Annotated in this window: 50 protein-coding genes (2 of these 50 running past the window's edge); 14 read left to right on the forward strand and 36 right to left on the reverse strand. The window is 67.9% G+C overall.

Annotated elements, in window-relative coordinates; all coding sequences use genetic code 11:
* The 7 genes from EV580_RS01100 to mutA all read right to left on the reverse strand — a co-directional run.
* On the reverse strand, positions 1 to 676 hold the 5' portion of the coding sequence (locus tag EV580_RS01100) for a hypothetical protein (protein ID WP_286171411.1). The gene continues 689 nt to the left of window position 1, outside the view; only the first 676 of its 1,365 coding nucleotides appear in the window; it begins with the start codon at positions 674 to 676; its stop codon lies off the left edge, out of view.
* A gap of 5 nt (positions 677 to 681) precedes the next feature.
* Positions 682 to 2,124, reverse strand: a complete 1,443-nt coding sequence (locus tag EV580_RS01105; protein WP_133689318.1) for a condensation domain-containing protein — start codon at positions 2,122 to 2,124, stop codon at positions 682 to 684.
* Positions 2,125 to 2,152: 28 nt separating this feature from the next.
* A complete protein-coding gene (pks2, locus tag EV580_RS01110; RefSeq protein ID WP_133689319.1) occupies positions 2,153 to 8,434 on the reverse strand; it encodes a sulfolipid-1 biosynthesis phthioceranic/hydroxyphthioceranic acid synthase in 6,282 nt (2,093 codons plus the stop codon).
* A gap of 1,015 nt (positions 8,435 to 9,449) precedes the next feature.
* Complete coding sequence (lipL, locus tag EV580_RS01115) at positions 9,450 to 10,706, reverse strand: esterase/beta-lactamase LipL (RefSeq protein ID WP_133690968.1); 1,257 nt, start codon at positions 10,704 to 10,706, stop codon at positions 9,450 to 9,452.
* 85 nt (positions 10,707 to 10,791) lie between these two features.
* Positions 10,792 to 11,775 carry a methylmalonyl Co-A mutase-associated GTPase MeaB gene (meaB, locus tag EV580_RS01120; protein ID WP_166654548.1) on the reverse strand — a complete coding sequence of 328 codons (984 nt, stop codon included), beginning with the start codon at positions 11,773 to 11,775 and terminating at the stop codon, positions 10,792 to 10,794.
* Positions 11,775 to 14,030, reverse strand: a complete 2,256-nt coding sequence (gene scpA, locus EV580_RS01125; protein WP_133689321.1) for a methylmalonyl-CoA mutase — start codon at positions 14,028 to 14,030, stop codon at positions 11,775 to 11,777. Before scpA ends, meaB begins: the two co-directional genes overlap by 1 nt.
* Before the next feature lies 1 nt (position 14,031).
* Positions 14,032 to 15,909 carry a methylmalonyl-CoA mutase small subunit gene (gene mutA / locus EV580_RS01130; RefSeq protein WP_133689322.1) on the reverse strand — a complete coding sequence of 626 codons (1,878 nt, stop codon included), beginning with the start codon at positions 15,907 to 15,909 and terminating at the stop codon, positions 14,032 to 14,034.
* A 71-nt stretch (positions 15,910 to 15,980) separates the two neighbouring features.
* Between mutA and EV580_RS01135 the strand changes: the two genes are divergently transcribed.
* Positions 15,981 to 16,703 (forward strand): TVP38/TMEM64 family protein, encoded by a 723-nt coding sequence (locus EV580_RS01135; RefSeq protein ID WP_166654550.1) that lies wholly within the window; start codon positions 15,981 to 15,983, stop codon positions 16,701 to 16,703.
* Here the strand turns inward: EV580_RS01135 and EV580_RS01140 are convergent.
* From EV580_RS01140 to EV580_RS01150, 3 genes are read right to left on the reverse strand one after another with little or no spacing between them, the layout of a single operon-like run.
* Entirely contained in the window at positions 16,661 to 17,020 is a 360-nt protein-coding gene (locus tag EV580_RS01140) for a DoxX family protein (protein WP_133689323.1), read from the reverse strand. The genes EV580_RS01135 and EV580_RS01140 overlap by 43 nt on opposite strands.
* Complete coding sequence (locus EV580_RS01145; protein WP_133689324.1) at positions 17,017 to 18,180, reverse strand: SPFH domain-containing protein; 1,164 nt, start codon at positions 18,178 to 18,180, stop codon at positions 17,017 to 17,019. The genes EV580_RS01140 and EV580_RS01145 overlap by 4 nt, the downstream gene beginning before the upstream one ends.
* Positions 18,181 to 18,192: 12 nt before the next feature.
* A complete protein-coding gene (locus EV580_RS01150; RefSeq protein ID WP_133689325.1) occupies positions 18,193 to 18,627 on the reverse strand; it encodes an NfeD family protein in 435 nt (144 codons plus the stop codon).
* Positions 18,628 to 18,705: 78 nt separating this feature from the next.
* Between EV580_RS01150 and EV580_RS01155 the strand changes: the two genes are divergently transcribed.
* Positions 18,706 to 19,566 (forward strand): Rv1486c family protein, encoded by an 861-nt coding sequence (locus EV580_RS01155; RefSeq protein WP_133689326.1) that lies wholly within the window; start codon positions 18,706 to 18,708, stop codon positions 19,564 to 19,566.
* Here the strand turns inward: EV580_RS01155 and EV580_RS01160 are convergent.
* The 9 genes from EV580_RS01160 to EV580_RS01200 all read right to left on the reverse strand — a co-directional run bounded on the left by EV580_RS01160 (position 19,535) and on the right by EV580_RS01200 (position 28,250).
* A complete protein-coding gene (locus EV580_RS01160) occupies positions 19,535 to 20,572 on the reverse strand; it encodes a ferrochelatase (RefSeq protein ID WP_133689327.1) in 1,038 nt (345 codons plus the stop codon). The genes EV580_RS01155 and EV580_RS01160 overlap by 32 nt on opposite strands.
* A gap of 2 nt (positions 20,573 to 20,574) precedes the next feature.
* Positions 20,575 to 21,384, reverse strand: coding sequence for an NADH-dependent enoyl-ACP reductase InhA (inhA, locus tag EV580_RS01165; protein ID WP_133689328.1), 810 nt, complete (start codon positions 21,382 to 21,384; stop codon positions 20,575 to 20,577).
* 17 nt (positions 21,385 to 21,401) lie between these two features.
* Positions 21,402 to 22,151, reverse strand: coding sequence for a 3-oxoacyl-ACP reductase FabG1 (fabG1, locus tag EV580_RS01170; protein ID WP_133689329.1), 750 nt, complete (start codon positions 22,149 to 22,151; stop codon positions 21,402 to 21,404).
* Positions 22,152 to 22,204: 53 nt separating this feature from the next.
* Positions 22,205 to 23,212 (reverse strand): VWA domain-containing protein, encoded by a 1,008-nt coding sequence (locus tag EV580_RS01175; protein WP_133689330.1) that lies wholly within the window; start codon positions 23,210 to 23,212, stop codon positions 22,205 to 22,207.
* Positions 23,209 to 24,153 (reverse strand): DUF58 domain-containing protein, encoded by a 945-nt coding sequence (locus tag EV580_RS01180; RefSeq protein WP_133689331.1) that lies wholly within the window; start codon positions 24,151 to 24,153, stop codon positions 23,209 to 23,211. Before EV580_RS01180 ends, EV580_RS01175 begins: the two co-directional genes overlap by 4 nt.
* Positions 24,150 to 25,244, reverse strand: a complete 1,095-nt coding sequence (gene moxR1, locus EV580_RS01185; RefSeq protein ID WP_133689332.1) for a chaperone MoxR1 — start codon at positions 25,242 to 25,244, stop codon at positions 24,150 to 24,152. Before moxR1 ends, EV580_RS01180 begins: the two co-directional genes overlap by 4 nt.
* Positions 25,245 to 25,362: 118 nt before the next feature.
* Positions 25,363 to 26,055 carry an NlpC/P60 family peptidoglycan endopeptidase RipB gene (gene ripB, locus EV580_RS01190; RefSeq protein ID WP_133689333.1) on the reverse strand — a complete coding sequence of 231 codons (693 nt, stop codon included), beginning with the start codon at positions 26,053 to 26,055 and terminating at the stop codon, positions 25,363 to 25,365.
* A 13-nt stretch (positions 26,056 to 26,068) separates the two neighbouring features.
* The gene (ripA, locus tag EV580_RS01195) at positions 26,069 to 27,496 is read right to left on the reverse strand and encodes an NlpC/P60 family peptidoglycan endopeptidase RipA (protein WP_133689334.1); all 1,428 of its coding nucleotides are present in this window, start codon (positions 27,494 to 27,496) and stop codon (positions 26,069 to 26,071) included.
* 190 nt (positions 27,497 to 27,686) lie between these two features.
* Positions 27,687 to 28,250, reverse strand: coding sequence for an Rv1476 family membrane protein (locus EV580_RS01200; RefSeq protein ID WP_133689335.1), 564 nt, complete (start codon positions 28,248 to 28,250; stop codon positions 27,687 to 27,689).
* A 189-nt stretch (positions 28,251 to 28,439) separates the two neighbouring features.
* Here EV580_RS01200 and acnA point away from each other — a divergent pair, with 189 nt between their 5' ends.
* Complete coding sequence (gene acnA / locus EV580_RS01205; protein ID WP_133689336.1) at positions 28,440 to 31,250, forward strand: aconitate hydratase AcnA; 2,811 nt, start codon at positions 28,440 to 28,442, stop codon at positions 31,248 to 31,250.
* A gap of 6 nt (positions 31,251 to 31,256) precedes the next feature.
* Positions 31,257 to 31,820 carry a TetR/AcrR family transcriptional regulator gene (locus tag EV580_RS01210; protein WP_133689337.1) on the forward strand — a complete coding sequence of 188 codons (564 nt, stop codon included), beginning with the start codon at positions 31,257 to 31,259 and terminating at the stop codon, positions 31,818 to 31,820.
* Here the strand turns inward: EV580_RS01210 and EV580_RS01215 are convergent.
* From EV580_RS01215 to EV580_RS01280, 14 genes are all read right to left on the reverse strand, one after another.
* Positions 31,817 to 32,005 carry a helix-turn-helix domain-containing protein gene (locus EV580_RS01215; protein ID WP_133689338.1) on the reverse strand — a complete coding sequence of 63 codons (189 nt, stop codon included), beginning with the start codon at positions 32,003 to 32,005 and terminating at the stop codon, positions 31,817 to 31,819. The genes EV580_RS01210 and EV580_RS01215 overlap by 4 nt on opposite strands.
* Before the next feature lie 96 nt (positions 32,006 to 32,101).
* Positions 32,102 to 33,730: an ABC-F family ATP-binding cassette domain-containing protein gene (locus EV580_RS01220; protein ID WP_133689339.1), complete on the reverse strand. Its 1,629-nt coding sequence runs from the start codon at positions 33,728 to 33,730 to the stop codon at positions 32,102 to 32,104.
* A 16-nt stretch (positions 33,731 to 33,746) separates the two neighbouring features.
* On the reverse strand, positions 33,747 to 34,568 hold the full coding sequence (locus EV580_RS01225; RefSeq protein ID WP_133689340.1) for an enoyl-CoA hydratase: 822 nt from the start codon (positions 34,566 to 34,568) through the stop codon (positions 33,747 to 33,749).
* A 25-nt stretch (positions 34,569 to 34,593) separates the two neighbouring features.
* Positions 34,594 to 34,953, reverse strand: a complete 360-nt coding sequence (gene trxA / locus EV580_RS01230; protein ID WP_133689341.1) for a thioredoxin — start codon at positions 34,951 to 34,953, stop codon at positions 34,594 to 34,596.
* A 44-nt stretch (positions 34,954 to 34,997) separates the two neighbouring features.
* A complete protein-coding gene (locus EV580_RS01235) occupies positions 34,998 to 36,113 on the reverse strand; it encodes an oxidoreductase (protein WP_133689342.1) in 1,116 nt (371 codons plus the stop codon).
* Positions 36,106 to 36,744, reverse strand: a complete 639-nt coding sequence (locus EV580_RS01240) for a hypothetical protein (RefSeq protein WP_133689343.1) — start codon at positions 36,742 to 36,744, stop codon at positions 36,106 to 36,108. The genes EV580_RS01235 and EV580_RS01240 overlap by 8 nt, the downstream gene beginning before the upstream one ends.
* Positions 36,741 to 37,310, reverse strand: coding sequence for a hypothetical protein (locus EV580_RS01245; protein WP_133689344.1), 570 nt, complete (start codon positions 37,308 to 37,310; stop codon positions 36,741 to 36,743). Before EV580_RS01245 ends, EV580_RS01240 begins: the two co-directional genes overlap by 4 nt.
* Before the next feature lie 9 nt (positions 37,311 to 37,319).
* On the reverse strand, positions 37,320 to 37,661 hold the full coding sequence (locus EV580_RS01250; protein WP_133689345.1) for a metal-sulfur cluster assembly factor: 342 nt from the start codon (positions 37,659 to 37,661) through the stop codon (positions 37,320 to 37,322).
* On the reverse strand, positions 37,658 to 38,116 hold the full coding sequence (gene sufU / locus EV580_RS01255) for a Fe-S cluster assembly sulfur transfer protein SufU (protein ID WP_208114585.1): 459 nt from the start codon (positions 38,114 to 38,116) through the stop codon (positions 37,658 to 37,660). The genes EV580_RS01250 and sufU overlap by 4 nt, the downstream gene beginning before the upstream one ends.
* Positions 38,117 to 38,118: 2 nt before the next feature.
* Entirely contained in the window at positions 38,119 to 39,363 is a 1,245-nt protein-coding gene (locus EV580_RS01260; protein WP_133689347.1) for a cysteine desulfurase, read from the reverse strand.
* Between the two features lies 1 nt (position 39,364).
* Positions 39,365 to 40,132, reverse strand: coding sequence for a Fe-S cluster assembly ATPase SufC (sufC, locus tag EV580_RS01265; RefSeq protein WP_133689348.1), 768 nt, complete (start codon positions 40,130 to 40,132; stop codon positions 39,365 to 39,367).
* The gene (gene sufD / locus EV580_RS01270) at positions 40,129 to 41,319 is read right to left on the reverse strand and encodes a Fe-S cluster assembly protein SufD (RefSeq protein ID WP_133689349.1); all 1,191 of its coding nucleotides are present in this window, start codon (positions 41,317 to 41,319) and stop codon (positions 40,129 to 40,131) included. Before sufD ends, sufC begins: the two co-directional genes overlap by 4 nt.
* Positions 41,319 to 42,761 (reverse strand): Fe-S cluster assembly protein SufB, encoded by a 1,443-nt coding sequence (sufB, locus tag EV580_RS01275; RefSeq protein ID WP_133689350.1) that lies wholly within the window; start codon positions 42,759 to 42,761, stop codon positions 41,319 to 41,321. The genes sufD and sufB overlap by 1 nt, the downstream gene beginning before the upstream one ends.
* Before the next feature lie 63 nt (positions 42,762 to 42,824).
* The gene (locus EV580_RS01280; protein WP_370581754.1) at positions 42,825 to 43,532 is read right to left on the reverse strand and encodes a helix-turn-helix transcriptional regulator; all 708 of its coding nucleotides are present in this window, start codon (positions 43,530 to 43,532) and stop codon (positions 42,825 to 42,827) included.
* A 37-nt stretch (positions 43,533 to 43,569) separates the two neighbouring features.
* Between EV580_RS01280 and mptB the strand changes: the two genes are divergently transcribed.
* From mptB to EV580_RS01295, 3 genes are read left to right on the forward strand one after another with little or no spacing between them, the layout of a single operon-like run.
* Positions 43,570 to 45,273 (forward strand): polyprenol phosphomannose-dependent alpha 1,6 mannosyltransferase MptB, encoded by a 1,704-nt coding sequence (mptB, locus tag EV580_RS01285; RefSeq protein ID WP_166654551.1) that lies wholly within the window; start codon positions 43,570 to 43,572, stop codon positions 45,271 to 45,273.
* On the forward strand, positions 45,270 to 46,202 hold the full coding sequence (locus EV580_RS01290) for an ABC transporter ATP-binding protein (RefSeq protein WP_133689353.1): 933 nt from the start codon (positions 45,270 to 45,272) through the stop codon (positions 46,200 to 46,202). Before mptB ends, EV580_RS01290 begins: the two co-directional genes overlap by 4 nt.
* Positions 46,199 to 46,972 (forward strand): ABC transporter permease, encoded by a 774-nt coding sequence (locus tag EV580_RS01295; protein WP_133689354.1) that lies wholly within the window; start codon positions 46,199 to 46,201, stop codon positions 46,970 to 46,972. Before EV580_RS01290 ends, EV580_RS01295 begins: the two co-directional genes overlap by 4 nt.
* Here the strand turns inward: EV580_RS01295 and EV580_RS01300 are convergent.
* Positions 46,969 to 47,589 carry a hypothetical protein gene (locus EV580_RS01300; RefSeq protein WP_133689355.1) on the reverse strand — a complete coding sequence of 207 codons (621 nt, stop codon included), beginning with the start codon at positions 47,587 to 47,589 and terminating at the stop codon, positions 46,969 to 46,971. The two genes, EV580_RS01295 and EV580_RS01300, sit on opposite strands and share 4 nt — an antisense overlap.
* A 56-nt stretch (positions 47,590 to 47,645) precedes the next feature.
* On the opposite strand from EV580_RS01300, the gene EV580_RS01305 reads away from it, so the two are divergent.
* Positions 47,646 to 48,236 (forward strand): TetR/AcrR family transcriptional regulator, encoded by a 591-nt coding sequence (locus EV580_RS01305; protein ID WP_133689356.1) that lies wholly within the window; start codon positions 47,646 to 47,648, stop codon positions 48,234 to 48,236.
* A 38-nt stretch (positions 48,237 to 48,274) separates the two neighbouring features.
* On the forward strand, positions 48,275 to 49,204 hold the full coding sequence (locus EV580_RS01310; protein ID WP_166654630.1) for a COX15/CtaA family protein: 930 nt from the start codon (positions 48,275 to 48,277) through the stop codon (positions 49,202 to 49,204).
* On the opposite strand, the gene EV580_RS01315 is transcribed toward EV580_RS01310, so the two are convergent.
* Positions 49,154 to 50,104, reverse strand: coding sequence for an ATP-grasp domain-containing protein (locus tag EV580_RS01315; RefSeq protein ID WP_133689358.1), 951 nt, complete (start codon positions 50,102 to 50,104; stop codon positions 49,154 to 49,156). The genes EV580_RS01310 and EV580_RS01315 overlap by 51 nt on opposite strands.
* An 18-nt stretch (positions 50,105 to 50,122) precedes the next feature.
* Between EV580_RS01315 and EV580_RS01320 the strand changes: the two genes are divergently transcribed.
* A complete protein-coding gene (locus tag EV580_RS01320; RefSeq protein ID WP_133689359.1) occupies positions 50,123 to 51,097 on the forward strand; it encodes a quinone oxidoreductase family protein in 975 nt (324 codons plus the stop codon).
* Here EV580_RS01320 and EV580_RS01325 read toward each other — a convergent pair.
* Positions 51,094 to 52,020: a heme o synthase gene (locus EV580_RS01325; protein WP_133689360.1), complete on the reverse strand. Its 927-nt coding sequence runs from the start codon at positions 52,018 to 52,020 to the stop codon at positions 51,094 to 51,096. The two genes, EV580_RS01320 and EV580_RS01325, sit on opposite strands and share 4 nt — an antisense overlap.
* A 243-nt stretch (positions 52,021 to 52,263) precedes the next feature.
* On the opposite strand from EV580_RS01325, the gene tkt reads away from it, so the two are divergent.
* The 4 genes in view from tkt to opcA are tightly spaced (at most 30 nt apart) and all read left to right on the forward strand, a layout consistent with a single transcriptional unit that may run on beyond the window.
* Positions 52,264 to 54,357, forward strand: a complete 2,094-nt coding sequence (gene tkt, locus EV580_RS01330; RefSeq protein WP_133689361.1) for a transketolase — start codon at positions 52,264 to 52,266, stop codon at positions 54,355 to 54,357.
* Positions 54,358 to 54,387: 30 nt separating this feature from the next.
* Positions 54,388 to 55,506, forward strand: coding sequence for a transaldolase (tal, locus tag EV580_RS01335; protein ID WP_133689362.1), 1,119 nt, complete (start codon positions 54,388 to 54,390; stop codon positions 55,504 to 55,506).
* Complete coding sequence (gene zwf / locus EV580_RS01340) at positions 55,503 to 57,071, forward strand: glucose-6-phosphate dehydrogenase (protein WP_133689363.1); 1,569 nt, start codon at positions 55,503 to 55,505, stop codon at positions 57,069 to 57,071. Before tal ends, zwf begins: the two co-directional genes overlap by 4 nt.
* Positions 57,071 to 57,671 carry the 5' portion of a glucose-6-phosphate dehydrogenase assembly protein OpcA gene (opcA, locus tag EV580_RS01345; RefSeq protein WP_133689364.1) on the forward strand. 311 nt of this gene lie beyond the right edge of the window, so the window shows 601 of its 912 coding nt (coding positions 1–601); its start codon is at positions 57,071 to 57,073; the stop codon falls past the right edge of the window. The genes zwf and opcA overlap by 1 nt, the downstream gene beginning before the upstream one ends.

The raw sequence follows: 57,671 nt of genomic DNA on the forward strand, positions 1-57,671 counted from the left end.
TGACGATCTCGTCGCCACCGTCGGCAGGCGCCGAGACCGGCGTGCTGGGGCGGGTCAGCTCGTCCCTCCGGCGAGTGGCGACCTTGACCGCCTTGACCAGCGTTCGCCCGATCTCGGGCAGGTCGGACCTCAGCTGGCGCAGATCCTCCCGCACCGCGCGCGAGCGCGTGCGGGAGCGCCTGGGTGGATAGTCGAGGTCTCTGCCGGTGCCGTTGACCGCGGCGATGGTCGTCGCGACGGCGCCACCGCCGTCGACGACGGTGTGCGACACGACCATGCCCACCGCGGTTGTTCCGTCGGTGAGCGGCTGGATCGCCATCCGCCAGGACGGCCCATGTTCAGGGTCGAGCGGCAGTTCGACCTGCTCGTCGGCCCAGTCGAACAGCTCGTCACGGGGAATGGGCTGCTCGGCGATCTCGAGACTGGTCTGCGGCCCTGGAGCCGCAACCCAACGATGCCTGCCGAAAGGCAGTGCCGAGCGCTCGATCAGCCGACCGAGGAGCCCGTGACCGTAGTTCTGATAGAAGCGCCGCAAACCGTCGAGATCGACCGGGTGCTCATAGAGCCAGATGATCTGCATGACGGCCTCTTGACCGGCACCGCGCAGCGCCAACAGCAGCGCCTGGTCGGCGTAGGGCACCACATTGTCGGGTGCGGGCCGGCGATCCTCGCCCACCGGCATCAGACCGTTGCGACGGGCAAGCGAGACGACGACACGAGCTCGGAGCGGCCGTCGGCCACCCGGAGGTAGATGCACTTCATCAGTTCGACGAACTCGGCAACCGACTCACGGGCGATCGGGTTGTCCGGGTAGGCGACGGTGATGATCGTGCCGCCGGTACGCCGGTTCACCCACATGCCGACCTGATTGGCCGCACCCAGGTCGGTGTAGATGTGGCCGTTCTGCGCATACCACTGCGACATGATGACCGGGTTCAGCGGCGGCAGGCCGACGTCGAGGTAGGACAGCATCGGCACACCCGGCCCGGCGGGACGGATCCGCGGGGTGGCTTCGGTCTCGGCCAGCTCGTAGACGCGTTCGATCGGCACGTTCGCCAGCGGCATCCCCGAGTCGAACGACTCCTGGGCGGCGCGGGCTACCTCGGCGAAGTTGCGGGCGGCGACGGGCACCGACAGCGGAACCACACCGGTGAACCAGCCCGTGGTCATGAACTCGGCAGGCGTGCTGCGGGTGGTCGTCGGGGTGATGACGTAATAGTCGTCGTCACCGGTCAGCTGCCGGTGGGCGATGGCCGCGGCGGCGAACACGCCACCGATGAAGCGGACACCGGCCGCGGTGCAGGCCGACTCGAAGCGGTCCGACTCGTGATCGTCCATCAACTGGACGGTCAGCAGGTCACCGCTGCAGTGCACCGACGGATCGCCGAGCGGCAGCGGGAAGGTGGGCATCGTTCCGCCGTTGTTCTCCAGGAACTCCAGCCAGCCCTTGACGTCGTCGGACTCCATGGTCAGCTGCTCGGTGTAGTCGTGCTGGCGCACGCAGTAGTCGTGGTAGCTGCCCGCGTCGGGCAGGCGCAGCGGCGCACCGCCGCCGGCCAGCGCCTCGTAGTTCATGTGCATTTCGACGAACAGCGCCATCATCAGCATCGCGTCGGCGTGCAGGTGGTCGACGCTGACGTAGAAGGTGAAGTGGTCGGCGCGCTGGATGACACCGAACCGGAAGCAGTCCCACTCCAGCGGGCTCGGGGTGTCGAGCACGTGCTTCTTCCACTGCGCCGAATTCATCTCGCCGTGCTTGGACGCGACGAACTGGATGTCGTTCGGGTTCTCGACGGTGTGGCGGACGATCTGATCGGCCTCGTCGAACGCGAACCAGCTGTGGTAGGTGTCGTGCCGGCGCAGGTAGGCATTGATGACGAAGGTCATCGCGCGGACATCGCACTTGCCGGGCATGTTCCAGGCTGGGATCAGCAGCCGCGCCATCTCCAGGCCGTTGGCCGTGTGATTGCGGTAGCTGCGGATGTGCTGGCCCTGCTGATAGCTCGCAGGCACCTCGCTGACCGGCGCATCCTGAACCTTCTTCAGGCATGCCGGTGACGGGCTCCAGGACACGACTGTGCCCGGCGCGTCAACCCAGTCATGGATTGCGGTGAGTGCAACCACTGTTAGTTTCCCCTATCGACCCAGTTAGTCAGCGCGCTGACGTGATGACGCCGGCGAGCGTTTCGCACAGGCTTTCAGCCAGCGACCGGACAGTCGTTATATCCATCGACCGAACACGGATTCCCGTTTCAGTTTCGATCCGAGTTCTCAGCTCGAGGTTCCCCAACGAGTCCAAACCGTACTCCGAAATCGGCCGGTCTGGGTCGATGGAACGGCGCAGGATCAGGCTGAGCTGCTCCGATACCAGACGACGAACCCGCGTCGGCCACTCGTCACGCGGCAGATCGTGCAGTTCGGCCCGGAAGCTGCTGGTGTCCGCGGGCCGGTCGCCACTGGCCTGGAATGCCTCGGCGAACGGGCTGCGGGCGGCCAGATCGGTCAGCCACGGCGTCCCGATGATCGGCGCGTAGCCGCTGTAGGCGCGATCGTGGCGCAGCAGCGCCTCGAAGGCATTGGCACCCTCGTCCGGGCTGATCATCGCGGTGTCGCCGGCGGCGGCGAGGTGCTTGCCCGCGCCGATCTCGTCCCATGCCGCCCACGCGATCGCGGTGGCGGGCAGGCCCTGCGAACGGCGCCAGTGGGTGAACCCGTCCAGCCAGCTGTTGGCCGCCGCGTAGGCGCCCTGGCCGGGCGAGCCCATCAAGGCAGCCGCCGAGGAGAACGAGCAGAACCAGTCCAGCGGCTGTGCCGTGGTGGCGCGGTGCAGGTGCCAGGCGCCGTAGACCTTGGGCGCCCAGTCCCGGTCGATCAGCTCGTCGCTGATGTTGGTCAGGATGGCGTCTTCGACGACGGCGGCCGCATGCAGCACCCCGCGCACGGCCAGGCCGGTGGCGGTGGCCACCGTGACCAGGCGGTCGACGGTCTCCGACAGGGCGATGTCGCCGCTGACGACCTCAACCTCGGTACCGGCGGCCCGCATCCGGGTGATCTCGGCCAGCGCGTCGGCCTTGGGCTCCGACCGCGAGTTCAGCACGATCCGGCCGCAGCCGGCCGCAGCCATCTTCGAGGCGAGGAACAAGCCCAGCCCGCCCAGACCACCGGTGATGATGTACGAGCCGTCGCGGCGGAAGACCTTGGCCTGCTCGGGCGGCACGACCACATTGCTGTGGCCCACCTTCGGCACCGACAGCAGCAGCTTGCCGGTGTGCTCGGCGGCCCCCATCACGCGGATCGCGGTGGCGGCGTCGGCCAGCGGGTAGTGCGTGGTCTCCGGCTGCGGCAGCACACCCTCGGCGGTCAGCCGGTACACGGTGCTCAGCAGCTCGCGGATCTGCTCGGGGTGCGTCGTGGCCATCAGCGCCAGGTCGACACCGTAGAAGGACAGGTTGCGCCGGAACGGGAACAGCCCGAGGCGGGTGTCGCCATAGATGTCCTTCTTGCCGATCTCGACGAACCGGCCGCCGAAGGCCAGCAGGTCGACGCCGGCCTTCTGGGACGCGCCGGTCAGCGAGTTGAGCACGATGTCCACGCCGTAGCCGTCGGTGTCCTTGCGGATCTGCTCGGCGAAGGCGGCGCTGCGGGAGTCGTAGACGTGGGTGATGCCCATGCCGCGCAGGATGTCGCGACGCTCGTCGGTGCCCGCGGTGGCGTAGATCTCCGCGCCGGCGGCCCGGGCGATCGCGATGGCGGCCTGGCCGACACCGCCGGTGGCGGAGTGGATCAGCACCTTGTCGCCGGACTTGATCTTGGCCAGATCGTGCAGGCTGTGCCAGGCGGTGGCCGATGCGGTGGACACGGCCGCGGCCTGATCGTCACGCAGGCCCGAGGGCAGCGTCACGGCCACGTCGGCGTCGCACGTCACGAACGTGCCCCAGCAGCCGTTGGGCGACATGCCACCCACGTGATCGCCCACCCGGTGCGAGGTGACCTGCGGTCCGACCGCGGTGACCACACCGGCGAAGTCGATGCCCAGCTGCGGGTGCAGGCCCTCGAAGCTCGGGTACCGACCGAAGGCCAGCAGGACGTCGGCGAAGTTGAGGCTGGACGCGGTGACCGCGACCTCGATCTGGCCCGGTCCCGGCGGGATGCGGTCGAAGGCGGCCAGTTCCAGGGTCTGCATATCGCCGGGGGTACGGATCTCCAGGCGCATGCCGTCGCGGGAATGGTCGACGACCGTGGTGTAGCGCTCGTCGGGCCGCAGCGGGCTCGGGTAGAGGTGCGCGGTGTACCAGTCGCCGCCGCGGAAGGCGGTCTCGTCTTCTTCCGAGCCGCTCAGCAGCACGCGGGCCAGCAGTTTGGAGTCGACGTTGTCGTCGACGTCGATCTGGCTGGGGCGCAGCTGCGGGAACTCGGCGCCGACCACGCGCAGCAGACCACGAAGGCCGGCCTGCTCGAGGTTCGGCCGATCGTCGGCCAGCACGGTCTGGGCGTTGCGGGTGATGACGTAGAGCCGCGGCGCCTCGCCTGCGGTGTCGGCCAGCTCGCGGGCGATGCGCACCAGGTGACGGACGTGATCGCCCCCGCGGTGCGGCAGCTGCTCTTCGGGGCAGCCGTTGCGCGCGCCACTGACGACGACGACGTTGGCGAAGCCGGCGCCTTCGGTGAAGTACGACCGCAGCCGCTCGGCGTTGGCCGCGTGGTCGGCCTGCTGCGGCCACGACATCGTGGTGACGTCGGCGTCGTTGAGCTTGAGTGCGTCGGTGAGCGCGGAGGCCAGCAGATCGGCGACGTCCGAGGTGCTGACGACCAGCCACGTCGCGCCGACGGTGTTCGTGATCTCGGCGACCTGGTGCTGGCGCCACTCGATGCCCAGCAGGCGCTCGTTGAAAACGCGGTCGCCCTCGTGATCCTCGGACATGCCGGTGCCCATCCGCAGACCCTGGACGGTGAACAGCACCGTGCCGTAATCGTCGAGCAGATCGATATCGGCCTGCACCGAGGATCCGTCCAGCGAGGTGATGCGGGTCAGGCAGTAGCGCGCGTTGCGGGTCGGGCCGAGCACGCGCAGGCGCTCCACGCCCAGCGGCAGCAGCAGCCCGCCGGTGCCGGAGGACTGCACGCCCGGGTGAGCCGCGACCGACTGGAAGCAGGCGTCCAGCAGTGCCGGGTGGACGCCGTAGGAGGTCTGCTGATTGCGGATCGAGGACGGCAGGCCGATCTCGGCCAGCACGGTGTCGGCGTTCTCGTCGGCGGCGTTGACGGCGACCAGCGCGGTGAACGCGGGGCCGAACTGGACACCGCGGCCGTCGAACCACTGCCGCACACCTTCGCCGTCGGCGCGGTTGGGGTGGGCGTCGCGCAGCGCGTCCATGTCGTAGGTCTTGGGCTGCTCGCCGGGCTGACCGGCGGTCAGCACGGCGCCGGCGCGGCGCTCGCGCTCGCCGTCGGTGTCGGTCTCGACGACGAAGTCGAGGAGGCCGGAGCCGTCGGCGGAGGCCACGGGGTGCACCGGGGTCTCATCCTTGAGCAGCAGCATCGCGTCGAACGTGACGTCGCGGACCTCGGCGTCGTCACCGAACACGGTGCGCGCGGCGGCCAGCGCCATTTCGCAGTAGGCCGCGCCGGGCAGAGCCGCGACGTTGTTGATCTGGTGATCGACCAGCCACGGGTGTGCGCCGGTACCGACCTCGGCGGCCCAGGCGTGCCGCTCGGGCTCCTCCAGCAGCCGGACGTGCGAGCCCAGCAGCGGGTGGGCGGCCACCAGGTGGGTGCCGCGAGCCTGGTCGACGCCGTCGGCGATCAGGATCAGGCTGCGATGGGTCCAGGTGGGCAGTGGCGCGTCGACCAGCCGGCCGACCGGGTAGAGAACCGAGAAGTCCACCTGCGCGCCCGCGGCGTACAGATCGCCGAGGAAATCGCCGAGGCCGTTGGGAACCTCCTGCGCGCGGCGCATGCCGGCCAGGGCCGCGACGCTGATGTCCAGCGTGCTCGCGGTCTGGTCGATGGCACGGATGAGCAGTGGGTGCGGGGCCAGCTCGCCGAACACCCGGAAGCCGTCTTCCAGCGCGGTCTGCACCGCCGCCGAGAACCGGACCGTGTGGCGCAGGTTGTCCACCCAGTAGTCGGCATCGCAGTACGGCTGCTCGCGGGGATCGAACGATGTCGCCGAGTAGTAGGGCACCTCGGGGGCCATCGGGGTGATGTCCTCGAGCATCTCGGCGAGCTCGTCGAGGATCGGATCGACCTGCGGCGAGTGCGATGCCACGTCGACGTTGACCTCGCGGGCCATGATCTCGCGGGCCTCCCAACCGGCGACGATCTTGCGGACGGTCTCGGTGGCGCCACCGATCACGGTCGACTTGGGCGACGCGACGACGGCGACGACCACGTCCTCGATGCCCTGCTGCTCGAGTTCCTCACGGACCTGCTGGGCGGGCATCTCGACCGAGGCCATCGCTCCCCCGCCGGCCAATCGCAGGCACAGCAGCGAGCGACGGCAGATGACCTTGACGCCGTCTTCCAGCGACAGTGCGCCGGACACGACGGCCGCGGCGACCTCACCCAGCGAGTGGCCGATGACCGCGCCGGGCTGAACACCGTAGGACGCCATCGTGGCCGCCATCGCGACCTGGACGGCGAAGATCGTCGGCTGGACACGGTGGATGCCCTCGACGGTCTCGGGTGCGGTCATCGCCTCGGTGACCGAGAAGTCGGATTCGGCGGCGATCAGCGGCTCGATCTCGGCAACCTTGGCGGCGAAGACGGGCTCGGTGGCCAGCAGCTCGGTGCCCATCGAGGCCCACTGCGACCCCTGTCCGGAGAAGATCCACACCGGTCCGCGGTCGTCGTGGCCGACGGCGGGCTGGTAGGGCTCATCACCTTCGGCGACCGCGCGCAGCTGCTCGATCAGCGAGCCGCGGTCCTCGGCGATGACGGAAGTGCGCAGCGAACGATGCCCGCGCCGGCGGCTGAGCGTGTAGCCCAGGTCCGGCAGCGACAGCTCGTCGCCCGCGTTCTCGACCCAGTCGGCCAGGTTCGCGGCGGTGTTGCGGAGTTCCTCGACCGAGGTGGAGCACACCGGGAACAGCAGCAGGTCCTTGGCGGCGCTGTCGACCTTGTTCGCGTCGACGACGACGGGCGCGTCGGGGGCTTGCTCGAGAACCGCGTGGACGTTGGTGCCCGACATGCCATAGGACGACACACCCGCACGGCGCGGGCCGTCCTCCTTGGGCCAGGGGATGTTCTCGGTCGGGACGAACATCCCGGTCTTGACCTTGGCGTTCTTCTCGGAGAGCTGGGTGAAGTGCAGGTTCTGCGGAATCACACCGTGGTGAACGGCGAGAACGGCCTTCATGAGTCCGAGCACACCCGCCGCGGACTCCGCGTGGCCGAAGTTGCTCTTGACCGACGTGAGGGCCGTCGGGCCCGCGTGGCCGTAGACCGTCGAGATGCTGTTGAACTCGATGGTGTCGCCGACCGGGGTGCCGGTGCCGTGCGCCTCGACCATGCCGACGGTGTCGGGGTCGACGCCGGCGGCGGCGAGCGCGGCCTGGAACACCGAAACCTGGGCGTCGCGCGACGGGGTCAAGATGTTCTCGGTGCGGCCGTCCTGGTTGGAAGCGGTGCTCTTGATGACGGCCAGCACACGGTCGCCGTCGCGCTGGGCGTCGTCGAGCCGCTTGAGGACGACGATCCCGCAGCCCTCGGCGCGGACGAAGCCGTCGGCGGCGACGTCGAAGGAGTGGCAGCGGCCGGTCGGCGAGAGCATGCCCTGGCCCGACGACGAGGCGTAGAGGCGCTTGTCCAGCATCAGCATCACGCCGCCGGCCAGCGCCATGTCGCTTTCGCCGTCATGCAGGCTGCGGACCGCCTGGTGGACCGCGACCAAGCTCGAGGAGCAGGCGGTGTCCATGGTGACCGCGGGGCCGGTCAGGCCGAGCGCGTGCGAGATGCGGCCCGAGGCCATGCTGAACGGCGCACCGGTGAACGCGTACGCCTGGTCGAAGGCGCCGGCGTCACTGGTGACCATCGCGTAGTCGTCGTGCGACATGCCGATGAAGACACCGGTCGCCGTGCCGGACAGCGACGACGGCGTGAAGCCGGCTTGTTCGGTGGCTTCCCAGCAGGTCTCCAGCAGCACGCGGTGCTGCGGGTCCATCGCCGTGGCCTCGCGCTCGTTGATCCCGAAGAAGTCGGGATCGAAGCCGGTGACGTCATCGATGAAGGCACCCCACTTCGACACCGAGCGGCCGGGAACACCGGGCTCGGGGTCGTAGAGGTCGTCAGCGTCCCAGCGGTCGGCGGGAATCTCAGTGACCAGATCAGCGCCCTCGAGCAACGCCTCCCACAGCTTGTGGGGCGAGTCGATACCACCGGGTAGCCGGCATGCCATGCCGACGACGGCGATGGGGGTGACAGATGTCTGACGCACGTCCGCTCACACCTCACTTCTTGACACTGGACAAGGCAACCCATCCCGGCCATGCAGCGGTAACTGCCCAGTCGAAGTTGCCAATGTGCTCGGTAGCTTAGCCGTTTTTCGTTAAGACCGCGAGAAATGTTTGATGTTTTCGATTAGGGATTGGCCAATGTGACCTTTGGCCCTAACGTCCTGCCCGGTCAGCCGCATATCTGATAGCTGCGGATCCAGCGGTGACGACCGGCGAGATCGTGATTACGGTCTTGAGATCCCGATCGTAAAAGCCGTCTACCAGCACATTCATCGCGACACGCTCGCCCACGCAAGCGCCCGGACAGCATCCGACGACCCGTCCGCGACGGCGAGGAGGAAGTTGCAGAGTGTTTACTATCGCAATTCCGACACAAATTGGTATCGATACGGATATAGCAAATAACGGTAATGAACCTATCTAATGACCCGAGCCTAATCCCGTTAAATTCAATGTCTCAGTAATTGAATAGTGTCAAATAGCGCCACTGGCGATGCCCGTGAGGCCCTGGATAGCGCAGCCATCCTGAGAGTTTCCGCAATCATGCCTCAGCATCCGATAACCCGTTAGCCTGCAACTATCATCTCGATCCACAGGAGATGGCTACTAACCTGAGAGTAGGCTGAGATTTCAATATTGGCAGCCGACTAAACGTGATCCAGACCACATTTCCAAGGGTATGGAGGCATCCATTACCGGTTCCCCGATATTTCCCGCAGCGAGTCAGCAAACGCGACAGGATAAATGACCGGCTATTCGTGGATATTTGGCGAACTTTCCACCGAAGATGAACTACGGGACAGTTCACAAGATGCCCGGTGACATTTATCACCCCTTTAGCCGGGTCTTGTGAACTCGCTGTGAAAGTTTGCTGGAGCCCTCGACAGGCGCATGTGGCGAGGTCAGTCGTGGCGTGGCGGGACCCCGCGACCAGGCAACACACCGGAGGTCCGGTCGGGCCAGCAAGGAGCCGGCTCGGGTGGAATTAGGGCCGAATTACCCTGCGACGACGCCGGACGAAATGGGCCCGAAGGGGGCACCGAACTCGGTGACGGGCTCGAAACCGTGCTTGCGGGCGGCAGCGGCACCCCGGCGAATCAACGCGGCGGTCGCAACGAAGCCGGCCTGATCGGCAATGACGAAGGGGGTCAGCAACCGGTTATGGATGAAACTGAAGGACAATCCGGCTTCCGGAATTGCCCAGCCCAGCGAGCCGCCCAGCCCCACATGCCCGAAGCCGGGCAATATCCCCGGGATCGGTAGCGAGTGATAACCCAGGTGGAAGCCGAGCGGCAGAACCAGGTTGCGGTCCCGGGTCAGATCACGGCGTCCGGTGAGCCCGGCGACCAGCCCCGGGGACAGATAACGCATGCCGTCGATCTCTCCGCCGTTGGCGATCGCGCCGTACATCCTGGCCAGGCTGCGAGCCGTGGCCACGCCATTGGCCGACGGCAGCTCGCTGTCGAGCAGTGGCATGGCGCCCTGGACCGTCGACCGCATGCCGGGGAAGTACATGGAACCGAAGATCGCGGACCTCTCGAATGCCGCGACCCGCGGAGCGATCGTGTTGAAGATCGGGTTCGGGATGTTCAGCTGGGGCCCGATGATGCTGGCGGCCCTGGTCGGCGCGCCGGCCGGCGGCCTGCCCAGGTGAATCCCGTCGGTGTTCAGCGGCTCGGCCACCTCGGTGCGGATCAGCTCGCGCATGCCCACCCCGGTGACGGCACGGGCCAGGCCGGACAGCAGCCAGCCATACGTGAGCGCGTGATACGCGGGCTTGCCGAAGAACCGGCCGACCGGAGCCGCCGCGACGCGATCCTCCATGACCAGATGGTCGAGCAAGTCACGGGTGCGCACGCCGTGCAGGTGCGACAGCCCGGCGCGGTGTTGCATGACCTCGCGAACAGTGATGTCCGCCTTGCCGTTGGCACCGAACTCCGGCCAGTACTCCGCCATCGGGGCTTCGTAGTCGATCAGGCCACGGTCGACGAGGCGGTGGATGACCGTCGAGGCGACGCCCTTGGTCGCCGAGAACACCATGGCGCCGGTGTCGGCGGACCAGCGTTCGCGGCCCCGACGATCAGACCAGCCGGCCCAGACGTCGACGACGGGCCTGCCGTCGAGGTAGACCGCCAGCGCGCCGCCGCCGAAGCGCGGGTGCGGGAACATCGCCGCGAAGCTTCGCAGCGCGCAGGCGAAGTTCGGATCGGCAGCACCCTGCAGCCCATGGGGCAGGGTGTCGCGGTCACGCATCGCCTGAGTCACAGATGGGAATTTAACGGGTCTAAGCACATCTGCAGCAAATTGTTGCCAAAACGTTAACTTGACACGCGGGCGGTCAGGTTGACTGTTCGGCCGCCTGGAGAATTCGCTGGGCAGCCAGTGCGGGAGTCAGCTCGCCCTCGCGAACCTGGCGTTCGATCTCGGCCCGTTCGGCGCGCACGGCCGGATGGCTCAGTACCCGGTCGAGCACGGCGTCGCGCACCATCGACCACGTCCACTCCACCTGCTGGGTGCGGCGGCGGGCGTCGAACTCGCCGGCCTTGGTCAACGCGTCGCGGTGCGCGAGCACCGTGTCCCACAGCTCGCGCAAGCCGGTGCCGTCGATCGCACTCATCGTCAAAACCGGTGGGCGCCAGATAGTTTCGCGGGGATAGATCAGACGGATGGCGGCCGTCAACTCACGCGCGGCCGACTTCGCCTCGGTGAGGTGGGCACCGTCGGCCTTGTTGACCACGACGATGTCGGCGAGCTCCAGGACCCCCTTCTTGATGCCTTGGAGCTGATCTCCGGTGCGGGCAAGCGTGAGGAAAACGAAGGTGTCGACCATGTTGGACACGGTCACCTCGGACTGTCCGACACCGACCGTTTCCACCAGGATGACGTCGAATCCGGCGGCCTCGGCGAGCACGATGGTCTCCCGTGTCGCCTTTGCCACGCCGCCCAGGGTTCCCGACGTCGGCGATGGACGGATGTAGGCATCCGGATGTACGGCAAGCTTCGCCATGCGCGTCTTGTCCCCCAGGATCGAGCCGCCCGTGCGCGTCGACGACGGGTCGACGGCCAGCACGGCCACCCGGTGCCCCTGCTCGATCAGGTACATCCCCAGCGCCTCGATGGTGGTCGACTTCCCCACCCCGGGCACCCCGGTGATCCCGATGTGCACAGCCTTGCCCGCGTCCGGCATCAGCTCCAGGAGCAGGCGCTGGGCCTGATCGCGGTGATCGGTACGGGTCGACTCGACCAGGGTGATCGCACGCGACAGCGCCGCACGATCACCGCTGCGGATCGCCTCGGCCAGTACCTCGACGTCGGCGGACATCAGCCGAGGTCGTACCCGAGCCGCTCGGCGAGCTTGTGCAGCAGATCCACGGCGGCATCCGCGATCACCGTGCCGGGCGGGAAGATCGCGGTGGCCCCGGCGGCGTAGAGCTCGTCGAAGTCACCGGGCGGGATCACACCGCCGACGACCACCATGATGTCGGGGCGCCCCACCGCGGCGAGTGCGTCGCGCAGTGCAGGCACCAGCGTCAGGTGCCCGGCGGCCAGCGAGGACACCCCCACCACGTGGACGTCGTTGTCGGCGGCCTGCTGCGCGACTTCCTCCGGGGTGGAGAACAGCGAGCCCACGTCGACGTCGAAGCCGATGTCGGCGAAGGCCGTGGCGATCACCTTCTGCCCACGATCGTGACCGTCCTGGCCCATCTTGGCCACCAGGATGCGCGGCCGGCGACCGTCGGCCTCGGCGAACTTCTCCACCAATGCGGTTGCGGCACTCACATTCTGGGCCTTTCCGACCTCATCCCGATAGACACCCGCGATGGTCCGGATCTCGGCCTGATGCCGTCCGTACACCTTCTCCAGCGCGTCGGAGATCTCGCCGAGCGTGGCCATGGCGCGGGCGGCATTGATGGCCAGCGCCAGCAGGTTGTTGCCAAGCCCGTCCTCACCGGCGGGCCCGGAAGCCTCTGCGGCACGGGACAATTCGGCCAACGCCGCCTGGCAGGCCGCCTCGTCGCGATCGGCGCGGAGTTGCTCGAGCTTGGCCAGCTGCTCGGCGCGCACCCGGCTGTTCTCGACCTTGAGGACCTCGATCTCCTGGTCCTCGGTGACCTGGTACTTGTTCACGCCGATCAGCGGCTGGGCCCCGGAGTCGATGCGGGCCTGAGTGCGCGCGGCGGCCTCCTCGATGCGCAGCTTCGGGATGCCCTCGCCGATGGCCTGGGCCATGCCGCCGTGCTCGGCGACCTCGGCGATGTGGGCCCGGGCCTTCTCGGCCAGCTGATGGGTCAGCCACTCGACGTAGTACGAACCGCCCCAGGGGTCGATCGGCCGGGTGGTGCCCGACTCCTGCTGCAGCAGCAGCTGCGTGTTGCGCGCGATGCGCGCGGAGAAGTCGGTCGGCAGCGCCAGCGCTTCGTCGAGTGCGTTGGTGTGCAGCGACTGGGTGTGGCCCTGGGTGGCCGCCATCGCCTCGACACAGGTTCGCGCGACGTTGTTGAACACGTCCTGGGCGGTCAGCGACCAGCCTGAGGTCTGCGAATGGGTGCGCAGCGACAGGGATTTGGGGTTCTTGGCGCCGAACTCGGCCACCAGCTCACTCCACAGCAGCCGGCCGGCACGCAGCTTGGCGACCTCCATGAAGAAGTTCATCCCGATGCCCCAGAAGAACGAGAGCCGCGGCGCGAACTTGTCGACGTCGAGCCCGGCATCCCGGCCCGCCTTGAGGTACTCGACGCCGTCGGCCAGCGTGTAGGCGAGCTCGAGATCGGCTGTGGCACCGGCTTCCTGGATGTGATAGCCGGAGATCGAGATCGAATTGAACTTCGGCATCTTGGCGCTGGTGTAGCCGAAGATGTCGGAGATGATCCGCATCGACGGTTTCGGCGGATAGATGTAGGTGTTGCGGACCATGAACTCTTTGAGGATGTCGTTCTGGATGGTCCCGGCCAGCTTCTCCGGCGGCACCCCCTGTTCCTCGGCGGCCACCACGTACAGCGCGAGGATCGGCAGCACCGCACCGTTCATGGTCATCGACACGCTGACGGTGCCCAGGTCGATACCGTCGAACAGCTGACGCATGTCCAGGATGGAATCGATTGCCACACCGGCCATTCCGACGTCACCGGCAACCCGCGGGTGATCGGAGTCGTAGCCGCGGTGGGTGGCCAGGTCGAATGCAACCGACAGACCCTTCTGGCCGGCGGCCAGGTTGCGCCGGTAGAAGGCGTTGGATTCGGCCGCGGTGGAGAACCCGGCGTACTGCCGGATGGTCCAGGGCTGGTTGACGTACATCGTCGGATACGGCCCGCGGATGAAGGGGGGCTCGCCCGGGAAGCTGTCCAGCGGGTAGCCCGCGGCGGCCACGGCGTCGCGGTCGGCACCGACGTAGACGGGCTTGACGGCGATGCCCTCGGGGGTCTGCCACTCCAACTGCTCGGCGGTGTAGCCGTGCGCCGACGCGGCGGCGGCGACGTGCTCGGCGACGGCGGCCTCGGTGGGCGCCGGGGCCGGCCGGTCGCCGTGCAGCGGGATGTCGGCGAAGCTGGGTACGGTGCCGGTGGTGGAAGCAGTCATATCAGGCCCCCAATCGGGTGAGCAGGGACGAAAGCGCTTCGACCGCATCGATTTTCGCGGTCAGATAACCGTCGGGTTTGTCCGCGGCATCCGCGACGGCCTTCTCCGGCCCGGCCAGATAGATCTGGCTCACGCCCGCGGCTCGTGCGGCGGCCACCACATCGGAGGCGTCGGTGCCATAGCGTGCGTCGGTGCCGCAGAGCACCACCACCGAGGCGCCGGCGTCCGCGATCGCCGCGGCTATCCCGGCGGCGTCGACGGTGCCGGGGTTGACCGTTTCGATCCCACCGGAGGCCAGCAGGTTGGCCGCGAATGTTGCCCGGATGTTGTTCTCGGCCAACGGTCCCAGCGGCAGCAGCAGAGCCGCCGGCCGCGAACCCATGCGCTCCAGGTACGCATCGGACCTGTCGCGCAGCGCCTCGAATCCGGCGGCGTAGCGCCGCACCGTCTCCGAGGAACTGAAATGCGGCAGTGGCGGTTCGGATAGGTTCGGGAACTCGTTCACGCCGGTGACCGCGGTGCGGCGGTGGGCGATGTCGTCGGCCCGGCGCGCCCGCACCTCTTCGATCTGCTCGGCGACATGATCGCGCGCGGCCACGAAGCCGCCCCGGGACTCGATGTCCTGGAAGTGCGACCATGCCTCGGCGGCAAGGTTTTTGGTGAGGTCTTCGACGTACCAGGAGCCGCCCGCGGGGTCGAGCACCCGCCCGATGTGCGACTCTTCGAGCAGCAGCAGCTGGGTATTGCGCGCGATGCGGCGGGCGAAACCGGCACTGATGCCGGGGAATCCACTGGGGATGGCCACGTCGAACGGCAGCACGGCCACCGTGTCCGCTCCCCCGACGCCGGCGCCGAACGCGGCCAGCGTGGTGCGCAGCATGTTCACCCAGGGATCGCGCTGGGTCATCATCGGCAGCGAGGTGACCGCGTGCACCGTCGCCGCGCCGCTGTCCGGCGCCTCCAGCACGTCGGCGATCCGGGCCCAGAGTTGGCGGGCCACACGGAATTTGGCGATCGTCATGAACTGGTCGTCGTCGGCCACCAACCGGAAGCTGATCTGGCGCAGCGCGTCTCCGACGTCGATGCCTGCGTCGACCAGCGCCCGCACGTACTCGACCGCGGCACCCAGCGCCCCAGCGAGCTCCCACGCGGCGTTGGCGCCGCGGTTGTGGAACGCCGCACCGTCGACGGTGATCGCGCGCACCCCTGCGCTTCCGATCAGATTCGCGGCGACCCGGGTCACGTCCTCGATCGCGGGCGCGTCAAAACCACTGAGCGGCGCGGTGAACGGGTCGGCGCCCAGGTCGATCGACATGGTGGCGCGTTGCGCATCGCTCGCACCGGACACCAGAGCCAGCACCGCATCCGCGGCCGCGCCGAACTGGGTGCCGGCGTCGAGGATCACGGGCGCGAGTTCCAGGTACACGCCCTCGAGCAGCCGGTCCAGATCGGCGGGGGCGACCCCGGTTTCGCCGACGCGCAGGATCAGCGCGCTCACTCCGTCGCCGAGGGCGCCCAGGACCGCGGCGTTGCCGTCGGCCACCGCACCGCCGGCGCCGAACTCCTCGGCGACCTTCCAGCCTGCGACGACGTCGCGGTGCGCGTCCGCGCCACGGACGAACGGCCAGGCGCCGGGCAGCGGCGATTCCGGCCGCGCGTCGAGCGTGGTGTACAGCGGACGGATCGGAAAGCCCTCGTAGGTGGGCGAGTCCAACAGCGTCTCGGGTTCAGCGGGCAGATCCGCCGGGTCTTTCCGGCTGCTCTTGGCCAGCACTCCGGCGACCGCGGTGCGCCAGCGGGCGCGGCCCTCCTCGACCTCTACTGACACCGGCAACTCCTGTTGTCGCAGCTCGTGGCAGCCCCTCCCCGGGAACGCCATCAGACCATCAGGCTAAATGATGGCCTCACGCGTCACGCCGCCGAGTCGGCGTGCCCGTAATCTTGGTCAATGTGACGTCGAAGACCGGCAGCACGCTGCGGAGCGTGAGTTCAGCGGTGGTATCCACCGCCCGGCAGGTGTCCCGGACACGCATCGTCGTCACCGCGATCGTCAGTGTGATTCTCGTCGCAGTCGTGCTGCTCGTGCCGCTGCCCACGGCCGTGCAGTTGCGGGATTGGGCGACCTCGCTCGGGGCGTGGTTCCCACTGGCGTTCCTGTGCGCGCACATCGTCGTCACCGTGTTCCCGTTCCCCCGCACCGCGTTCACCCTGGCGGCCGGCCTGCTGTTCGGCCCCGGCGTCGGTGTGGTGATCGCCGTGGTCGCCAGCACGGCGAGCGCACTGATCGCGCTGTTGCTGGTACGGGCGCTGGGCTGGCAGCTCAGCAAGCTGGTGAGCCACCCGGCGGTGGAGTCGGTGGATGCCCGGTTGCGGGCCCGGGGCTGGCAGGCGGTCTTCTCGCTGCGGATGATCCCCGCCGTGCCGTTCTCGGTGCTCAACTACGCGGCCGGGGCGTCCGCCGTGCGGGTGCTGCCCTATTTTCTGGCGACGTTGGCCGGGCTGATTCCCGGCACCGCCGCCGTCGTGTTCCTCGGGGACGCGATGACCGGCAGCATCAGCCCGCTACTGGTGCTGGTGTCGGTGTGCACCGCGGCCGTCGGTGTCGCCGGTCTGGTCTACGAGGTGCGCACTCACCGGCGCGGCGGTGACGACGTCGCGGCCAACACTCCGTAGATCACCAGCAGGCTCGATGCCGCGGCGAAGTTGCGGCCGAAGTCCCGGACGCGCAGATGCGATCCGACGGCAAGGCTGAAGTACACCGTCAACATGACCGCGGTGAATCGCGCCAGCGCGGGGAATCGCCAGACCGACGCCAGCCCGATCGCCGACGCGCCCTTGATCGGCGCGAAGATCCAGCGCTTGTCGCGCGGGAACTCGACCACGTCGAGGCATTCGGTGATGAACGGCGCGGGTATCGCGCACAGTGCGGCGTCGGCGGCCTGTCCCGCGGCCAGCACGGTGTAGACCCGCGGCGAGGCCAGCGGACTCACTGGCTGGGCCCGAGCTCCGGTGGAGCCGCGTGCTGGGGTGCGCTGCCGACCGCGGGCACCGAGGTGCGGGCTTCGGCCTCGGCGCGGGCCACGGCCTGCGCGATCGCCGGGTCGGTCTTGGTGTCGAACCAGTCGGCGACCTCGTCGGCGTCGTCGTCGGCCTTGGGCAGGTCGGGTTCGACGGGTGACGGCGTGTACCGGAACACCCCGTCCTCGCCGGGCGCGCCGAGCATCTTGGTGAATCCCTGCAGCGCCGAACCGAAGTCGCTGGGAACCAGCCACACCTTGTTGGCCTCACCCTTGGCCATCTGCGGCAGCGTCTGCAGGTACTGGTAGGCCAGCATCTCCGGGGTGGGACGGCCCGCCTTGATGGCGGCGAACGTCTTCTCGATCGCCTTGGCCTGGCCCTGAGCCTGCAGGTAGGACGCGGCGCGTTCACCCTGGGCACGCAGGATCCGGGACTGCCGGTCGGCTTCGGCGGCCAGGATCGCGGCCTGCTTGGCGCCCTCTGCGGCCAGGATCTGGGCCTGCTTCTGGCCTTCGGCCTGCTTGATCGACGCTTCCCGGTTGCCCTCGGCGGTGAGGATCATCGCGCGCTTCTCCCGGTCGGCGCGCATCTGCTTCTCCATCGAATCCTGGATGGACGGCGGCGGGTCGATGCTGCGCAACTCGACGCGGGCGACGCGCAGACCCCACCGGCCGGTGGCCTCGTCGAGCACGCCGCGCAGCTGGCCGTTGATCGAATCGCGGGAGGTCAGCGTCTGCTCCAGGGTCATGCCACCGACGACGTTGCGCAGGGTGGTGGTGGTCAGCTGCTCGACGCCGACGATGTAGTTGCTGATCTGATAGACCGCCGCCTGCGGGTTGGTGACCTGGAAGTACACCACCGTGTCGATGTTGACGGTCAGGTTGTCCTCGGTGATCACCGGCTGCGGCGGGAAGGACACCACCCGCTCACGCAGGTCGACCCGGGCGCGGACCTTGTCCACGAACGGAACCAGCAGCGTGAGCTGACCGGAAACGGTCTTGCTGTACCGGCCGAGGCGTTCGATGACGGCGGCCTCGGCTTGCGGGATCAGGGCGATCGACTTGGCGACGACGATGATCGCGAAGATCACCAGCACCGCCAACAGGACCAGACCGGCTATGGCACCGTCCATGAAGGGTTCTCCTTACCCGTTCTTCCAGACCACCGCGGTGGCACCGTCGATATGCATGACGGTGACGTGGTCGCCCGGCTCGTAGACATCGTTGTCGTTGTAGGGGCGGGCCGTCCAGATTTCGCCGTCGAGTTTCACCTGGCCTTCATGCTGGGCCACCCGGTCGAGCACCAGCGCACTTTTGCCTTCCAGCGCTTTGACCGGTTCGGGCAGGCCCTTGCCCGCGGTGAGCTTGCGGCGCAGCGCCGGGCGGACCAGCGCCACGAGCAGCACCGAAACCACCAGGAAAACCGCGCCGTCGGCCCACACCGGCCAGTCCAGCAGCCAGCTCGACCCGGCGGCGGCCAGCGCGCCACCGGAGAGCATCAGCAGGAACATGTCGCCGGTCAGTGCCTCGGCACCGGCAAGACCCAAGGCGAACACGAGCCAGATCAGCGCCGCGGGCATGACGCCAGGATATCGCGGCAAACCGCGGGAGGTTGGGAGAAAGCCGGACCAAGGTCGACCCACTACACTGCGAGCATCATGTGGTGCCCGAGTGTTTCGCTATCCGTGTGGGCCAACGCCTGGCTCGCGGGCAAGGCCGCGCCCGACGACATCCTTGACGCGCTATCGGCTTGGGCACCAACACATTCGGTGACCGCCTACGATTCGGTTGCGGCCGGCCACACCGGCCTGCCCTGGCCGGACGTCGACGACGCGGGTGCGGTCTCGTTGCTGCAGACATTGCGAACGGTGGCGGGCCGCTCGGTGGATGCCCGGCCGCCGGCCATCAGCGTCGCCCTGCCGGTTCCCGGCGACGTCCGGGGCCTGGCGGCCGGAACCCAGTTCCAGCGCGACGCCCTGGCCTCGGGCGAGGCGATCATCGTGACCAGCCCGGCCGGCGACACCATCGGCCTGGTCCCGGATTTCGAGTACGACGACACCGACGACGAACTGCCCGACGGCGACCGGGTGCCCGAGCTGTGCGCATTGTCCTGGACGGTGTATTCCCTGCCCGCGATCCCGGTGACCGACCATCTCGACCTGGGCGAGGCCGAGTACAACCTGCGCTCGGCGGTGCGATCGGCCGCCGATGCGCTGGGTGCGCTGCAACTCGGTGCGGCAGGCGGGATCGACGATCCACGCGGGCTCGTCGAGCAGGTGCTGGAATCCGGCAGCCATCACCGCGCGCCCGATCACGCTCCGACGCGGGCGCTTCGGGTGCTGGAGAACGCCGCGCACGTCGACGCGATCATCTCGGTCAGTTCGGGACTGATGCCGATCGGCATCCAGAGCGCCTCGGAGGCTCAGATCGCCAATGACGCACTGCGGCCGCTGGCCTCGATCGTGCGGTCAGCGCGGATCGCCGCGGTCACCGCGATCCTGCACTCGGCCTGGCACTAGCCACGCAGCCGGGCGTGCAGAAGGCGCCGTCGACGCTGGACCCGTAGCCCGGAACCGGCTGCGCGCCAACCACTCTCGCCGGGTCGCGATCGTTGCGTGCCTCGTCGACGAGATCGAGGACCAGCCTGGCGAACCGGCGCTGCGCATTGGGCGTCGACGCCCGCGCCAGAGCGATCCCGAGTTCGTCGGCCTGGTGCGCCAATTCGTTGTCCAGGTCCCACACCACCTCGATGTGGTCGGAGACGAATCCGATCGGGCAGACCACCACCGCCTTGGTGCCCGAGGCGGCCAGCACCGAGAGATGGTCGGCGACATCGGGTTCCAGCCACGGCACCTGCGGCGGTCCCGAGCGGGACTGCCACACCACGTCGTAGTCGTCGTAGCCGGCCGCGGCCGCCACCAGCGCCGCGGCGTAGCGGACCTGGCGGGCGTAGAGGTCCGGCCCGCACCGGTCGGCGGCGCGCAGCGGTATCGAGTGGGCGGTGAACACCAGCCGGTGGCCCGCGGGCAGCGACGCCGCGGCATCGGCCACGGCGTCGGCGAACATCGCCACCAGCAGGGGGTGGTCGAAGAACTGCCGCAGCCTCACCAATTCCGGTGCGCCGTCACCGACGGCGGCCCGGGCTCGGGCGATGTCCTCCTGGTACTGGGCGCAACCGGAGTAGCCGCCCCACGCCGAGGTGGCGAAGACCGCGGCGCGCCGCACGCCATCGGAAGCCATTGCGGCGACGGTGTCTTCGACGAGCGGATGCCAGTTGCGGTTGCCGAAGTACACCGGCAGATCGTCACCGCGCTCGGCGAGCTCGGCCCGGATCTCGTCGATCAGGGCCCGGTTGATGCCGTTGATCGGTGAGACGCCATCGAAGTGCAGGTAGTGCTCGGCGACGGCGGCCAGGCGCTCCGGCGGTATCCCCCGGCCCCGAGTGACGTTCTCCAAGAACGGCATCACCTGTTCGGGGCCTTCCGGGCCGCCGAAGGAGAGCACCAGGAGCGCGTCGAACTCCACGGCTAGAGCAGCTGCGTGCTGGCGCCGCCGTCGGCGAAGATGATCGTGCCGGTGGTGGCGGGCAGCCAGTCCGACAGCAGGGCGCACACCGTCTTGGCGACCGGGGTCGGGTCCTTCATGTTCCAGCCGAGCGGGGCACGCTGGTCCCAGCCCTCCTCGAGCAGCTTCATCTGGGCGCCGGCCTCTTCACCGAGCGCACCGCCGACGATCGCGCTCATCGCCAGGGTCCGGATCGGGCCCGCGGCAACCAGATTGGACCGCACCCCGACCTTGCCGGCTTCGCGGGCGACGAATCGGTTGACCGATTCCAGCGCGCTCTTGGCCACCGTCATCCAGTTGTAGGCCGGCATCGCGCGAGTCGGGTCGAAGTCCATGCCGACGATGCCGCCGCCGGGGTTCATCACCGGCAGCACGGCCTTGGCCAGCGAGGCATAGGAGTACGCCGAGATGTGGATGCCCTTGGCGACGTCCTCGTAGGGTGCGTCGAAGAACGGGTTGATGCCCATACCGGTCTGCGGCATGAAACCGATGGAGTGCACCACGCCGTCGAGCTTGTTGCCCTCGCCGATCTCCGCGGTGATCCGGTCGGCCAGCGTCGACAGGTGCTCTTCGTTCTGCACGTCGAGCTCGAGCAGCGGCGCCTTCTCCGGGAGCCGGTCGGCGATCCGCTGGATCAGCTTCATCCGGTCGAAGCCGGTGAGCACCAGCTGGGCGCCGGCTTCCTGCGCGACCTTCGCGATGTAGAACGCGATCGAGCTGTCGGTGATGATCCCCGTGACGAGAATCCGCTTGCCTTCCAGAATGCCTGCCATATCAGCCATATTCCTTTCTAGTGGCCCATGCCCATGCCGCCGTCGACCGGGATCACCGCGCCGGCGATGTAGCCGGCGTCCTCGGACGCCAGGAAGCTGACCGCCCCGGCCACCTCCTCGGCCGTCCCGACCCGCTTGGCCGGGATGAAGTCCAGTGCGCCCTCTTGGATCCGCTCGTCGAGCGCGCGGGTCATCTCGGTGTCGATGTAGCCGGGGGCGACGACGTTGGCGGTGACGCCGGCCTTCGACATCTCCCGGGAGATCGAGCGGGCCATGCCGATCAGACCGGCCTTGGCGGCCGCGTAGTTGGACTGGTTGCCGATCCCCCACATGCCCGACACCGAGCCGATGAAGATGATCCGGCCGAACCGCTTGCGCTGCATGCTGCGCGAGGCCCGCTGTGCCACCCGGAACGCCCCGGTGAGGTTGGCGTTGATGACGCTCTCGAAACGCTCCTCGGTCATCCGGATCATGAACGCGTCCTGGGAGATGCCGGCGTTGGACACCAGCACCTCGACCGGACCCTGATGCTCCTCGACCTCGGTGAAGGCGCGGTCGACGGCCGCACTGTCGGTGACATCACACACGACACCGAACAGGCCCTCGGGCGCACCGGAGCCGCGGTGGGTGACCGCGACCTTGTGGCCGTCGGCGGCGAGTCGCTGCGCGATGGCCAGGCCGATGCCCCGGTTTCCACCGGTGACCAGCACCGAACGGGACACGAATGGCGGCTTGCCTACCGGATTCTCAGCGGGAGTTTCGCTCATTGAAGTCAACTTAGTGCCTGCCATCCGCCGCGCCGAAATCGACACGGGCGGTATCAGCCCGGCAAGCGCCGGTTGACCAGGAGCGCGGCCAGGGCGGCCAGAGCCAGCACGAGTGCGCCCAGTCGCAGCCAGCCGGTGCTGGCCTCGCCCTTGATGGTCTCGTAGCCGATCTGGTCCTGCAGTGAGGTGAAAACCTCTTTGAGCTGCTGCAGGCTGGATGCGGTGTAGGCGTTGCCGCCGGACAGGTCGGCGATCTTCTTGAGCATCTCGTCGTCGACCGGGACCGGCTGGCGCTGGTCGTTGATCTCGACGTAGCCGTACGGGGTGCCGAACGACACCGTCGAGATCGGCACGCCCTGATCCTTGGCCGTCCGGGCGGCGGTGAACGCGCCCTTCGGGTTGTCCGGGTTCGACGGCACGGTCTCCTTGCCGTCCGACATCAGCACGATGCGGGCGGGCGGCGGGGTGTCGCCGCCACCGATCACGGCGCCGACGGTCGCGATGGCCTGCAGCGAGGTGAAGATCGCCTCGCCGGTGGCGGTGCGGTCGGCCAGTTGCAGCTTGTCGATCGCGTTCTTGGTGGCCTCGCGGTTGGTGGTCGGCGAGACCAGCACGGTGGCGGTGCCCGCGTAGGCGATCAGGCCCAGGTTGATGCCGGGGGTGAGCTGATCGGCGAACTGCTTGGCGGCCTCCTGTGCGGCGGCCAGCCGGCTGGGCTCGACGTCGGTGGCGCGCATCGACTGCGAGACGTCGATGGTCAGCATCACCACGGCGCGGTTGCGCGGGATCCGCACATCGTGCGTCGGCCCGGCCATCGCGATCGTCAGCAGCACCAGCGAGGCGATCAGCAGGATCGCCGACAGGTGTCGCCAGCGCGTAGGCCGTTTGGGCGCAACGCTTTCCAGCAGTTCCATGTTGGCGAACCGCAGGATCCGCTTCTGCCGCGCGTACTGCACGATGATGTAGAGCCCGACCAGCCCGGCGATCACGAGCAGGAACAGGAAGAACCACGGGTGTTCGAAGCCGGACAGCGTCATCGGCCCGAGCAGAGGCAAGGTCATTGGCTGCCCGCCAGAGCACCGCGGCGCCGGGACGCCACGAACCGCACGATGTCGGCGATCCAGTCCCGGTCGGTGCGCAGGGTCATCAGCGGCGCGCCACAGCGGCGCATGGTGCGCGCCACTTCCTCGCGGTGCACCGCGGCGGCGCGGGCGAAGTCGTCGCGCAGTTGCTCGTCGATGGTGAACTCACGGGTGACACCGGATTCGGTGTCCTGCAGCACCACATCGCCGACCGGGGGCAGCTCGACGTCACGCGGGTCGAGCACCTCGACACCGAGCACCTCGTGGCGAGCGGCGATCGCGCGCAGCGGTCGCATCCAGTTGATCGGGCCGAGGAAGTCGCTGATCACCACCGCCATGCCGCGGCGACGCTCGGGACGGCGCAGCGCGTCGATGGCGGCGGCCAAGTCGCCGCGCACACCGGTCGGCGCCTTCGGCATGGTGGCGATGGTGCGCAGCAGCGTCTGCTCGTGCATCCGGCCCGACAGCGCGGGCACCCGGGTGATCGTGTCGCCGTTGGCGACGATCGCACCGATCCGGTTGCCGCCACCGCTGTTGAGGTAGGTGATCGCCGCGGCCGCCGCGACGGCGAGATCGCGCTTCTCACAGCCCGTGGTGCCGAAGTCGAGGCTGGCCGACATGTCGACCACCAGCCAGGTTTCCAGCTCGCGGTCGGCGATCATCTGCCGCACGTGCGGGTGGGTGGTGCGGGCGGTCACCGACCAGTCCATCCGGCGCACATCGTCGCCGGGCTGGTACATCCGCGACTCGCCGGGCTCGGAGCCCGGGCCGGGGATCAGACCGAGGTGGTCACCGTGCAGAACCCCGTCGAGCTTGCGCCTGACCGTCAGCTCGAGGGTGCGCAGGGCCGCCGAGAGCTTGGCGTCACCGATCTCACCGCGCTGGAAGGACGGCGGGTGGACGGTTCCCGAATCACTCACCGACCGTTGGCACCCGCCCCGGCGGGAACCACCGGCGGCACCGAATGTCCTTGCTGCGGAACGGCATTGACCTGAGGCAGGGCAACGGTCTGCAGGATCCGGTTGATCACCGTCTCGGCCTTGATGTCATCGGCGAGCGCGTCGTAGGTCAGCACAAGGCGGTGGCGCAGCACGTCTGGGATCACATCGATCACGTCCTGCGGGATCACATAGTCGCGGCCGCGCACCAGCGCCAGGGCGCGGGCGGCGGCGATGATGCCCAGCGAGGCACGCGGCGAGGCGCCGAAGGCGACCCAGGCCTTGACGTCGTTGAGACCGAACTGCTCGGGCCGGCGCGTCGCGGTGACGACGCGGACCACGTAGTCGACCAGCGCGTGGTGGACGAAGTTGTTGGCCGCGACGTTCTGCAGGCGCAGCAGGTCGCCGGTCTCGAGGATCTGCTTGGGCTCCGGCGGGGTGACACCCATCCGGTAGATGATCTCGCGCTCTTCCTCCGGCGACGGGTAGTCGACGTTGATCTTGAACAGGAAGCGGTCGCGCTGGGCTTCCGGCAGCGGGTAGACGCCCTCGTTCTCGATCGGGTTCTGGGTCGCCATCACCAGGAACGGCTTGGGCAGCTCGTAGGTCTTGCCGCCGATGGAGATCTTGCGCTCGGCCATGACCTCGAGCAGTGCCGACTGCACCTTTGCCGGCGCGCGGTTGATCTCGTCGGCCAGCAGGAAGTTCACCACGACGGGGCCGAGTTCGATGTCGAACTCCTCGCGGCCCTGCCGGTAGATGCGGGTACCGATGATGTCGGTGGGCACCAGGTCGGGGGTGAACTGGATGCGGGCGAAGGTGCCGCCGACGACCTTGGCGAAGGTCTCGACCGCGAGCGTCTTGGCGACGCCGGGGACACCTTCGAGCAGCACGTGCCCCTTGGCCAGAAGCCCGACCAGGATGCGCTCGACGAGCTGGTCCTGACCCACGATGATGCGCTTGACCTCGAAGATCGCGCGCTCCAGGGTGTGCACCTCGCCGGCCAGGCCGTTACCGCCAGTCGAGATGGCCGGGGCTCCGGGGCCTGCGGGCGACCCACCTGGTGACGTCATCGACTTCCTCCACAGCTGTTGGTTTTATCGGGCACCTCGGTGCCCGCACACAACTATTCCAGGCGTTCTGGGATCCGTCGACGTGCCCCGTTAACTGGCGCGTCGAGGATTGAACGGACTAGGTCTCGATGATGCGCGTCAGGTACGGCGTCATACCCGCGGTCCGCACCGGGCTCACGGTCACCTGACCGGCCGCCGACGACGCCTCCAGCATCTGCCCGTTGCCCAGGTAGATGGTGACGTGCTGGGTGCCATTGGGCCCGTAGAAGATCAGGTCGCCGCGCTTTGCCTGCGACGGCGGGATGTGCCGGCCGGCGTTGTACTGGTCACCGGAGTACTTCGGGATCTGCACGCCCACTCCGGCGAAGGCATAGCGGGTGAAGCCCGAGCAGTCGTAGCCGACCTTGCCCGCGTCCTCTTCCACACCGGCGCTGGGCCCGTTGATCGCGCCGCCACCCCACGAGTACGGCACACCCCGCTGGGAGGCACCGCGGGCGATCACGTACTCGATGGCCTGCGGCCCGCGGACCCGGCCGCCGGGCAGCGCCGACGGCGACCCGCCGCCGAACCCGAGGCCGGCCAAGAACCTGCGGCCCAGATCCATGGTCGCCTGCGCGGACTGCTGGGCAACCTGCAGTGAGGCGTTCGCGACGGCGACCGGATCACCGGGAGCGCCCGCGGACAGGATCTTGGGCAGGGTCGGATCCCACTCGCCCGGATCGGCATTCGCCGGGCTGGCAACACCCAGCCCCAGTGTCAGTGCCGTCAGGACCGTCCCGACGAAGAGCCGTCGAGAAGTGTTGCGAGACATGGGGAAAACTCCGTCAGTATTCGATGTAGCGGATGACGAACGGTGTCATGCCGCTGGTACGCACCGGTGAGATCTTGACGTTCGAGCCGGTGTAGGGAGCCTCGAGCATCTGGCCCTGGCCCAGGTAGAGCGTCACGTGCTGGCTGCCGCCGGGACCGTAGAAGATCACGTCACCGCGGCGCATCTGCGACGACGGGATCTTGCGGCCCATGTTGTATTGCGAACCCGAGTAGTGCGGCAGCTTGATGCCGACGCCCGCGAACGCGTAGAGGATCAGCCCGGAGCAGTCGAACCCGACCGTGCCCGCGCCGCTGTCGATTCCGCGGCCGGGGCCGGTCGCGGTGCCGCCACCCCAGGAGTACGGCACGCCCATCTGCGACATGGCGCGTTTGATGACGTACTCGGAGGCTTGCGCGCCGTAGACATACGGAATCGCGCCGTTGGTGATTCCGGTGTCGTCGGGCTTCAGGATGCCGAGCTTCTGCAGGAAGCTCTTGCCCATCTGTTTGGTCGCGTTCAGCGAGGACGACGAGATCTGTAGAACGGCATTGATGATCTGGATGGGATCGCCGGAGACGAAGGCGCTGGGCACCATCGGCAACGTGGTATCCCATTCCGAGGCGCTGCCGTACGGCGGTACGACGCCGGCGTTGGGGGCCTTCGGTGATCCCGGCGCGGCCGGGTCCCAGCGATCCCCCGGGGTCGCCGGGCCGGTCGCCGCCGACTGCGGCACGGCGGCAGGTGAATTCGCCGGCGCCGACCATTCACGGGCGGCGGCGAGTTTGTCCTGGGCCGTCTTTCGCTCGGCCGCCAGCCGGTCGATCTCGGCCTGCTGGTCACCGAACGTCTTCTGCGCCTGGGTCAGTGCCGCGACCGCGTTCTGCTGACTGGCTTCGGCCTCGGCGACGGCCTGGTCGGCCTTCTCCTTGGCCAGCCGCGCGGCGGACTCCTTGTTGACCTGCTCGGTGCGGGCCCGCTGCAGGTCGGTGATCACCTGTTGCGAGCTCAGCGTCAGCGCCTGGGTGGCAGACGCGGTGGAGATGATCTCCTCGGGAGTGGACGCCATCAGCAGCGCCGACGACGGTCCATTCATATAGGCGGCGACCGCAAGCTCGTCGAATCGCTTCTGCGCGTCGGCAATTGCGGCATTCGAGTCCTTGACCGCCGCGGCGCTGACGTCGACCTGTTCCTGGGCGGCGGCGGCCGCATCCCGGGCGGTCTGGACGTCGACGATGGCCTTGTTGACGCTCTCCTGCTCGGCCTGAACCCTGGCGCCGACGTCCTGCAGGCGCTGGTTGGCGTCGGCGACATCGGCGATCAGTCCGGCGATCGTGTTGGGGCCGGGCCCGGGCTCGGCATGGGCCACACCGGGCACCGTCAGCGTCATGGCGACGCCGAGTGCCAACGGCCGGAAAAGAGAGCCGCGATGGGAACGTCTCATTCGACCCTGGTCTCCTCTGCTCCACGTGCAGTCACGCCAGTAACAGATGTCACTTCAGTCACATCAATAACAATGGCGACAGTTGCACCGTACGTCACATTTGTCGCAGAGGAAACTTCCGGCAGGAATTACATCTTTGTCATTTACGGGATGTTGCCGAAAAGTAATCTTATTGATTTGCCAGGTAGGGCTATTTTACCTGGTCAACAGGGGTGGCAGCATTTTGCGAGCGCCTGCCCCGGAGTTGTAGAACTCGGGTCAAAACAGCCCCTACAGCCACCCCGATCACGAGCGTGATCGTTAATCCCATCCAGGGAAAGTCGGGTGTTTGCAACTGGTCGACAAAGGCCTGCGTTCCGACCACCGGATTGGGCGCCGTCTTGGCCACATCCTGGCCGGCCTCGAGGATGACCCGGTCATAGGTGGTGCTGTAGGTCCCCGCCCATCCCGGGCTGAGCACCAACACCGTCGAGCCGGGATTCGCGGCACCGATCTCGGTGGCGATATCGCGCAGCGGAGTATCGATCGCCGGGCTCTTCTCCATCACGACGACCTTGAGATCGATGCCGTGCTGCTGGGCAGCGGTCACGATCTTCTGCAGAGCCGCCGCATCGGCGGCCGGCGCGGCGACCCCGTCGGAAGCCACGTCGGCTTCCACCTTCGCCAGGCACTGCTCGACCGGGGTCGTGGGGTCGAGCCCCACACTGCTGCACACCTCCACCGGGATGAAGGTCGGCGCGTGCAGAATCGTCACGATCCGAAACCGTACCCCTCGCGCCGATTCCGGGGTGGCACCACGCGCCGAGGAAGACAAGACTGAGACCCAGGACCGTTGCCCGCGTACGGGCATCGATCCGCCCGCTTAGTAGGACAAGCGTACTGTTAGTATTCGAGCGGATGTCGACACAGCCCGTCGGCATCGAGAACTACGCCGGGAGTTGATGTGAGCGATTCACTAAATTCATTTGGAGCGCGCGACACCCTTGAGGTCGGCGACAACAGCTACCAGATCTACCGCCTCGACGCGGTGCCCGGGACCGAGAAACTTCCCTACAGCCTCAAGGTGCTTGCCGAGAACCTTCTCCGCACCGAGGACGGCGCGAACATCACCAAGGAGCACATCGAGGCGATCGCCAACTGGGACCCGTCGGCCGAGCCCAGCATCGAGATCCAGTTCACCCCGGGCCGCGTGCTGATGCAGGACTTCACCGGAGTGCCCTGCATCGTCGACCTGGCCACCATGCGCGAAGCCGTTGCGGCGCTGGGCGGCGACCCGGACAAGGTCAACCCGCTCTCGCCCGCCGAGATGGTGATCGACCACTCCGTGATCCTGGACGTCTTCGGCACCGCCGACGCGTTCGAGCGCAATGTCGAACTCGAATATGAGCGCAACGGCGAGCGCTACCAGTTCCTGCGCTGGGGCCAGGGCGCGTTCGACGACTTCAAGGTCGTCCCGCCCGGAACCGGCATCGTGCACCAGGTCAACATCGAGTACCTGGCCCGCGTCGTGATGACCCGTAACGGTGTCGCGTACCCCGACACCTGCGTGGGCACCGATTCCCACACCACGATGGAGAACGGCCTCGGCGTGCTGGGCTGGGGCGTCGGCGGTATCGAAGCCGAGGCCGCCATGCTGGGTCAGCCGGTCTCGATGCTCATCCCCCGCGTCGTCGGCTTCAAGCTCACCGGCGAGATCAAGCCGGGCGTCACCGCCACCGACGTGGTGCTCACCGTCACCGACATGCTGCGCAAGCACGGTGTGGTCGGCAAGTTCGTCGAGTTCTACGGCAAGGGCGTGGCCGAGGTGCCGTTGGCCAACCGCGCCACCCTGGGCAACATGAGCCCCGAATTCGGTTCCACCGCAGCGATGTTCCCGATCGACGACGAGACGATCAACTACCTGCGGCTGACCGGGCGTACCGACGAGCAGCTCGCCCTGGTCGAGGCGTACGCCAAGGAACAGGGCATGTGGCACAACCCGGATAAGGAACCGGTGTTCTCCGAGTACCTGGAGCTGGACCTGTCCACCGTGGTGCCGTCGATCTCCGGGCCGAAGCGCCCGCAGGACCGGATCGAGCTGTCGGACGCCAAGAATGCGTTCCGCAAGGACATCCACAACTACGTCGAGGAGAACCACCCCGCTCCGGAGACCAAGCTCGACGAGGCGGTCGAAGAGTCCTTCCCGGCCAGCGACCCGGTGTCGCTGTCCTTCGCCGACGACGGTGCGGTCGACGCGCGTCCGTCGGCGGCCAACGGATCGGCGGGCCGGCCGTCAAAGCCGGTCACGGTCAAATCGGCGGATCGCGGTGAGTTCGTGCTCGACCACGGCGCCGTCGTCGTCGCCGGCATCACCTCGTGCACCAACACCTCGAACCCGTCGGTCATGCTCGGGGCGGCCCTGCTGGCCAAGAAGGCCGTCGAGAAGGGCCTGACCTCCAAGCCGTGGGTCAAGACCAACATGGCGCCCGGCTCGCAGGTGGTCACCGACTACTACAACAAGGCCGGCCTGTGGCCGTACTTGGAGAAGCTCGGCTACTACCTCGGTGGGTACGGCTGCACCACGTGCATCGGCAACACCGGTCCGCTGCCCGACGAGATCTCAGCCGCCATCAACGACAACGATCTGTCGGTGACCGCGGTGCTCTCGGGTAACCGGAACTTCGAAGGCCGCATCTCCCCCGACGTGAAGATGAACTACCTGGCGTCGCCGCCGCTGGTGATCGCCTACGGTCTCGCCGGCACCATGGACTTCGACTTCGAGACCGATCCGCTCGGCCAGGACACCGACGGCAATGACGTGTTCCTGAAGGACATCTGGCCGACGACGGCGGAGATCGAAGAGACCATCGCGTCGTCGATCAACCGCGAGATGTTCGCCGCCAGCTACGCCGACGTGTTCAAGGGTGACGACCGCTGGCGCTCGCTGCCCACGCCGGAGGGCAACACCTTCGACTGGGACGACGCGTCGACCTACGTGCGCAAGGCGCCGTACTTCGACGGCATGCCCGCCGAGCCGGAGCCGGTCAGCGATATCACCGGCGCCAGAGTCCTTGCGCTGCTTGGAGATTCGGTCACCACCGACCACATCTCCCCCGCCGGAAGCATCAAGAAGGGCACCCCCGCCGCGCAGTACCTGGAGGCCAACGGCGTCGAGCCCAAGGACTTCAACTCGCTGGGGTCGCGCCGCGGCAACCACGAGGTGATGATCCGCGGCACGTTCGCGAACATCCGGTTGAAGAATCAACTGCTCGACGACGTCTCCGGCGGCTACACCCGGGACTTCACCCAGGATGACGCCCCGCAGGCCTTCATCTACGACGCCTCGCAGAACTACCAGAAGGCGGGAATCCCGCTGGTGGTGTTGGGCGGCAAGGAATATGGGTCGGGATCGTCGCGTGACTGGGCGGCCAAGGGCACCAGCCTGCTGGGCGTGCGCGCGGTGATCACCGAGTCCTTCGAGCGGATCCACCGGTCCAACCTGATCGGCATGGGCGTGATCCCGCTGCAGTTCCCCGCTGGTGAGTCGGCGGCGAGCCTGAAGCTGGACGGCACCGAGGTCTTCGACATCGTCGGGATCGAAGAGCTCAACAACGGCAAGACGCCGAAGACCGTTCACGTGACCGCCACCAAGGCCGATGGATCCAAGGTGGAGTTCGACGCCGTGGTGCGCATCGACACCCCCGGCGAAGCCGACTACTACCGCAACGGCGGCATCCTGCAGTACGTGCTCCGCAATATGCTGCGGGCCGGCTAGCCGGACGTGCCCAGGGTCAGCGAGGATCATCTGGCGGCCCGCCGCCGCCAGATCCTCGACGGCGCACGGCGCTGCTTTGCCGAGTACGGCTACGACAAGGCAACCGTGCGCCGCCTGGAGCAGACCATCGGTCTGTCGCGCGGCGCGATCTTTCACCACTTCCGCGACAAGGACACGCTGTTCTTCGCGCTCGCGCGCGAGGATGCCGAACGGATGGCGGAGGTCGCCTCCAGCCAGGGCCTCGTCCAGGTGATGCGGGACATGTTGGCCGCGCCCGATCAATTCGATTGGCTGGCAACCCGATTGGAGATCGCGCGCAAGCTGCGCAACGACCCGGTGTTCCAGCAGGGCTGGGTGGAGCGCTCAGCGGAGCTGTCGGCGGCGACAAGCGACCGGCTGCGCAGGCAGAAGCAGGCCGGCCGGTTGCGCGACGATGTGCCCAGCGACGTTCTGCAGTGCTATCTGGACCTGGTCCTGGATGGGTTGGTGGCGCGGCTGGCGGCGGGCGAAGAACCCCAGCGACTCTCGGCAGTGCTGGATCTGGTGGAAGATTCGGTGCGCCAGCGCTAGCGGCGGGTGACGTGGTTGGGTCCACCACGACTGCGCATGGTGGTGCCCGACTCGCGCAGCAGCGCGTGGATCGAACCGTACGATCGGCCCGTCGTCGCCACCAGAGTGCGGATACTCGCGCCGCCCTCGTAGGCGTTCCGCAGATTGTTCAACAACTGGTCATGAGCTTCGCTGGGCTTCCTCATGATCACCCTCCCCGGTCGATCGACGCCGATAGACAGAAGAGTAGGAGCGCTTCTGCGCGGTTTGGCCGGATTGACCGAAATGGTTTATGCCAGTTGTCAGGCGAGCTCGATGAGGTCCCGATACTCCTCGGACCAGAAGTCCTCGGTGCCGTCGGGAAGCAGCACAACGCGCTGCGGATCGAGCGCTTCGGCGGCGCCGGGATCGTGGGTCACCAGCACCACCGCACCCTGATAACTGCGCAGCGCGTCCAGAACCTGTTCGCGCGAGGCGGGATCCAGGTTGTTGGTCGGTTCGTCGAGCAGCAGCACGTTGGCCGTCGAGGCCACCAAGCCCGCAAGCGCCAGCCGGGTTTTCTCACCGCCGGAAAGCGTGCCCGCCGGTTGCTCGAGCTGCGGGCCGGTGAACATGAACGCGCCGAGCAGGCCGCGCAGATCCTGTTCGCCGGTGTCAGGTGCGGCGTGGCGGATGTTCTCCCACACCGTCGCGTTGTTGTCGAGAGTGTCGTGTTCCTGTGCGAAATAACCGATCTTGAGCCCGTGCCCGGGTTCCAGCCCGCCGGCGTCGGGAGTTTCGGTACCCGCGATCAACCGCAGCAGGGTGGTCTTGCCCGCACCGTTGAGGCCCAGCACCACGACCCGTGAGCCGCGATCGATGGCGAGGTCGACGCCGGTGAACACCTCGAGCGAGCCGTAGTTCTTGGTCAGCCCCTTGACCACCAGCGGCGTCTTACCGCACGGGGCGGGTACCGGGAACTTGATCCTGGCCACCTTGTCGGCCACCCGCTCGGCGTCCAGTTCAGCCATCATCCGCTCGGCGCGGCGCAACATGTTCTGTGCGGCAACGGCTTTGGTGGCCTTGGCGCCCATCTTGGCGGCCTGGGCGCGCAGCGCGCCGGCCTTCTTCTCGGCGTTGGCCCGCTCCCGGCGGCGACGCTGCTCGTCGGTGGCGCGGGCGTCGAGGTACTTCTGCCAGCCCATGTTGTAGACGTCGGCTTCACCGCGCACGGCGTCCAGGAACCACACCCGGTTGACCACGTCGGCGAGCAGGTCGACGTCGTGGCTGATCACCACGAGGCCGCCGCTGTGGTTCTGCAGGAAGCCCCGCAGCCAGCCGATCGAGTCGGCGTCGAGGTGGTTGGTGGGCTCGTCGAGCAGCAGTGTGGTGGCCGAGCCGGATCCGGTATCGCTGGCGGCGAACAGAATTCGGGACAGCTCGACGCGGCGGCGCTGGCCACCGGACAGCGTCCGCAGCGGCTGGGTCAGCACCCGGTCCGGCAGACCGAGGCTCGCGCAGATGCGGCCCGCTTCGCTCTCGGCCGCATACCCGCCGAGTGCGGCGAAGCGCTCCTCGAGCACGCCGTAGCGACGTACGGCCTTGTCGCGGGCGGCGTCGTCGACCACCTCGGCCATCAACGCCTGTTGCTTTTCCAGGTCGGCCAGCAGGGTGTCCAAACCGCGCGCCGACAGCACCCGGTCGCGGGCCAGCACGTCGAGGTCGCCCTCCCGGGGATCCTGCGGCAGATAACCGACGTCACCGGACCGCACGACGGTGCCGGCGTACGGCTCGCCCTCCCCCGCCAGAATCCGCATCGTCGTGGTCTTCCCGGCGCCGTTGCGCCCGACGAGTCCGATGCGGTCGCCGGGCTGCACCCGCAGTGCGGGACCTTCGGCGAGGAGCAGCGTGCGCGCGCCGGCGCGGACCTCGAGGTCCGTTGCGGTAATCACGCGCACTACTCCTTAGTTACTTCTCGTCGGTGAAGACCGGGTCCCGGTTCTCGGCGCGCGCAGCAACCGCCTCTTCGAAGTTGGCGGTGAGCAGGCGCACATAGAGCTGCCCGAGACCCTCGGCCTGCATATGACTTTCCAGGCTACCGGCGTCTAGTCCACTCCATAGCGTCCGCTTGGTCAATTCCGTGCCCGGGCGGGAGAACGCCGCGATGCGGGTCGCGATCTCGAAGCACGCCGGCAACAGCTCGTCTTCAGGCACCTGACGGGACACCAGGCCGATCCGTTCGGCCTCCTGCGCGTCGACGTCGCGACCGGTGAGCATGATCTCGAAGGCCCGCGAGGAGCCGATCGCCCGCGGCAGCAAGTAGCTCAGGCCCAGCTCACTGGCGGTCAGCCCGTTGTTGATCCCGGCCGCGCGGAAGTACGCGCCATCGGCGGCCACCCGGATGTCGGCGGCCAGCGCCAGGCAGAGTCCGCCACCGATGGCCGCGCCGTTGACCGCGGCGATGATCGGCTGGTGCAGCTTGCGCATGGCGAGAATCACATCGTCGAGCACCGCCATCGAGCGCAGTCCGAACGACGGCCGGGTCAGTCCGGCGACGTGCGGAATCGACCCGGCGGACTTGTGGTCGGCGCCCGAGGAGAAGCCGCGCCCGGCGCCGGTCAGCACGACCGCGCGCACGGTGTTGTCGTGGCGGAGGTCGGTGAGGACTTCCAGCAGCGGCAGCATGACGTCGAACGCCATGGAGTTCATCCGCTCGGGCCGATTCAGGGTCACCAGAGCGATGTTGGGCTGGGGGTTTTCGACGAGAACGAAACCAGAGTCACGGATCACCGTTGCACGGTAACCCGCCCTGCGATTACTCGGTTGGCGACTGAGACGCGATGGCCGCGTCGACGTCGAACTCCTTGACCTGCGAGATGAGGTCCTCCAGCGCGGCGGGCGGCAGCGCGCCGGCCTGGTTGAAGATCAGCTTGCCCTTCTTGAACGCCATCAGGGTGGGGATGGAGCGGATCTCGGCGGCGGCGGCCAGCTCCTGCTCGGCCTCGGTGTCGACCTTGCCGTAGACGACATCGGGATGCTTCTCCGAGGACGCGGTGAACGTAGGAGCGAAGGCGCGACAGGGTCCGCACCACGACGCCCAGAAGTCCACCAGCACGATGTCGTTGCCGGTGATGGTGTCGTTGAAGTTCTGTGCGGTCAGGTCTTGGGTAGCCACGTCAGTCCTAACGTCGGGGTTCCGCTGTGTGTTCCCTGCAAGGATCAATACAAACTGCCCAGCGCGGCGGGCGCATCGAAACCGCCGAACTCGTCGAGCGTGCCGTCGCGCACCCGATTCACCCAGGCGGGATCGGCGAGCAGTGCGCGGCCGACCGCGACGATGTCGAACTCGCCGGCATCGAACTGGTCGAGCAGCGTGTCGATCGACGACGGCGGGATCGGACCGCCGCCCTCTCCGGGATTGAATTCGGTTTCCAGCCCGACCGATCCGACCGCGATCACAGGCAGACCGGTCACCTTCTTGGTCCAGCCGGCCAGGCTCAATCGCGGGTCCTCGTCTTCGAACCCGGGCAGATAGTGCCGTCGGGTCGACGGGTGCAAGACGTCCACCCCGGCCTCGACGAGTGGGGCCAGCAGCTCGCCGAGTTCGGCTCCGCTTGCGGCTATCCGGGCGTCGTACCGGTTCATCTTCCACTGCGAGAACCGGAAGATGATCGGGAAGTCGGGGCCGACGGCTGCGCGCACCGCCGCGACGACCTCGGCCGGGAACCGGGTGCGACCCGCCAGTGAGCCGCCGTAGCCGTCGGTGCGCTGATTGGTCTGCTCCCAAAGGAATTGGTCGAGCAGGTAACCGTGGGCGCCGTGGATCTCGACGGCATCGAAGCCGGCTGCCTTCGCGTTGCTGGCGGCCAGCGCGTAGGCGTCGGCGAGCTCGGGCAGCTCGTCGATGCTCAAGGCGCGCCCGATTGCGCTGCCCGCGAGGTCGATTCCCGACGGGCTGACCGGAACCTGATCGGGCGCATCGCCGTCGTGCACGCCGCGCGCAGCGCCCTGATGCCAGAGTTGCGCGGCGATCGTGCCACCTTCCGCGTGCACGGCCTCGGTGACCGCGCGCCAGCCGGCCAGCACCTCGTCGCCGTCGAGATTCGGGATGCGGTCCGGCCAGCCGGCGGCCGGGTGCGGAATGCGGATGCCTTCGGTGATGACCAGCCCGGTGCCGCCCGCGGCGCGGCGGGCGTAGTAGGCGGCCACGTCCGGTCCCGGGATGCCGCCCGGCGAGGCGGCCCTGGTCATCGGCGCCATCGCGAACCGGTTGCGCACGGTCAGCGAGCCGACGGTCAGCGGGGTGAACAGATCTGACACGCGAGCATCATCCATGACTCTGGACCTGCCGGAAGAAGGCGGTGATGGCGGTGGCCAGCGCGTCCACGTCGGCGGACAGATCCAGATCGTGCACGGCGCCGAACGGCGCGTTCCACAACGGCCCGGTGCGCGGCGCGCTCGCGAAGTCCCACGGCCCGACATAGGCGTACGGCAATTCGTGGAAGTCGTCGCCGGGCGATACGCCGTAGTTGACCTCGTCGGCACTGGCGGCGACATCGAAGTGTTCCGGCCACAGCACCGGATGACCGTGCGGGAGAACAGCATTGATGGCGAAGCCGCCGGCGTACAGGCACCGGTAGATGGCGTCGGCGGCGGTGGCGTCCAGGTCGAGGACGGTGCCGGGTTCCAATGGAACGACGGAGTCGTACACGCCGGCAGGCGGCCCGACATCGAGACCGCTGTCCCGGACCAGAGCACTCACCGGACCGGCGAGGGCCACGCTGCGGTCGTCGGCGACCAAGGTCGTTCCGTGGACCGCGATCGCCAGCGTGGTGGCGCTGAAGCCGTCGAGGCGCACCGCCAGCCGGATGGTTCCCGTCGCGCGGTATTGCGGTCCGGCGACGAAGCTCTCGGCGACGGCGTGCAGTTGGCGACGGGTCGCCACGACGGTGGCCGGCTCACTCACTCAGTTTTTCCTTTGGTGTTCTCGATGAGCACCAACGCGCGCTCCTTGGCGCGATCGGCGTTGTCCAGCAACCGGTCTCGCCGGCCCGGCCACCAGAACAGTTCGAACCCCAGCAGCACGAGGTACACGAGCGACGCGATCATGTCCCTGGTCGAGCCGAATACCGAATCCCACACCGCGGTCCCGATCCCGACGACGAGGACCAGCGGCAGCACCCAGCGGAACGGACGGCCTCTCTCCTCGGCCTTGTGCATGCCGTCGGCGAAGTCGACCACCGCCTGCGCCAGCGCGGGATCGCCGATCCGCCCACCCCAGTGCGCGATTCCGGCGACCCGTTCGCGTTGCTCACCAGTGAGCGCCGACGCGCCCGGCCAGTACCGGACCATCCGGCGACCCAGCCAGATGCCGTAGAACACCGTCATGACGGCCAGCACGATCAGGGGGACGAACCACAGCCCCGAGTCCAGCCATGAGAGCAGGCCGAGGAAGACGCCGGCGCCAAGTCCGACGATGACCGACCGCCAAAACGCATTGCCGCGCCAGACGAAGGCCGGGACGGTCAGCATCAGCTCACATTAAACAGTGAAGCCCAGAGCGCGCAGTTGTTCGCGGCCGTCCTCGGTGATCTTGTCCGGGCCCCACGGCGGATTCCACACCCAGTTGATCTTGGCTTCGTTGACCAACCCGGCGCCGACCAGCGCGGTCATCGTCTGGTCTTCGATCACGTCGGTCAGCGGGCAGGCCGCCGAGGTCAGCGTCATGTCGATCTTGGCCACCGTGCCGGTGTCGGCCTTCTCGACATTGAGGCCGTAGACGAGCCCGAGGTCGACGACGTTGATGCCGAGTTCGGGATCCACCACGTCGCGCATGGCTTCCTCGATGTCGGCCAAGAATTCTTCCGAGACAGGGTCGCTCATCGCTTCTCCTCCAAGTCCTTTCGATGCGACGCCTGCGCCACCGCATCTTTGAAAGCCAGCCAGCCCAGCAACGCGCACTTCACCCGCGCCGGGTACTTCGCCACGCCCGCGAACGCCACGCCGTCGCCCAGCACGTCCTCGTCGCCTTCGATAGTCCCCCGCGAGGACACCATCTCCGAGAACGCCGCCACCGTCTTGAGGGCATCGCCGACCGTCAGCCCGATCACCTGGTCGGTGAGCACCGAGGTGGCGGCCTGGCTGATCGAGCACCCCTGGCCGTCGTAGGAGATGTCATCGACGTGCTCGCCGTCCTCGGACAGCGCCACCCGCAACGTCACCTCGTCGCCACAGGTCGGGTTGACGTGGTGCACCTCGGCGCCGAACGGCTCCCGCAGCCCGCGGTGGTGCGGATGCTTGTAGTGGTCCAGGATCACTTCCTGGTACATCTGCTCCATCTTCACGAGAAGAACTCCACCGCCCGCTTGACGCCCGCGACCAGCCGGTCCACCTCGCCGACGGTGTTGTACACCGCGAAGGATGCCCGTGCGGTGGCGGCGATTCCGAACCGGCGGTGCAACGGCCAGGCGCAGTGATGCCCGACCCGCACGGCCACGCCCTCGTCGTCGAGCACCTGCCCGACGTCGTGGGCATGCACACCGTCGACGACGAAACTCACCGGCGAACTCCGGTGTTCCAGAGACCTCGGCCCGATGATGCGCACCTGGGGAATGGCCCCGAGGCCTTCCAGCGTGGCGGCCACCAACGCACTCTCGTGCGCCTCCACGGCGCCCATGCCAAGCGTGCCGAGATACCGTGCGGCCGCGGCCAATCCGACCACCTGCGAGGTCATCGGCGTACCGGCCTCGAACCGCTGCGGCGCGGGCGCGTAGGTGGTGGCCTCCATCGTGACGGTCTCGATCATCGAACCGCCGGTGATGAACGGGGGCATCGCGTTCAGCAGCTCGCGGCGACCGTACAGCACGCCGATGCCGGTGGGGCCCAGCATCTTGTGGCCGGAGAACGCGGCGTAGTCGACGTCGAGCGCGTGGAAGTCCACCGGCTGGTGGGGCACCGACTGGCAGGCGTCCAGCACGGTCAGCGCGCCGACTTCCTTGGCCCGCGAAACCAATTCGCCGACCGGAGCGACCGCGCCGGTGACATTCGAATGATGGCTGAACGCGACGACTTTCACCCGCTCATCGAGCTGCAGCGAATCCAGATCGATGCGTCCGTCATCGGTGACGCCGTACCACGTGAGCGTCGCCCCGGTGCGCTGGGCCAGTTCCTGCCACGGGATCAGGTTGGCGTGATGCTCCAGCTCGGTGGTGACGATGACATCACCGGGACCGACCGCATTCTCGAATCGCTTGTCCCCCAGGACATACGAGACGAGGTTCAGCGATTCGGTGGCATTCTTGGTGAACACCAGCTCGTCGGTGTCGGCGCCGACGAACGCGGCGATATCGGCACGACCATGCTCGTAGGCGTCGGTCGCCTCCTCCATCAGCTGGTGCGCGCCGCGATGCACCGCGCCGTTGGAGGTGGTCAGAAACTCGCGCTCGGCATCGAGAACCTGCAGCGGCTTCTGTGATGTCGCCCCGGAATCCAGGTACGCCAGCTGCTGCCCGCCCCGCATCACCCGATTCAGGATCGGGAAGTCGGCGCGGACGGCCGTGACGTCCAAGTCCACCGAGGCGGTCATGTCAGGCTCCCGCCGCCGCCTGCGTGAAGCGCACGTAGCCGTTCTCCTCCAGCTCGTCGGCCAGCTCGGGGCCGCCGGATTCGACGATCCGGCCGTCGACGAAGACGTGGACGAACTGCGGGTGGATGTAGCGCAGGATGCGGGTGTAGTGCGTGATGAGCAGCACGCCCGCATGCTCGGCCTCGGCGAAGCGGTTGACGCCCTCGGAGACGACGCGCAGCGCGTCCACGTCCAGGCCGGAGTCCGTCTCGTCGAGGATCGCGATCTTCGGCTTCAGCAGGCCCAGCTGCAGGATCTCGTGGCGCTTCTTCTCGCCGCCCGAAAAGCCTTCGTTCACACTGCGTTCGGCGAACTGCGGATCGATCTCCAAGTCGGCCATCGCGGCCTTGACCTCTTTGACCCAGTGCCGCAGCTTGGGCGCCTCGCCGCGCACGGCGGTGGCGGCGGTGCGCAGGAAGTTCGACATCGATACACCGGGCACCTCGACCGGGTACTGCATGGCCAGGAACAGGCCGGCCCGCGCGCGTTCGTCGACGGTCATCTCCAGCACGTCCTGACCGTCCAGGGTGATCGACCCGGAGGTGACGTTGTACTTGGGGTGGCCGGCGATCGAATACGACAGCGTGGACTTGCCGGATCCGTTGGGGCCCATGACCGCGTGGGTCTCCCCCGAGTTCACGGTCAGGTCGACGCCCTTGAGGATCTCTTTCTCGGTGCCGTCCTCGTTGGCGACGCTGACGTGGAGGTCCTTGATTTCCAAAGTGCTCATGGCTGTGCGGTTCTCGATTCAGTGATTGCTAGTTCTCGTTCGATGGCTTCGGTCAGGCGGTCGCGGACGGCGGGCACGGCGATCTTGGCGATGATCTCGCCGAAGAAACCGCGCACCATCAGCCGGCGGGCCGCCTCTTCCGGGATACCGCGGGCCTGCAGATAGAACAGCTGCTCGTCGTCGAAACGTCCGGTGGCACTGGCGTGTCCGGCACCGACGATCTCGCCGGTCTCGATCTCCAGGTTGGGCACCGAGTCGGCGCGGGCACCGTCGGTGAGCACCAGGTTCCGGTTGATCTCGAAGGTATCGGTTCCGGTGGCCTCGGCGCGGATCAGCACATCGCCGATCCACACCGTGTGGGCGTCCGGCTTGCGGGAATCCGGATCACCTTGCAGCGCACCCTTGTACAGCACGTCGGACTTGCAGTTCGGCTGCGCGTGGTCGACCAGGAGCCGCGATTCGAAGAACTGTCCGTCGTCGGCGAAGTAGGTGCCCAGCAGCTGCGCATCCCCACCGGGCGCGGTGAACCGCACCGTCGCCGAGGTGCGCACCACATCGCCACCGAGGGTGACGTTGACGTGTCCGAGGACGGCGTCCTTGCCCAGCTTGGCGTGATGGGCACTGACGTGCACCATGTCGTCGGCCCAGTCGGCGATCCAGATGACGCCGAGGCCTGCCGAATCGCCGACGATGATCTCGACGTTGTCGGCGTAGGTTCCGCTGCCCCGCAGGTCGACGACGACGATGGCGCGGGAGAGCTCTTCGACGCGAATCTGCAGGTGCCCGTAGGCGACCGCACCCTCGCCGGGGCCGTCGATGGTGATCTCGATGGGCTCGGCCACCTCGGTGTCCCGCGCCACGGTGACCACCGTCGCCGAGTTGAACGACGAGAATGCCTGTGCGGCAACCCGATCGGCCGGAACGCCGCCCTGGCCGAGCCGCTCGTCCCCGCGGCGGACGGTCTCCACCGTCACGCCGGGCTGTTCGTCGACGCTGATCTGAGCGGTGCCGGTGGCCGGCGCCGAACCGTCGTGCAGGCCGCGCAACCGCTTGAGCGGGGTGAACCGCCAGACCTCGTCGCGACCGCCGGGCACCTCGAAGGCGTCGACGTCGAACGAGCTGAATTGCTCGCCCTTGTTGATGGCAGTGAGGCGCGAACCCTCCACTGCCTTAGTCACGTTGCTCACTAGCCGACAGCACCTTCCATCTGCAGCTCGATCAGCCGATTGAGCTCCAGGGCGTACTCCATCGGCAGTTCCTTGGCGATGGGCTCGACGAAGCCGCGCACCACCATCGCCATCGCCTCGTCCTCGGTCATACCGCGGCTCATCAGGTAGAACAGCTGGTCGGCGCTCACCTTGGACACGGTGGCCTCGTGGCCCATCGTGACGTCGTCCTCGCGGATGTCGACGTAGGGGTAGGTGTCGCTGCGGCTGATCGTATCGACAAGCAGCGCATCGCATTTCACGCTCGACTTCGAGCCGTGCGCACCCTTGTTGACCTGAACCAGGCCGCGGTAGGACGCCCGGCCGCCGCCGCGGGCCACCGACTTCGACACGATGTTGCTCGACGTGTGGGGCGCCAGGTGCAGCATCTTGGCGCCGGTGTCCTGGTGCTGACCTTCGCCGGCGAACGCCACCGAGAGCACCTCGCCCTTGGCGTGCTCACCGGTCATCCACACGGCCGGGTACTTCATCGTGACCTTCGAGCCGATGTTGCCGTCGACCCATTCCATGGTGGCGCCTGCCTCGGCCCGCGCACGCTTGGTCACCAGGTTGAACACGTTGTTGGACCAGTTCTGGATGGTCGTATACCGAACCCGCGCACCGGGTTTGACGACGATCTCCACCACCGCGGAGTGCAGCGAGTCGCTCTTGTAGATCGGCGCGGTACAGCCCTCGACGTAGTGCACGTACGAGTCCTCGTCAGCGATGATCAGAGTGCGCTCGAACTGGCCCATGTTCTCGGTGTTGATCCGGAAGTAGGCCTGCAGCGGGATGTCGACGTGGACACCCTTGGGCACGTAGATGAACGAGCCACCCGACCACACCGCGGTGTTGAGCGCGGAGAACTTGTTGTCCCCGGCCGGGATCACCGTGCCGAAGTACTGCTTGAACAGCTCAGGATGCTCACGCAGGCCGGAGTCGGTGTCCAGGAAGATGACGCCCTGGGCCTCGAGGTCCTCGCGGATGGAGTGGTAGACCACCTCGGACTCGTACTGCGCGGCGACGCCGGCAACCAGACGCTGCTTCTCCGCTTCGGGGATGCCCAGGCGGTCATAGGTGTTGCGGATGTCCTCGGGCAGGTCTTCCCACGAGGCGGCCTGCTTCTCGCTGGAGCGCACGAAGTACTTGATGTTGTCGAAGTCGATGCCCTCGAGGTTCGATCCCCAGTTCGGCATCGGCTTCTTGTCGAACGTGCGCAGCGCCTTCAGCCGGATGTCGAGCATCCACTCCGGCTCGCTCTTCTTGCTCGAGATGTCGCGCACCACGGCCTCGGACAGCCCCCGCTGCGCGCTGGCACCCGCAACGTCGGAGTCCGACCAGCCGTAGCCGTAATTGCCCAGGGAGGCAATGGTTTCCTCCTGGGTCAGCGGCTGCGCCGGGGTGGCTTCCGGTGTGAGTGTCATGGCGACGCTCCTCAATCGATCGTGGCGGCTTCGGTGCGGGCTGAGCACCGAAGTGGTTCTGGTCTAGCGGTGTGCCGTGGTGAGCGGCACGTGGGTGGTGCAGGCGCAGTCGCCGTTGGCGATGGTCGCCAGGCGCTGGACGTGGGTGCCGAGCACCTCCGACATGGCCTGTCGTTCGGCCTCGCAGAGCTCCGGAAACTCCTCGGCGACATGCGAAACCGGGCAGTGGTGCTGGCAGATCTCGATGCCCTGAAGAGGACCGCCCACCCGCGTCGTCGTCGCCGCATAACCGGCCCTCGTCAACGCATCGGCTACCCGCTCAGCAGTGGATTCAACGCCGTCGGGACCTGGCTTTACTCCCGCCAGGATCGCGTCGATGCGGCGCCGGGCGAACGTTTCCACCGCTTCCTCGCCGCCGATCTCACGCAGCTGGCGAATCGCGGCCGAGGCCAGGTCGTCGTAGGTGTGCTCGAGTTTGGCGCGCCCGGCGGAGGTGAGCCGGTAACGCTTGGCGGGCCTGCCCCGGCCGGCCTGCTGCCATGCCGCCGCGGCGTTGGCCTCGGCGTCGCCGGCCTCGATGAGAGCATCCAGGTGCCGGCGCACGCCGGCGGCGGACAATTCGAGTCGGCGGCCGATCTCGGCGGCGGTGATCGATCCCGACTCGACCAGGAGTTGCACGATGGCACCCCGGGTCTGACCGTCATGCGGGATTTTCACAACACCAGTGTTACGCAATTCCCCGAACAGGTCTAGCAAGGGCACCCTTAGCAGCCACGAGCGTAAAAGGCCCGGCAGTTAGAGTGCTGTGGTGGCAGCCCGCCAACACTCGTTGAGTTCGTCAATCGCCCGCTTGCACGGCGATGAACGCACGGTGGGTTCGCCGCTCAACGCCGCCGAACAGCGCGCGATGCAGCGCACCCGGATGTTCGGCGCGACCGGAACAGTGCTGATGGCGATAGGTGCGCTGGGCGCAGGCGCCCGCCCCGTCGTGCAGGACCCCACCTTCGGCGTGCGGCTGCTGAACCTGCCGTCGCGCATCCAGACCGTGTCCCTGACGATGACCACGACCGGCGCGGTGATGATGGCGCTGGCATGGCTGATGCTGGGCCGTTTCGCCCTCGGCAGCCGCCGGATGTCGCGGAGTCAGCTTGATCACACCCTGCTGCTGTGGGTCGTGCCGCTGCTGATCGCGCCGCCGATGTACAGCAAGGACGTCTACTCCTATCTGGCGCAAAGCCAGATAGCCCGCAACGGCCTCGATCCCTACAAGGTCGGACCCGCCCCCGGTCTCGGTCTGGACCATGTCTTCACGCTCTCGGTGCCCAGCCTGTGGCGCGAGACGCCGGCACCCTACGGGCCGCTGTTCCTCTGGATCGGCCGTGGCATCTCCGCGCTGACCGGGGAGGACATCGTCGCCGCCGTGCTGAGTCACCGAGTCGTGGTGCTGCTCGGGGTCGGAATGATCGTGTGGGCGGTGCCGCGGCTGGCCCGCCGCTGCGGGGTCGCCGAGGTCAGTGCCCTGTGGCTCGGTGCGGCCAATCCCCTGCTCCTGATGCACCTGGTGGCCGGTATCCACAACGAGGCGCTGATGCTGGGCCTGATGCTGACCGGCACGGAGTTCGCCCTGCGCGGCGTCGACGCGGCGGGTTCCCTGGTCCCGCGACCGCTGCACTGGCCACATGGACGAGACCAGTGGATCGCCTGGAAACCGCTGGCCATGCTGCTCGTGGGCGCGGTCCTGATCGCGTTGTCCTCGCAGGTCAAACTGCCGGGTCTGTTGGCGCTGGGCTTCGTGGGCATGGCGCTCGCGCATCGCTGGGGCACGTCGTTCAAGGCGTTCATCGGAGCGACCACGCTGATGACGGCGCTGTCGCTGGTGGTGATGGCCGTTATCGGCTGGGCCAGCGGGCTGGGCTTCGGCTGGGTCTTCACGCTCGGCACCGCCAACGTGGTGCGCAGTTGGATGTCGCCGCCGACGCTGGTGGCGCTGGGCACCGGCCAGGTGGGCATCCTGCTCGGGCTGGGCGACCACACCACCGCCGTGCTGTCCCTGACCCGCGCCATGGGCGTGCTGATCATCATGATCACGGTCACCTGGCTGTTGCTGGCGGTGTTCCGGGGCCGCCTGCACCCGGTGGGCGGGCTCGGTGTGGCACTGGGTGCGACCGTGCTGTTGTTCCCCGTCGTGCAGCCCTGGTACCTGCTGTGGGCGATCATCCCGCTGGCCGCGTGGGCCACCCGCCCCGGCTTCCGGATCGCGACCATCGCGGTGACGCTCGTCGTCGGGATCTTCGGGCCGACCGCCAACGGCGACCGGTTCGCGCTGTTCCAGATTCTCGACGCCACCCTGGCCAGCGCGGTGATCGTGCTGCTGCTGATCGCGGTGACGTTCAACCACTTGCCGTGGCGCAAGGTGCCCGGCACCAGCGAGACGTTCAGCGGCCAGGAACCCGACCCGGACGAGCCTCCGACGCCACGTCCGGCGCCCGACGCATACGCTGAGTCCCCGTGAGTTCCGGCCACCAAATCCCCGTGCGACTGCGCGGGGTGTCCAAGCGCTATGGCACGACGACGGCCGTGTCGAGCCTCGACCTCGAGGTGCACGCCGCCGAGGTGCTGGCGCTGCTGGGCCCCAACGGGGCGGGCAAGACGACCACGGTCGAGATGTGCGAGGGGTTCGTCCGGCCGGACGAGGGCACGATCGAGGTGCTCGGCCTGGACCCGGTGGCCGACAACGCGCGGGTGCGCGAGCGGATCGGAGTCATGCTGCAGGGCGGCGGCGGGTATCCGGCCGCCCGCGCAGGCGAGATGCTCAAGCTGGTGGCCTCGTACGCCGCCAATCCCCTCGATCCGGCGTGGCTGCTGGACACGCTGGGGCTCACCGATGCCGCCCGCACCACCTATCGGCGGCTATCCGGTGGCCAGCAGCAGCGCCTGGCGCTGGCGTGCGCCCTGGTCGGGCGCCCCGAGCTGGTCTTCCTCGACGAGCCGACCGCGGGCATGGACGCGCACGCGCGGCTGGTGGTGTGGGAGCTCATCGACGCGCTACGCCGTGACGGTGTGACGGTGGTGCTGACCACCCATCAGCTCAAGGAGGCCGAGGAGCTGGCCGACCGCATCGTGATCATCGACCACGGCTCGGCCGTCGCGGCGGGAACGCCCGCCGAACTGATGCACAACGGCGCCGAAGGCCAGCTGCGGTTCACCGCGCCGCGCCAGCTCGACCTGTCGCTGTTGATCGCCGCGCTGCCGGAAGGCTATGTGGCACGCGAACATTCGCCGGGCGAATATCTGGTCGAGGGCCAGATCGATCCGCAGGTGCTGGCGACGGTGACGGCGTGGTGCGCGCGGCTCAATGTGCTGGCCACCGACGTGCGGGTGGAACAGCGCAGCCTCGAAGACGTGTTCCTGGAGCTGACCGGTAGGGAGTTGCGGCCATGACTCAGCTGTTCCCGCCGGGCACCTTCTCCCCCGATCCGCGGCCGAGCACGGTGCAGCGGATGCTGGCCGCCCAGTACGGCCTGGAACTGAAACTGTTGCTGCGCAACGGCGAACAGCTGCTGCTGACGATGTTCATCCCGATCACCCTGTTGATCGGGCTCACCCTGTTGCCGCTGGGCTCCTTCGGTCCACAGCGCGTCGCGGTCTTCGTTCCGGCCATCATGGCGCTGGCGGTCATCTCCACCGCGTTCACCGGCCAGGCCATCGCGGTGGCATTCGACCGGCGCTACGGGGCACTGAAACGCTTGGGCGCCACCGCACTTCCGGTGTGGGGCATCATCGCGGGCAAATCGCTGGCCGTGGTGACCGTGGTGTTTCTGCAGGCGCTGCTGCTCGGTGGCATCGGCCTGGCGCTGGGCTGGCGACCGCATCCGGCCGGATTGCTGCTCGGCGCGGTGGTGATCGCACTGGGTACGGCAGGCTTCGCGGCGATGGGCCTGCTGCTCGGCGGAACGCTGCGCGCCGAGATCGTGCTGGCCGTGGCGAACCTGCTGTGGTTCGTCTTCGCCGGACTGGGCGCGCTGACGCTGGAGACCGACGCGATCCCGCGCGGGGTCGCATGGGTGGCCCGGCTGACCCCGTCCGGGGCCCTCACCGAGACGCTGACGCAGGCCATGTCACTGTCGGTGGACTGGTTCGGCATCGCGGTACTGGCGGTGTGGGGTGCGGTGTCGGCGCTGGGCGCGCTGCGCTGGTTCCGCTTCACCTAGGCCTCAAGCCCGGGCAGCAGGTGCTCGAGCTGGCCGACCTCCTCGATGTTGTGCCGCACCCAGGCCCGCAGCATGTCGTCTCCGAATCGGCGGGCCAGCACCCGGTTCACCGGAGCCAGTAGCGGACTGCGAGCACCCAGGTCCATCACGCTGACGTAGTGCGCACCGTCGGGGCCCGGTGACCAGGTGTGTTCGAGCTGGAAGATCACCGCGCCGGCCAGCCGCTGCACCAGACGGATGCCGGTGGCGTCGAGTTTTTCGACCCGGTCGACGACGTCGACGTGATACTCCGGGCGTCCGCCGAACCGCTCGACGATGCGGAATCGCGCGCCTTCCGCGGCACCGCCGCCCGGTGCGGGGCGGGCCAGTTCCCAGCGGATGTGATCCAACGGATGCCACGCGAGATAGCGGTCCATGACAGCGCCGCCGTAGCTCATCGTCCCGCCCAGGTTCGTGAACCAGTCCAGCAGCATCGCCGGGGTGACACCGGCGAGCGGGCGATGCACGATCGTCGCCCGGCGCCGGTGGTGCGGCGCGTGGGCGTATCCGACCGTCGCGGTGTCAACGGTCCGCAGTGGATAGACGACCGGGCGTGCGGCAGGTGTCAGCGTGACCATGTTCAGGAATGTATGCTCACTCGATTAGATACGCAAGCGTTTCTTATGGAGGAGTAATGGCACGCCGACGCGGTGCTGAGCTCGAGGCGGCGATCCACGCCGCGGTGTGGGAATTGCTGGTCGCCGGCGGCGCGAGCGCGGTGACAATGGAGGCGGTGGCGACGGCCGCGGGCACCAGTAAGCCGGTGCTGTACCGGCGCTGGCCGGACCGCTCCGCACTGCTGCGGGCCACCCTGCTGCAGACGGCGACGACGGCGATCCCGCACGACGACACCGGCAGCTACCGCACCGACATGCTCGCCATCCTGCGCGGCTGGGCGGCGCTGTTCACCGGCCGGGCGGCCACCGCGATGCGCGCGATCGTCGCCGCGATGGCACACGACGACGAGCTGGCCGGCGCGTTCCGCGACGGGGTCATCGGGTGGCGCAAGGACGAGATGGCGGCATTGCTGGCCCGCGGGGTCGCGCGCGGTGACGTTCGCGCCGACGTTCCGGTGGACATTGCCCGCGAACTGGGCCAGAGCGTGCTGTGGCATCGGCTGCTGATCACCGGCGACCCGATCGACGACGATCTCGTCGTACGTCTCGTCGACGAGGTACTGGTTCCCTTCGTCGCGCCGCACTCCCCTACTACAGCCCGTAGTTAATCGTCCTCTACGATCAGCCCGTGCGGTTTTTCCTGCGGCTGGTGGACCTGCTGCCACTGCCGAGCCTGCGCGTCCAGCGCATCATCGCCGCCGCGGTCATCCTCACTCAGGGCGGTATCGCCGTCACCGGCGCGATCGTCCGGGTGACGGCATCGGGGCTGGGCTGCCCGACGTGGCCGCAGTGCTTCCCCGGCAGCTTCGTTCCCGTCCCGCACGCCGAAGTGCCCGGCATCCATCAGGCCGTCGAGTTCGGCAACCGGATGATCACCTTCCTCGTCGTCATCACCGCGGCCCTGGCCGTCCTGGCCGTGACCCGCGCCCGGCGCCGCCGCGAGGTTCTGGTCTACGCCTGGCTCATGCCTGCTTCGACGGTGCTGCAGGCGGTACTGGGCGGCATCACCGTGCTGACCGGCCTGGCCTGGTGGACCGTCGCGATCCACCTGCTGGTCTCGATGGGCATGGTGTGGCTGGCCACCCTGCTCTACGTCAAGATCGGCGAGCCCGACGACGGCATCCCCACTGTGCTGGTGCCCAAGCCGCTGCGGCATCTGACCCTGCTCGGCGCGCTGACGCTGACCGCCACATTGGTGACCGGCACGCTGGTGACCGCGGCGGGACCGCATGCCGGCGACAAGAGCCCGCAGCGCACGGTGCCGCGGCTGGAGGTGGAGATCCTCACGCTGGTGCACATGCACTCGACGCTGCTGATCGCCTACCTGGCGCTGCTGGTCGGGCTGGCCGCCGGCCTGCAGGCGGTGTACGCCCCACGGCTCATCATGCGACGGCTGGCAGTTCTGGTCGCGCTGGTCGTGGCCCAGGGGTTGATCGGTGCGGTGCAGTTCTTCACCGGCGTACCGGCCGCACTGGTCGCGTTGCACGTCGCGGGCGCGGCGGCAGCCACCGCCGGCACCGCCGCGCTATGGGCGTCGATGCGACAGCGGACCGAGCCCAAGACGCTCGAGAGCTGATTCGACCTCGAGGGCGAACGCGCGCTGCTGCAGCGCTCGGGTCGTCTCGTCGAGCTGCAACCAGCCGAGCCCAGGCTCGATCACCTCGAGCTCGAGGAGCAGCGGATTGTCCGGGCCGCCGATGAGATCGACCCGGGCATAGAGCAATTCGGACGTGGCGATGCCCAGGTGGCTGCCCGCGGCCGCCAGCGCGGCGGCCCCGACCTCCCACATCGCGACGTCGGGATCGGCCGAGGCGAGCGTCTCGGTGACGTACGTGCCCGACTCGTCGAGCAGCGTGTCCTCGCCTTCGGGCGGCAGCATCGGGCCCTTGGTGAAGGCGTGCGACTGCTTGCCGCCGAGGAACACCAGCGCGGTCTCCCCCTGCTCGACGCGCGCGTCGTAGGGCTGCACCAGTGCCGTGCGCCCGGAGTCCTGCAGGGCCGCGACATGGGCGCGAGCGGCGGCATGGTCGACAAAGCGGCCGGTGTCGATCGAGCCGGCGCCGATCGCGGGCTTGACGACGATCTCACCCTTGGGCAGTTTCACCTTGTCGCCCGGCTCGAAAAAGTACGACGGCAGGCTCGGCACGCCCGCGTCGGCCAGGTCCTGCAGGTAGTGCTTGTCACTGTTCCACGCGACCACCTCGGGCGCGTTCAGCAGATTGCGCACCCGGGTCGTCCAGGCCAGGAATTCGTCGCGGCGTTCGGCGTAATCCCATGCCGCGCGCAGGATCACCAGATCTGCGGTCTCGGTCGCGGGATCGTCCCAGGACAGCCAGCGGGCGTGCAAGCCGCGTGCACGCAGCGCCCCGACCAGGCCGTCGTCGTCGCCGTCACCGGAGACCAGCCGCGGGCAGCCGGCCAGCACGATGCTCGGGTGGAAGACGTCGGGACGTGCCAGATTCGAGGGTCGGCTCACACCGGGGATGATAGTGACATGCACGCAATCGAAGTCGCCGAGACGGGCGGCCCCGAGGTCCTGAACTACGTCGAGAAGCCGAAGCCCGAGCCAGGTGCGGGCGAGGTGCTCATCGAGGCGGACGCGATCGGCGTCAACTACATCGACACCTACTTCAGGTCCGGCCTCTACCCGCGAGACCTGCCCTTCGTGCTGGGCACCGAGGTCTGCGGGACGGTCGCCGCCGTCGGCTCCGATGTCGCCGCGATCAAGCCCGGCGATCGGGTGGTCACCGCCCAGGCTTCCGGCGCGTACGCCGAATTCTGCACGGCGCCAGCCGATTTCATCGCTTACGTACCCGACAATGTCCCGTCGGACGCGGTCGCCTCGGCACTGCTCAAGGGCATGACCGCGCACTACCTGATCAAGTCGGTGTATCCGGTGCAGGCCCGCGATTTCGTGCTCGTGCATGCCGGTGCCGGCGGCGTCGGGCTGATCCTGACCCAGTGGGCGACCAGCCTGGGCGCGCGGGTGATCACCACGGCGTCCGGCCCGGAGAAGGCCGAGTTGTCGCGGCAGGCCGGGGCGATCGAGGTGCTCGACTATCCCGAGGACCCGGCCGATTTCGCCGCCACGATCCGTGAGCTCACCAACGGCCATGGCGTCGCCGCGGTGTACGACGGGGTGGGCAAGACCACATTCGACGCGAGCCTGGCCAGCCTGGCGATTCGGGGCACGCTGGCCCTGTTCGGCGCCTCCAGCGGGCCCGTCCCCCCGGTGGACCCACAGCGGCTCAACGCCGCCGGATCGGTGTTCCTGACCCGCCCGAACCTCGCGCACTTCACCCGCACGCCCGACGAATTCGCTTGGCGAGCCGGTGAATTGCTGGATGCGATCTCAGACGGTTCGATCACGATCACCGTCGGCGGGCACTACCCGCTGGCGGAAGCCGCCCGGGCGCACACCGATCTGCAGGGCCGCAAGACCACCGGCTCGATCGTGCTGCTGCCCTAGAGCAGGGTCGGCAGCGCCAGCACCGAATCGACAGCCAGCGCGACGAACACGACGGCCAGGTAGTTGTTCGAGTGCAGGAACAACCGCAGCGGCTTGACCGGGTTGCCGCGGCGCACGCCCGCGTGCAGCGTGTGGGCCATCACCAGGAACCAGGCCCCGGCCAGCGCGGCCACCGAGCCGTACAGCCAGCCGGCAGCGGGGACCAGCGCGAGCGTGGCCAGCACGGTGAGCCAGGTGTAGATCAGGATCTGCCTGGTGACCTGCAGCTCGGTGGCGACCACCGGCAGCATCGGCACACCGGCGGCTGCGTAGTCGTCCTTGTACTTCATGGCCAGTGCCCAGGTGTGCGGCGGCGTCCAGAAGAAGATGATGGCGAACATCACCAGCGCCTGCCAGCCGATCGTGTCGGTGACGGCCGACCAGCCGATCATCACCGGCATGCAGCCGGCCGCGCCGCCCCACACCACGTTCTGCGAGGTGCGCCGCTTGAGCAGCAGGGTGTAGACCAGCACGTAGAACGCGATGGTGGCGGCGGCCAGATGTGCCGACAGCAGGTTCGTCGTCCACCACAGCCAGAAGAACGATCCGACCGACAGCGCCAGCCCGAAGACCAGCGCGTGGCTGCGGGGCACGGTGGCCCGAGCCAGCGGTCGTCGCTCCGTGCGCTTCATCACCTTGTCGATGTCGGCGTCCGCCACGCAGTTCAGCGTGTTCGCGCCCGCCGCGGCCAACAGGCCGCCGAACAGAGTGTTGAAGATCAGTGGGAGGTCGACGGTGCCGCGGCCGGCCAGCAACATGGCCGGGATGGTGGTGACGAGCAACAGCTCGATGACGCGCGGCTTGGTCAGGGCGACGTAGCCCAGAAGCCGATCGCGGAATCGGATAGGCGCCCCGTCAACGAGGTGCACCTCACGAACTCTCACGCAACCGACTCCTGACAGACCTGCCGACGATCTACTACAGAGGATGGTAGACGGCCCGGTTCGAGTTTCAGAACTGAAGGGTCGATTCACGGCGATTACATCGTGATGACACAGTTCCGGGTGTAGAGCTTCACCGGCGGGTAACGCTGGTAGCAGCACTATGCAGCAAGGGACCCACCGGCATTAGGGTGAAGAGGACCACCCCAGCTTGCCAGCCCCTTTGACGATGCCAGGAGCGAGTTAGTGACCACTGTCGAAGAGATCGCCGCGCTGACCCAGCCGCACCATCCCGAGGATTGGACGGAGGTCGATTCGCGGGCCGTCGACACGGCGCGCGTGTTGGCCGCCGACGCGGTGCAGAAGGTCGGCAACGGGCATCCGGGTACCGCGATGAGCCTGGCTCCCCTGGCCTACACGCTGTTCCAGCGAGTGATGCGGCACGATCCCAGCGACACCCATTGGCTGGGCCGCGACCGGTTCGTCCTGTCCTGCGGGCACAGCAGCCTGACCCTGTACTTGCAGCTGTACTTGGGCGGGTTCGGCCTGGAGCTCTCCGATATCGAGTCGCTGCGCACCTGGGGCTCGAAGACCCCGGGCCACCCGGAGTTCCGGCACACCAAGGGCGTGGAGATCACCACCGGCCCGCTGGGCCAGGGCCTGGCCTCCGCGGTCGGGATGGCGATGGCGGCGCGCTACGAGCGCGGCCTGTTCGATCCCGACGCCCCCGAGGGCACCAGCCCGTTCGACCACCACATCTACGTGATCGCCTCCGACGGTGACATGGAAGAGGGCGTGACCAGCGAGGCCTCCTCGATCGCGGGCACCCAGCAGCTGGGCAACCTGATCGTGTTCTGGGACAACAACGAAATCTCGATCGAGCACAACACCAACATCGCGTTCACCGAGGACACCCCGGCCCGCTACGAGGCGTACGGCTGGCACGTGCAGGTCGTCGAGGGCGGCGAGAACGTCGTCGGCATCCAGAAGGCGATCGAAGAAGCCAAGAAGGTCACCGACAAGCCGTCGTTCATCGCGGTGCGCACGATCATCGGCTATCCGGCACCCACCAAGATGAACACCGGCGGGGTGCACGGGTCCGCGCTCGGCGATGACGAGGTGGCCGCCACCAAGAAGGTTCTCGGCTTCGACCCCGAGAAGAAGTTCGACGTCAGCGACGAGGTCATCGAGCACACCCGCAAGCTCGTCGCCCGCGGCCAAGAGGCCCACGAGAAGTGGCAGGGCGAGTTCGACGCGTGGGCCCAGCGCGAACCCGAGCGCAAGGCGCTGCTGGACCGGCTGCTGGCCCAGGAACTACCGGACGGCTGGGACGCCGACATCACCTACTGGGAGCCGGGTTCCAAGCCGCTGGCCACCCGCGCCGCGTTCGGCAAGGTGCTCAACGACGTCGCCCCCAAGCTGCCCGAGCTGTGGGGCGGCTCGGCCGACCTGGCAGGCAGCAACAACACCACCATCAACGGTGTGAAATCCTTTGGCCCGCCGTCAATTTCGACGGAGGACTACACCGCCGACTGGTACGGCCGAGTGCTGCACTTCGGTATCCGCGAGCACGCGATGGGCTCGATCCTGTCGGGCATCGTGCTGCACGGCCCGACCCGCGCCTTCGGCGGAACCTTCCTGCAGTTCTCCGACTACATGCGGCCCGCGGTGCGGCTGGCGTCGCTGATGGACATCGACCCGATCTACATCTGGACCCACGACTCGATCGGCCTCGGCGAGGACGGCCCGACCCACCAGCCGATCGAGCACTTGGCCGCGCTGCGGGCGATCCCCCGGCTGGCCGTGGTCAGACCGGGCGACCCGAACGAGACGGCCTACGCCTGGCGCAGCATCATCGCCCGCGGAAACACCAGCGGCCCGGTCGGTTTCATCCTGACCCGCCAGGGCGTTCCGGTGCTGGAGGGCACCAGCTCCGAGGGCGTGGCCAAGGGTGGCTATGTGCTCGGCGGCGGTAACCCGGCCGACGACGCCGACGTCATCATCATCGGCACCGGCTCCGAACTGCAGCTGGCCGTCGAGGCCCAGAAGCTGTTGGCGGCCAAGGACATCCGCGCATACGTGGTATCGATGCCGTGTGTCGAGTGGTTCGAGGCGCAGCCGCAGGAGTATCGCGACAGCGTGCTGCCGCCGGACGTGTCGGCCCGCGTCGCGGTGGAAGCCGGTGTGGCGCAGAGCTGGTACAAGATCGTCGGCGACACCGGCGAAATCGTCTCGATCGAGCACTACGGCGAGTCCGCCGACGACAAGACCCTGTTCCGCGAGTTCGGGTTCACCCCCGAGGCCGTCGCCGCGGCCGCGGAACGCGCAATCGACAACTGATTTCCGACCTAACAACGAGAGGCAACCGTTATGGCGCAGAATCCCAACCTCGCGGCACTGTCCGCCGCCGGTGTGTCCGTCTGGCTCGATGATCTGTCCCGCACCCGGCTGAAGACGGGCAACCTGCAGGAGCTGATCGACACCGTCAGCGTGGTGGGCGTGACCACCAACCCGTCGATCTTCCAGGCCGCACTCTCCCACGGAGATGCTTACGACGCACAGGTTTCCGAGCTCGCCGAGCGTGGCGCCGACGTCGACGCCACGATCCGCACCGTCACCACCGACGACGTCCGCGAGGCGTGCGACGTGTTGCGGCCGCAGTGGGAGGCCTCTGACGGTGTCGACGGACGGGTCTCGATCGAGGTCGATCCCCGACTGGCCCACGACACCGACAAGACCGTGCTGCAGGCCATCGAGCTGTGGAAGATCGTCGACCGGCCCAACCTGCTGATCAAGATCCCCGCCACCAAGGCGGGCCTGCCCGCGATCACCGCGGTTCTGGCCGAAGGCATCTCGGTGAACGTGACGCTCATCTTCTCGGTCGAGCGCCACCGCGCGGTCATGGACGCCTACCTCGCCGGGCTCGAAGCGGCCCAGCAGGCCGGTCACGATCTGTCCAAGATCCATTCGGTCGCTTCGTTTTTCGTGTCCCGGGTGGACACCGAGATCGACAAGCGCCTGGAGGCGATCGGGTCCGACGAGGCGCTGGCACTGCGCGGGCAGGCCGGCGTCGCCAACGCCCGGCTGGCTTACGCGGCCTACGAAGAGGTGTTCGTCGGCGGCGACCGGTTCAACGCGCTGGTCGGCGCCGGCGCCCGGGTGCAGCGGCCGTTGTGGGCCTCCACCGGCGTCAAGAATCCCGACTATTCCGACACCCTCTACGTCACCGAGCTGGTCGCACCGAACACGGTGAACACCATGCCGGAGAAGACGATTGACGCGGTGGCCGACCACGGCGTCGTCACCGGCGACACCATCACCGGCACCGCCGCGGCCGCCCAGGAGGTGTTCGACAAGCTCGAGGCCATCGGCATCGACCTGACGGACGTCTTCATCGTGCTCGAGGACGAGGGCGTCGACAAGTTCGAGAAGTCGTGGCAGGAACTGCTCGACGCCACCCAGGAACAGCTCGACGCCGCGGCCAAATGACCGTCGACCGTCCCGTGCCCGGGCTGGTAGCACCCGCTCCGGACACTTGGCACAACCCGTTGCGCGACAAGCGCGACAAGCGGATGCCGAGGATCCCCGGGCCGTGCGCCGTCGTGATCTTCGGTGTCACGGGTGACCTCGCGCGCAAGAAGCTGATGCCGGCGATCTACGACCTGGCCAACCGCGGGCTGCTGCCCCCGTCGTTCTCGCTCGTCGGGTTCGCCCGAAGGGACTGGAAGGACGAGGATTTCGGCAATATCGTCCATGACGCGGTGTGTCAGCACGCCCGCACCCCGTTCCGCCAGGAGGTGTGGGACCGGCTGGCCGAAGGGTTCCGGTTCGTCCAGGGCACGTTTGACGACCCCGACTCGTTCACCCGGCTGGCCGAGACGCTGGAGAAGCTCGACGTCGAACGCGGCACCGGCGGCAATCACGCGTTCTACCTGTCGATTCCGCCGAACGCGTTCCCGGTGGTCTGCGAGGAGCTGAAGAAGTCCGAGCTCGCCCGCCAGCGCGACGGGCGCTGGAGCCGGGTGGTGATCGAGAAGCCGTTCGGCCACGATCTGCAGAGCGCGATCGAGCTCAACAAGGTCGTCAACAGCGTGTTCCCCGAGGAGTCGGTCTTCCGGATCGACCACTACCTCGGCAAGGAGACGGTGCAGAACATCCTGGCGCTGCGGTTCGCCAACGAGCTGTTCGAACCGATTTGGAACAGCCACTACGTCGACAGCGTGCAGATCACGATGGCCGAGGACATCGGCCTCGGTGGCCGCGGCGGTTATTACGACGGCATCGGCGCGGCGCGCGACGTCATCCAGAATCACCTGATCCAGCTGCTCGCGCTGACCGCGATGGAAGAGCCGGTGAGCTTCCATCCGCACGAGGTCACGGCCGAGAAGATCAAGGTGCTCTCGGCCACGTCGGTGGCGCAGCCGCTGGACCTGACGTCCTCGCGCGGCCAGTACGCCGCGGGGTGGCAGGGCGGCGAGAAGGTCGTCGGGCTGCTCGACGAGGAGGGCTTCTCCAAGACGTCGACCACCGAGACGTTCGCGGCGATCACCCTGGAGGTCGACACCCGCCGCTGGGCCGGCGTGCCGTTCTATCTGCGGACCGGAAAACGGTTGGGCCGCAGGGTCACCGAGATCGCACTGCTGTTCAAGCGGGCACCGCATCTGCCGTTCGACGCGACGATGACCGAGGAGCTGGGCAAGAACGCCTTGGTGATCCGGGTACAGCCCGACGAAGGCATCACGTTGCGGTTCGGCTCGAAGGTACCCGGCAGCGCCATGGAAGTCCGCGACGTCAACATGGACTTCTCCTACGGCTCGGCGTTCGCCGAGGATTCGCCGGAGGCCTACGAGCGGCTGATCCTCGATGTGCTGCTCGGCGAGCCGTCGTTGTTCCCGGTCAACGCCGAGGTCGAATTGTCTTGGGAGATCCTCGATCCCGTGCTGGACTACTGGGCTTCACACGGCAAGCCCGATCCGTACGAGTCGGGCACCTGGGGCCCGGATTCGGCGTTCGAGATGCTGCAGCGGTCCGGCCGTGAATGGAGGCGTCCCTAGTGATTGTCGATCTGCCCGACACCACGACCAACGACCTGAACAAGAAGATCACCTCGCTGCGTGAAGAGGGCGGAGCGATCACCCTGGGCCGGGTGCTGACGCTGGTGATCGCGCCCGACACCCAAGATCTGGTCGAGGCGTCCATCGAGGCGGCGGTGTCGGCGAGCCGCGAACATCCCTGCCGCATCATCGTCGTGGTACCCGACGACAGGCTGGCCAGCAAAGCACGGCTGGACGGCCAGCTGCGGGTCGGTGCCGATGCCGGCGCCGGTGAGGTCGTGGTGCTGCGGATCTCCGGACCGCTGGCCAACCACGCCGACAGCGTGGTGCTGCCGTTCCTGCTGCCCGACACCCCGGTGGTGGCGTGGTGGCCGGGTACCGCCCCGGCAATTCCCGCCGAGGATCCGTTGGGCCGGTTGGCCATTCGACGGATCACCGACGCGACCGCGGCAGATGATCCGCTGGCGTCGATCAAGAGCCGGCTGCAGGGCTACACCGACGGTGACACCGACCTCGCCTGGAGCCGGATCACCTATTGGCGGGCACTGCTCGCCTCCGCCGTCGATCAGCCGCCGTACGAGCCGATCACGTCGGCATTGA

Origin of the sequence: Mycobacterium sp. BK086 (genome assembly GCA_004362315.1) — a bacterium.
In the GTDB taxonomy this organism is placed as follows: Bacteria; Actinomycetota; Actinomycetes; order Mycobacteriales; family Mycobacteriaceae; genus Mycobacterium.

What these genes read in the sequence shown, in the direction of transcription:
- EV580_RS01250 (WP_133689345.1), bottom strand. Translation starts at nt 37,661, where the DNA reads ATGAGCGACCCTGTCTCGGAAGAATTCTTGGCCGACATCGAGGAAGCC.
- zwf (WP_133689363.1), top strand. Translation starts at nt 55,503, where the DNA reads ATGACCGTCGACCGTCCCGTGCCCGGGCTGGTAGCACCCGCTCCGGAC.
- EV580_RS01260 (WP_133689347.1), bottom strand. Translation starts at nt 39,363, where the DNA reads ATGACCGCCTCGGTGGACTTGGACGTCACGGCCGTCCGCGCCGACTTC.
- EV580_RS01175 (WP_133689330.1), bottom strand. Translation starts at nt 23,212, where the DNA reads ATGACCTTGCCTCTGCTCGGGCCGATGACGCTGTCCGGCTTCGAACAC.
- sufB (WP_133689350.1), bottom strand. Translation starts at nt 42,761, where the DNA reads ATGACACTCACACCGGAAGCCACCCCGGCGCAGCCGCTGACCCAGGAG.
- ripA (WP_133689334.1), bottom strand. Translation starts at nt 27,496, where the DNA reads ATGAGACGTTCCCATCGCGGCTCTCTTTTCCGGCCGTTGGCACTCGGC.
- sufC (WP_133689348.1), bottom strand. Translation starts at nt 40,132, where the DNA reads ATGAGCACTTTGGAAATCAAGGACCTCCACGTCAGCGTCGCCAACGAG.
- EV580_RS01245 (WP_133689344.1), bottom strand. Translation starts at nt 37,310, where the DNA reads ATGCTGACCGTCCCGGCCTTCGTCTGGCGCGGCAATGCGTTTTGGCGG.
- mutA (WP_133689322.1), bottom strand. Translation starts at nt 15,909, where the DNA reads ATGGCGTTCCCGGGGAGGGGCTGCCACGAGCTGCGACAACAGGAGTTG.
- fabG1 (WP_133689329.1), bottom strand. Translation starts at nt 22,151, where the DNA reads ATGAGCGAAACTCCCGCTGAGAATCCGGTAGGCAAGCCGCCATTCGTG.
- inhA (WP_133689328.1), bottom strand. Translation starts at nt 21,384, where the DNA reads ATGGCAGGCATTCTGGAAGGCAAGCGGATTCTCGTCACGGGGATCATC.
- EV580_RS01305 (WP_133689356.1), top strand. Translation starts at nt 47,646, where the DNA reads ATGGCACGCCGACGCGGTGCTGAGCTCGAGGCGGCGATCCACGCCGCG.
- EV580_RS01145 (WP_133689324.1), bottom strand. Translation starts at nt 18,180, where the DNA reads ATGGACGGTGCCATAGCCGGTCTGGTCCTGTTGGCGGTGCTGGTGATC.
- EV580_RS01235 (WP_133689342.1), bottom strand. Translation starts at nt 36,113, where the DNA reads ATGGATGATGCTCGCGTGTCAGATCTGTTCACCCCGCTGACCGTCGGC.
- EV580_RS01320 (WP_133689359.1), top strand. Translation starts at nt 50,123, where the DNA reads ATGCACGCAATCGAAGTCGCCGAGACGGGCGGCCCCGAGGTCCTGAAC.
- ripB (WP_133689333.1), bottom strand. Translation starts at nt 26,055, where the DNA reads ATGTCTCGCAACACTTCTCGACGGCTCTTCGTCGGGACGGTCCTGACG.
- lipL (WP_133690968.1), bottom strand. Translation starts at nt 10,706, where the DNA reads ATGCGTGACCGCGACACCCTGCCCCATGGGCTGCAGGGTGCTGCCGAT.
- tal (WP_133689362.1), top strand. Translation starts at nt 54,388, where the DNA reads ATGGCGCAGAATCCCAACCTCGCGGCACTGTCCGCCGCCGGTGTGTCC.
- EV580_RS01295 (WP_133689354.1), top strand. Translation starts at nt 46,199, where the DNA reads ATGACTCAGCTGTTCCCGCCGGGCACCTTCTCCCCCGATCCGCGGCCG.
- moxR1 (WP_133689332.1), bottom strand. Translation starts at nt 25,244, where the DNA reads ATGACGTCACCAGGTGGGTCGCCCGCAGGCCCCGGAGCCCCGGCCATC.
- EV580_RS01150 (WP_133689325.1), bottom strand. Translation starts at nt 18,627, where the DNA reads ATGCCCGCGGCGCTGATCTGGCTCGTGTTCGCCTTGGGTCTTGCCGGT.
- sufU (WP_208114585.1), bottom strand. Translation starts at nt 38,116, where the DNA reads ATGGAGCAGATGTACCAGGAAGTGATCCTGGACCACTACAAGCATCCG.
- meaB (WP_166654548.1), bottom strand. Translation starts at nt 11,775, where the DNA reads ATGTCCGCCGACGTCGAGGTACTGGCCGAGGCGATCCGCAGCGGTGAT.
- EV580_RS01300 (WP_133689355.1), bottom strand. Translation starts at nt 47,589, where the DNA reads ATGGTCACGCTGACACCTGCCGCACGCCCGGTCGTCTATCCACTGCGG.
- EV580_RS01155 (WP_133689326.1), top strand. Translation starts at nt 18,706, where the DNA reads ATGTGGTGCCCGAGTGTTTCGCTATCCGTGTGGGCCAACGCCTGGCTC.
- scpA (WP_133689321.1), bottom strand. Translation starts at nt 14,030, where the DNA reads ATGACTGCTTCCACCACCGGCACCGTACCCAGCTTCGCCGACATCCCG.
- EV580_RS01215 (WP_133689338.1), bottom strand. Translation starts at nt 32,005, where the DNA reads ATGAGGAAGCCCAGCGAAGCTCATGACCAGTTGTTGAACAATCTGCGG.